Here is a 57,671-nt window from a genome sequence, read left to right as displayed (position 1 = left end):
AATTCATACTTTTTCTCCACTTTGTCCTCCGCTATCAATAAAATCCGAGTTCTATAATAATCATACCAATATCCACCAAAATAGTATATCAGTGAGTCGAAGAATGTAGAAAAAAAGAACCTCCTGTACAGGAAGTTCTCCACTTTGTTATTTGATTAAAAGCTCAGCACAATTATCCCGATATAATTTTATTATGTACTCCTCATGCATCGTCCAGGGGCAACGTCCCCGTCCATATCTTTTCACATCATATTCACATCAGGTTTATGGCAATCAAAACGACGCCGACTTCACATATTACTTAACTGATACTCTTTCATGTCTAGCTTCCCGATATAGGTAATATACGGTTTGTCATATCGAAAACTAAGTACGGGAACATCCGTTAGCTTACGGATGGTCGAGTCATGTAAATTCATAGCGTATAGTTTTTGTTGCTCCTTGCGGTTTACGTATATTAATTCACTCTCCGTCAAAATAAACTCCCTCGTAATTAGATCGGTGATTGTTGTCATGGTGTCCGTCTTGGTATCATACTTAATGATTTGGGACTTCTCATCGACATAATAGATTGTCCGGCCGTCAAATGCGAGGCTTCTTAATACAGGAATTTGGAGAAGAACACGCATATCTCCTGTTAGTCGGTTAATTTGCCGAATTTCGGTTTGTCCATCAGTTTGCCCTATAAGGTAAAGACTAGATTCATCCAAAAAGAAGGCGCTCACGGTGAGGTAAAAACTTGCAACATATGCATTCCCTTTCACGAGCCCCAGCACGGTGCCCTTATCGGCACTTAGCTTCTTTTCGAAAATAATTTTTTCATTAAAACTCGTTGTATCCACTCCGATGACCGAAAACCGAGTGGCACCTTCTCTAAGACCTGATTTTTCATAATCAAATTTCATATAGTAGACATCCGTGCCATCCCCAAAAATGGCTCCCGCTATTCGCGTTAATGAGGTCAGAGGATCACGGACAAGTTTACGTTTTTCTCCGCTTGTTTGATCCTCAAATACAATTTGATTATTTCCAAGCTCAATTTCCTTTGGATCCATATAAAATCGATGCTTATTATTTTGAAAGGACTGCTTAGAAGCGTAGTTATAAGTAACACCTGCCATGGCACCATTAGAAGAACTACAGCCAACAAGCATGGAGACCGCCATCCAAAGAATGAGTAACGTAGGCAGCAGTCTCTTCCCTCTATATTTTCGCTGTTTTACAATCCACACATTGGATCGCTTACGCAGGATTACAAAGAGCATGACTACGCTAAGACTAACTGTAATGGCAAAAACAATGCTCCATGCTGTAAATGAAACCTCTCGGAAAATCATATCCATCTGATCATCCCACGAATTAAGCTTGAATTCGTTCCCGCGAAAATAGCCAGTTGACACCATGAACCCCAGTGGCCCTGGCAAGAAATATTTGGTGGATTCCAACTGCAGTCCATAGTAAGGTAGCAGCACTACTGCCGTGCATGAAAACAATGTAATAGCATATTTCTTAAAGCAAACCGAAGCAAATAAAATCAAGATAGTAAAACATAGGCTTCCAAATAGTTTACCTGCCGTAATCCATAAAAAGGATTGAAGCAATGTAACATCTTTGATCGACGTGCCAAAGTAGGACAAACTTTCTAAGGGATAATGACCATTATCTAAGCCATATTTGAAATCGTAGAAGCCATATCGTAAACCGGCACTCAGAAGACAGAGAAGACTAACCATCACGAGCACCTGACTGATTTTACATAACGCATGAGTTCTTGATCCTTTTTTGACGGTAAGAAGGAGCGCATCCATCTTACTTTCAAACTCGTAACAAAACATCGGTGTAACTAGAAGCAAAACCAACAACACAAACAGGATATCAAGACTATCATTGGAGAGTAATCCATCCCAGCCATTGGTATAAAGAAAATAACGATTGTCTGGAATTTCACGCACATAGACGTACTGATTGTAAGCCAGTTGAAAACCTTTTTCGTTCTTCAGAATACTCGCCAGTGAATCGGAATGGGTAAGGAACTCTTGTTCTTCCAACTCACCATCATAGAAATTATCACTTATTCTTTGTAAGGCAACCTTCGCATCCGAAATTTTGGCCGCTTCATTTGCAAAAAAATGCTCGGTTTCTACTGAGTAGGGACCCTGAACCTGATCGAGGTAGAACTGATACTGCGAACGATTCATCTCAACGTCCGGGTTAGCAGGCTTATCCAAAATCACCATTGATGCAATACTCAAGATGAAATACAAACCGATAAATAAAAAACCCTTATGCTGGAAAAGCATTTTTTTCATTTCATACTTCCAGATGGACACGTTTCTCTCCCCCCTTCCTCAGAGCATTCTTCCTCACAACAATTAAAATGCCGCTAAGAAGCAGTACTCCCCAGGCAGTCGTTATCAATAAGGCAGCAATATAACTTGGAAGGGAAAAGCCCGCCATAGAAACAAACTCTATTTTTCGAAACAATTCTCGATTAACCAACAATACAAATGGGTTTATGACTTTGATCCAAATACGCCCCGAGCCCATATAAACTTCCTCCAAGTAAATACAAACAAACGAAACAGATAAACCGATAATAAATGGAATAAGTGCATTTCGGAACAAATTCGACATGAACAAAAATGCCAAGGCAAACACAAGCATTCCCGCCGTTTTTACAAGTGCTGACAGTATAGCGTATTGCCCCAAACTCACGTTTAGTGCAGCGTGGATAAAATCTTCAAGCATGTACAAAGGAGAAGAAGCTGCATCCCATGAGTCGAATATCGTAGAAAATGCAACAAAATCTATTAACCAAAACCACAAGGAAACACCAGATACAAATAAGGCAGAGGCTATAAGCTTTGCCCTAATTGACGCGCCTCCTCCTGCCTTAGTCGTAAGGAGCAAAATATCCATTTCTGTTTCCTTATCATACAGAAAAACACTCATTAATCCGTACAAGCAAATCAACAACACTAGTAAACCTGAAAAATCATACCCAATATAATATTGATACATTTCTGTGTAGGCAAAACTCGTGATTGAACGTCCTTGAAAAAGCTCCGCAATAGCTGCATTCTTACTACTCTCGTATGTGTTACCCAACGATTCATAAAACGCTATATTTTCATTCGCCGCGCTAACAACACCTTGGGCGTACGCTTTGTAATCGTATGCATACTTCATCGGTTGGACATAGTTGAAACGAAAGAAGTTCCAATCCTCGTAGACATTGGACAAGTAGGTATCTGGAGTACGATACTCTGTACTTGTCGTCCGTTCGGCTACCTGTTGATCAAGCGGCCAATAAATATCCATAAGCTTCTCTATTTTCTCATTCTTAATCGTTCCACCGAAATCAGCGTACTTCTCCCAATACAACTCTTTCCAGCCCGGGTTTGTAAACAATGAGCTTCCTTCGTACACGCTGTATATTTTGACGACATTCAGGATAGAAAAAAGCAGCACTGCTGCAATCATGGACCTCTTCAGAAAATGCTTACGCCATTCAAAGCCAATCAGCCTCACCATTGTTCGCCATCTCCGATATAGTACAGAAAAACATCCTCCAAATTGGCCTGTACGCTCACTGCATGAACATCGGGTTTCTCATCATCTATAACCCGCAGAAGGATATTATCCTGCTCCCGCAGCATATTGCTGATTCTAAGCCGCTGAATCTTCTCATCCAAAGTTTTGTCTGTTGCCGCTACATGCCATACTTTTCCCTTCAAACTTTCTACAAGCGCTTGAGGCGTATCCTGTTTGAGCAGATGTCCGTCTTTGAGCAAAATAACCTGGTTTGCGATAAACTCGATATCGGAAACAATGTGGGTAGCAAGCAAAACGATTCGATTCTCAGAGAACTTGGTAATGAGATTGCGGAAGCGAATTCGTTCCTGAGGATCAAGTCCCGCTGTCGGTTCATCCAAAATCAAAATATCTGGATCGCCCAACATCGCTTGCGCAATTCCGACTCTCTGGCGCATCCCTCCAGACAAAGCGCCAATTTTTGTACTCGCTGCGCTGCTTAAATTGACAATCTCCAGCAAGTCCTTCGCTCGTTTCTCCCCTTGATGCAGAGGAATCTCCTTCAATACGCACATATATTTCAAAAAGTCCATCACTTCAAAGTTTTTATAGAAGTGTGGGAACTGCGGCAAGTAACCAATATGGGATAAAAATTGGATACCTAATTTTCTTGCGTCCACATCATTGATAAGCACCTGCCCTTTATCACTTTTCAGAATGCCAACAAAAATATTAATTAGCGTTGTTTTCCCAGCGCCGTTGGTTCCCAATAGACCATAAACGCCATTTTCCAACTCTGCGGAAAAATTCTGTAGTGCATATTTACCTTTATATTGTTTCGAAATCTCTTTAAATGTTACTTTCACAGGCTGCTCACTCCTCTTAAAACTGGCCGATCACAACTTTTGTTTGAATTTCAGGGTTCTTTGCGCCTACCAATACGATATAAACCCGTCTCTCATCCAGTATTTTAACGATTGGATCTTGAGCCATATAACGCATATCTCCATCGCTTGAGATTCGTTGCTCATCTTCAAGCTTGCCTGTATTCGCATCATATATCCGAACTTTCCAATCGCTCTGATCTGCGAGCGTTGTCGCGAAATAGCTTCCCCTATCTGATCCCGAAACAAATCGACTTTCGCCTGCTTCGATCATGGAAAGAAACCTCGTTTTACCGCTAGGCATATTCATAACCAACAGCTTTCCCGAAGGAATAGTAAAATCTAGATCCTCAGCAAAAAATACAAACTCGTTGTAGTCGATTAACTCTCTGCATGTATAAGACTCAAATTTTTGGTTTGTCAATTTGCTACCATCCAAATGAACTGTGCCGCAAGTAGAAAAGGAAGGTTTGCCGTCGATAGGGGGAACATCAAAGCTTTGCGCCGTAAAGGCCAAGTCCTTGTCCCCATTCGTAAATCCAATTTGTTCAAATGCAACAACACCTGAACGCTCCTTAAGATCAGTAAGCTCCGCTTGCTTTAAATCGATGAGCGTTGTTTGTTGACTCATATTGAAATCATACAGATATAGTCCGTTATTCGTAGCAAAGGCTACTCGTTTACCATCTGCCGAGAACGCGATGGACTCAGGGGAAACAATCCGTTCATTCTCTTTTAATAGAGAACTGAAATTGAATTCTGATTGTTTAACTAGATCGGGGTCGTAAAAGATAGCGCTGTATGTAATGCCGCCGCCCGATGTTCCCCCACCGCCCCCGCTGCTATTGTTTCCGAAATCGGCAGCAACTCGAATAGCTTCATAGCCATCCTCTACCTTTCGTATCGATTGAATTCCTTCATCCGAAGTTTCCGCTGTAATGCGACCGGTATCTAAGTCATACAGATATAGGTTGTTCGCCGATATCAACACATGGTCTTCGTCAGCATAATGGACGTTCCTGATATGTCCCTGTATCCCTTCCAAGAGTAATTCCAATGGAGGAGATGATTCGGTGGGATTTATAGGGGGCGTCTCATGAAAAGACGGAGTAGCTTCAGCCGCAGCATTCACAGGTGTAGGATTCAATTCTGCCTGTGTGCATCCTACGATAAGCAACGAGAAAATCATGGTCACAATCAAAAGCTTCATTCGCATCATACATGTTTCTCCCATCACCTATATAGTAGCAAAGAAGGGGTCTTCATTAATACAACGACATCATCAGGAAAATCATTTGCATTAATGGGAACAGAGACCACATAAAAAGTGCTGAAATCCTCTAGTTTCTCTAGCTCTATATCGGCGTCAATAACCGCTATATTGCCCTTGGTCAACTCCGTTTCAAAGGATACACCATCCTCGGCTGCCAACGCTCGATGATTAATATAAAACGTGTTACGATATCTCATTCCGGGATGACCAAATAGATTGAAGGTCACATGGAGCGTTCCGCTTTTCTGTATCTGAAAGTGGTCTTGTCGCATTGCCCCATCTATATATAAACCGCCATACACATTTTTGTCCAATTTATCCATGTCTACGGTTTCCACAATACTATGCTTATCCAATAGCTCTTGTGTCATTGGCTCCGTTGACAGTTGAACATGATTTAACCCCCCTTGTTGTGCATAAGGAGCAAAATCAACAGATTCTGCATCTTTCTTGAAAATTAGCGGTCTGCCTGCCTCCAAAGTCGTTTGATAGCCTCCATAGGAGCTTGTTGTTTTCATGTCAGGTATAAAACTTGGATTATATAGGCTAGCGATACTGAGTTGCAAAGTATCCCCTTGTTTTCCTGTGACCGGAGTAAATACAAAAGTGAACGGCGTCTCTTTGTCATCATCCTTCAATTCAAGGAGATGCATATACTGATACGGAGAGTCACTCTCGTCCAATTTGTAGGGTTGAGCCTTTCCATCAACAAAAATAAAAAATCCAACATTTTTTGCTGTACCGGAAGCACGTACAGAGTATTCGATTTTCAATTCGCCGCCATTGTATTCCAAAGGAAGAACCCTTCCGTTTACATCAAGCTGACGATTGATGAAACCATGACCGATACTACCAAGAACGGTGGTTTGCGGTTTATTTTTCTCAAATGGATTTTGGGTTGCATCTACAGTATCATTAGGTTCCTCAATTTTGTTCAGGGAGCATCCCCCCGCGAAGATTGCAAGTGTCATCATGATTAGGAACGCCATGCGTTTGAATCCTAATAATTTTTTCACCGTATTGTCATCCCCCTCTTGATTTCCGGCTCCATATCAAAATTAGTGCTTGACGCTCTGTCAAGCACTAATCTCTGTTTTGTGCTCTATCTCCACGTCATAAAAATTTCACCATGAAGCAGGCATTATTCACTTTTAAGTATGTGTTACGGTGTAAGCAGCATAAGCGGAATACGTATTACCGCCCTGTACACCATGCGTCCCATAAAAAGCGTATGCACCTGGATATAAGTCATCACCTCGACCGATCCCCCCAGTACCTCTTACGCCGTTCTGTGAAAATGTGTGAAGTGTTGTTCCGCTAATGTTCTGTTGTGAGCCGACAATGGTCGGATATGCATTATCAGGATTGTTAGCAACATTGGTATACCACATGGCATACGCATTTCCAGATACATACTCCAATGTACCGGTTAGTGATCCATAACCCGTTGCCGGAACGATAGACGTATTCGTACCTGCATACGCATTTACAGCGAACGCCAAGCATGCAACAGAAACAATAACACCAACAATGGATTTTTTAGCTAATTTCATTGTGAATCCTCCTCGTATGAAATTTAGCATGTCAATAATAAACGCATTGACTAGAATGTCTCTTGCGCTCCTCTCGTGTCCTTTTGTGTTTTCATTATTGGCTGCTTACTATATAAACGCATCATTATGATAAAATCTGACATGAATTTATAAAATTTTACAATAATGAGATTATGTGAAATGAAAATCAAAGAGCAATTAGCAGTATTTTACGTCTAGTCTCTTAGTGAACTAAAAAAACGCTTCAAGCCGATTTTTTCGGGTTGTAGCGCTTTTTTTCTTTTGGAATCATGCTCGTCTTTCTATTTCATTGATCGCGCAATCTTCAGTGCCTGTTCTTCACTTAGCTTCCCAAGAAGATCGTTTATGCTAACTTCTTTTATTGTTCTAGATGCTTCATTTAAATAATTGTTCCACCCCGTGCTATCAGTAGTAAGCTTCTTTTCAGTAATAAAGATAAATTATTAGGTACATGCTCTGGTGCACGAATTTTGTAATCTAATTTGTTACGAGCTGTTTCAAGGGTTGTTTCCTTTGCCTGAACGCTTTCTCCTGACAAAGTGGATGAAATTGAATGGTTATCATGCCCAGACTCGCCTCCTAAAGCATCAGGAGGGGGCAATGTCTCAGCACCTTCAGTATTCTTTGGACGATTTTCTCCAAATAGGAGATTAACCAGTCCTTGTTTAGCATCTTTCACCATTGCAAATAAACTTTGCATAGAGGCATAGCTCTCCTTTGGAGAGGTGACAAACGTTCCAAGAATAAGTGAGAAGCCTGCTATTGCAATTCCAATTTTAAAAACTCTTTTACGGTGGGATCGTTTTTGCTGCTGAATTATTCTGGTCTGCATCCGTCTCCAAGCTGTTTCTCCATCTGGGATATCAATTGAAGAATGCATATCATTGATTGCGGATGCTAATAGATCATTTTTATTGTCTACTCGATTATTAGACTTCATGGTTCTCACCCCATTTTCCTTTGAACAGATTAGCTAATGACTTTTTGGCTCTTTCTAAACGTTTACCTAATGCATGTTCATTAATGTTTAACTCCTTAGCAATTTCTTTATAAGACATGTACTCTATATAACGCATGACTAAAATAATTCGTTGATTAAGTGTAAGTTCATTAAGAGCTTCAAGCAGTAGTTCGTTCTGTAGTGTTTTTTCAACTATTTCGCTTGTTGGATTCAACAACTCATTGTTCTCATAAATAATAACGGACTCAAGGTCAAAAACCAGATGGTACTTTTTATTTTTTCTAATAAAATCTATGGCGGTTCTGCGTGTAACTTGCATGAGCCATGCCTTTATGTTGGAATCCGCTTTTGTTTTAGGGCCAAACTCCATAGCCTTAATAAAGCCTTCCTGTATGACATCTTCTGTAAATGCGTGGTCATGGAGCATAAGGTAAATGTATCGATATACAAATTCTCTATAGGTCATAAACAATTTACGTTGAGTTAATTCGTCTAGCTCACGAACATTACTGCGAAATAGCCCCAGTATGAGCTCATCCATTTTCGCTTCCTCCCTCTTAGTCTAATTATTCCAGAAAGTCAGAAATAGCTACTCTACTGTACATCGAATATTTATAACAATTCTGACCCTTGTAAGGCGCAGGATTTTAAGAGTAAAAAAGGGACTTCGCCCCAGTTTGTCGAAAATTGTGGTAACGACACCAACAATATCGAACAAGCACGAATAGGGAGAAGTCATTCTTACATATTCTCCAAAAAATTCTATTTCCCTTTGAGGAGCTGGAAATGATTGAACTCCAAATGCTTTCTCACTATAACGTCAAACCATTTAATATATACTTCCTGCATACTTTTCGTAACTTCTCAAAAAGGGGAATCCCCTTCGCTGGCAAATAATGCGATTACCTTAATCATTTCATTTCCTCCCTTCAACGCAAAAAAGCCGACTGCGCTGAATTTCAGGGCAATCGGCTTACAAAGGATATCTATATGAAACGAGAGCTTTCCATCGGATAAACCAGGGGTTTTTCCAATGTCCATTCTAAGGGGGCACTTCCGTTCTACCGTTCTTACTATAGTGTCGTTTTTGCCAGTCTAGTCTGGATATAAGCTTGAAGGGCTTGATCTCTGCAGTAGATATAACAGCCCTTCATTCCTCTGGACATTAGAATTTTGTAGATGTTCTTGATAAGGGCATTAAGCCTGGCCGGATCGTTCTTCAAGCCCTTTTTCCCCGTTATATCTTTATAGTCCTTGAAATCAGAAAACAAAGTCCCTGTCTCAGCATCATATCTTAAATCGTTTCCTATAATGACGCCAACATACTCAAACTCCAGCCCTTGCGTCGTATGAACGCAGCCTATCTGGTCAATTCCATCAGGATGGATCGCCCATGATTCACGAATGGCGTAGCCGTTCCATGGCATTTTAAAGCCGTGCTCCTCCAAAATAACATCCTCAATCTGTCCATTCGTATTGCCTTGTTTCGGTCCTGTCCAGCTCCATGCATAACCGGCTAACAGACGTGCTTTATGACCGTTAGCCTGCTTATCTTTAATAAGCTCATACAAACGATGCGGTGAATCTACAATGCGAAAATCGAAAACTTCCTTATCCCACCCGTTAAAATTCCCCGTCTGTCTAATATTTAGAACGTCATCAACCCAGTTTAAATAACCCTCTGCTCCAGCGCATCGGAATTGAGCATGCAATGAATACTCATGGTATTCTGCTCCTAACTCCTTGCTCATTCTCTTGATTTCATCTACTGTACCGATATCATCGGGCCTAATTCTTTGCATATCGTCAATGAAAAACACGCTAGTTTTTGTGCTTTTGATAATGTCTTCTATCTGATTTTCACCTTTATACATATAGGCGCCTTTGCCCTTCAGACGATGAGCTTCATCTACAATCAAAACGTCAAACGCATCAGCATCCGCATCAACAAAGCTGCCCGACCCTAGAAACAAGCTCTTCGTTCTCGTCTTCGATCTGGAGCTTTGTTTCGTCAACATTTCCACCATGACATTTCGAAAAGAGGAATTAGGCGCCACAAATTTCACATTCAAGCTGTTGCGCAGCAAGCCTCCAAGCGAGTTCATAGAAATAACGGATTTCCCCGTGCCTGGTCCGCCTTTTATGACGATCGTCCTCTTTTTATCTTGTTTCTTGGCAAGGGTTACGATGGTCTCGTAAGCAACCTTCTGCTCATCGAGCAGTACAAAATCTGAATTGCCATCAAACAAAGCACTTATATGGTCAATCAAAGCTTTGGAAGGCGTTATTTTCCCATTTTCAATATGATAAAGGAGCTCCATTCCTTTGCCTTTGCCGACATATTTAAAAATAAACTCTTGCAGCTTCTTCGTCTCATGAGACAAAAATAAAGGAGCCTCCGCAATCATTTTCTCGTACTGTTTGGATTTGAGGGGTTCAGGATTTTTTTCTTGGTAATTATGCAAGAAAGCAACAGAATGTGCGTTCACATCCTGACTATGTACGGCTGCATTCATATCAACGATATACTGTCTATAAGACCATGCTTGGTAGGATGGATGCGTGGTTTCTCTCACCCCGCCATTTAATGATGTCTTGACGATATCTTCTTTCTCCGTCGACCAAGCTTCTTCCCATTGCTTGAGCTCCACAATAATGAAGTTTTGATTTTGCTTATCGTCCTGTCCAGCAATGAGGAAGTCGATCCGTTTACTTGTAGCTGGAATATTGTATTCAATCAATACTCCGCAGTCGTCCGCAACTTTTGAGTTCCGAATAATCCGTTCCATGAACTGCATGGAATTATTCCAAGAACGCCGTTCCGAAATCGCAGGCTTCCTCCCTAGCTTTTCAACAAACGCAGCTTCAATCCTATTAGTAATTTTATTATCATCCACTGCCTCTTTAAAGTCAGCAACAGAGCTACTGTATATAATCATTAGGCACCTTCTTATGTAGTTGTGCTAGATACAAACAATGCAAATCTTACGTAGGGCCTTTTCTTTCGACAGATTTTAAAATTAATTGGGACAGATAAAAATGACCCCTGACCGATACGTGTGTAGAATGAAGTTACAACACAACCCCTACATAGAAGAATCAGCCATGAGCTACCAACATCTTACCACAAGAGAGAAGTCAGCTAGAAATATACGATCAACTAGGATGGACCGCTAGATCCATTGCCCGCAAGCTCGGGCGTCAACATTCGAGCATATCACGTGAGCTCAAACGTCAAGGAACAGAAGCGTCTTACTGTGCAAATCGAGCTCAGGCATCATATATAAATAAGCGATTCCGTTGTGTATCTTCGGGTAAATAGAATGCGGAAAGGCAGCGGTACATCACGATGAGACTTGCCGAAACCTGGTCACCTGAACAGATTGAAGGGAGGATGAAACGAGAGGAGCCCCTTCTTCGTGTAAGCCATAAAATGATCTACCGCTGGCTATATAAACCAGGGACGACTCGTTAAATCTTTCTAAGGCATAAGGGAAAACGTTGTGAGCCCATGCAGAAGCGTCGACGCTGCATGATCGGGTTGTCCATTCACGAGCGTTCCAAAGAAATACGGAAGCGAGAAGCCTCCGGGTACTGGGAACTTGATACCGTTGTTTCTAATCATGAAAAAAGAAAAGCCTGCGTAGCCACATTCGCTGAGCATAAAACAAGGCTCTGTCACACTATTAAAATGAGGGATCGTACAGCCTCTTCCATGGAGATGGCCTATCAACAGGCCGTCCAATCTTACTCGGCATCTGCCTTCGTAACAGCCACTGTTGATCGAGGTAAAGAGTTAGCCTGCAACGAACGCCTAACTGCTTTGTATGACATGAAGGTATGTATACTTTGCCGCTCCTTATTCCTCCTGGCAGCGAGGCACGAATGAAAATGAGAATGGACTGCTAAGAGAGTTCTTTCCCAAAGGTTATAACTTTGCAGATGCTATGGAAGAGGAATTGCTTGCGCTTTGTTCCTTAATTAATAACCGTCCTCGAAAGTGTCTTGGATGGAAAACCGCACACGAAGCTTTTCAGGTTGAGGTTTCGCACTTAGCTTGACAATCTGTCTCACCTAAAAATTATATGAATAAAATTCTTTTAATATCATCCAAATAAATCATTATTGAATAGATATGATTATGCTCAATTTGATTTCTACAAGTGAAAACTTGCTATTTCTACAATACACAAGTAAATTTATAAATAGATCTAAATCATGCTACGTATGAGGATGATGTTTTTCACCTCAAACGATAATGATTTTATTCGCTAATAATTTGTCTTTATAAGACAGGTATTTTAGCCTGTTTAAGTTTTTAGAAACTGAAGCCAAACAATGGGTATGCAAGCGTCTCCAACGCAGAAAGGAAGATAACATGAAAGATATACGACGAGCATTAGACAATATAGTAAACACCACTGTATCGTATGATAAGAGCAAAGTCCCAACAGATTTGCTCGAAAATATCATCGAATGGCGTTGGGGTAGTTACGGATGGGTCTCTCCCGCAAGCTTAATTTTTACAGCAACTTGGAGAAAACACTTTTATCCCAATGAAGATTGCTGTAAAATCTGGGCCAAAGACGAATCTAACCGTTCTATTGAAGGGGGCTATAGTATTCGCTCTGAGGATGAATCTATTACTATACCTATTCTGGCAAAATATGACCTTTGCACCGGATTCTGTTCACCTAACTCCGGAATGCAAGGAAGTCGTGCAATTGAAAAAATGCGTACTCTAAAACGCCTTAATACTGACTTTGATACTTCTCAAAGAACAGTGTTTGATCTAAAACTTTTTGCTTTGATATTAAACCAAATTAATGAGCTGAACGCAGAACAAGCATTAGAAGCACTTAAATATCAAATTTTAATAGCAAAAGCTATTCAGGAAAAACGTTATAAAACTAATATCGCACTTCAAAACTCTCCTTCTGTAAATTTTAGACTTCTCGAATTCTTACAGAACACCGCCGATCCTGAATTAACAAAATGCATCGTTGCAGCGTGTTTTAATGTTGTCTTATTAAATAATAATATGACACTTGAAGGTGTATCCGATTACAAAACTGCCGCTGATGCCCGTGCTCAAAAGCCTGGCGATTTATCTTTTATAAAAGATAATAAGACAGTAATTGCGATTGAAGTTAAAGATAAGACACAGACTATTGACTGGAATAACATAGACCGCGCAAAGAAAATAATCAAAGATAATCCTGAATTGATTAACTTCATATTTGTGTTGGAAAACAGGAACGCTACCATCACAAATGTGATACAAGAAATGGTTGCTTCAAAACAATTTCAATCAGGTCCTTGCTACAAGATTACTTTTCTATCTTTACATGACTTATATCTACTAGCTTTAGCATCTGCCTCAGAAAACATCATTGCAGCTAAGACAGGCTATTATCTATCTGTTGCTCCAAATGTAAAACCTGAAACAAAGGAAAAATGGTTAGATTTAGCGAAATAAGGTAGATGGGATGCAGGCAATTCACAAGTTGTTGCATCCCACCTTTCTTTATATTACATCTTTCCAAATAACATTTCTTATTGATGATTCTGACAGTGTAAATGGATAACATATTCTAAAATACCCCACTGGTATAGTTTGATTGGTATTATTTGCACGAATATCAAATCCAGCATCACGCATTCGTTTAAAAACCTCATTCGCAATAGCATGATTACTTGACACAATATCATATAATAAAAATTTATTCACCTTCTTTTCATCCAATGACATTTTTTGAAACCGAATTGTTTCAGAATCAAAATTTGTTTCGAAATTAATACTAAATTTAGGATATGGTTCAGTAAAATGACCGTATAGAGGCATTAGTGAATCGTAAGACGATAACTCAGCAACTGCACTGTGTACCTCATCCCACATAAATTTAATCATAGTCTCATCCCATGTATTGGAGAAAAGATTAACAGTTATAGTCTTAAAGGATGATAAAATACTCCCAAAAAAAACTAGTTTCAATTTAGCGGCTTTTTTTCTTGCTGAGTCTATTGAAATTCTTACGGTCAAATCTCCATCTTCGAAATTCCATATAACTTTATAATTGTCATCAATTCTCTCTTTCTTAAAATTCTCATAAACAATTTCATTTTTTGAGTCCAAATCAAATAAATCAAGTTGCTGAATATCTACATAACGTTTGGCTTTTTGTTCTCTGGATTTCTTTGCTTTCATTCCTTTTCTCTTATCGAACGAAAGTATCTGACCATCCTCTATCAAAGGAACCTTATACTCATCTTGTCCTTCTAATTGATACCTAAGAGCTCTTCCGATTTGTTCAGCAACCATGGGACATACGGAATTACCAATCTGCTTAACGCTTTCTGTATAGGACTGTTTAATTACGAATTCATTAGGAAATCCTTGTAGTCTCTTTAATTCTTCCACAGTACATTTCCTATTTTTCCAGTGAAAAGGTCCATCATATTTACCTTGATATGCAATAATAGTTCTGCAAACATCATTAGGATCCATTTTATATAAAAAATTAGAAAATTTAGATCTCCATGCAAATAATGGGTTGGGATGACCCATTTCTTCGGTATAAAATCTATAGTTCTCTCCGGACGGAATATCTGGAATCAGATGTCCGTATTTGCCTCCATAAGGCGGCACTACCTCATCATTGTCCTGTATATCATCAATGGCTTCGCCTGTGGTTATATATTTTCTTTTATCTGGAGAATCGGGACCAAATGTCGGAAGAGGAAACTTAAAATCAACTTTTATGTCATCCCTGATTCCAACTAGAAAAACTCGCTCTCTAAGCTGTGAAGCACCATAGTCAGCTGCATTCAATAATTTCCAATACAGCTTGTACCCAACGCCTTCAAAGGAATCCATTATTAACTTAAAATCAGCACCCTTATTGGAAGATAAGATACCCCTAACATTTTCAAAAATAAAAGCTTTAGGTTTAAAATGATTTACGTATTTGCAATAGTACTCAAAAAGAGTTCCTCTCAAATCGTTTGTTCCGGCAACTCCTCCTGCCCTTCTACCCGCAGCTGAGAAACTCTGACACGGTGGTCCACCTACTATATAATTAACAGTACCTTCGTAAAAATCTTCTGGTGCCATTTTTGTAATATCAATAGGTTGAATGTTGTCTTCTTTTGTCCCTGTTAGACTCTTATTCGCATTTAAGGTTTCACAACATTTTTCATCCCATTCCAGTGTCTTTGCAAATGAGAACCCACAACGAGCCATCCCTATTTCAAATCCACCAATACCGGAGAACAGGCTGAGTGCTACTGTATCAACTTTATTGCGCATAACTATTTTTGTCCTCCAAATAATTAATTTTCAAAATTAAACTATTATCCTCTTTATCTAAGTAAACAGCAAACCTCGTTATCCCTTTTTCTGCTTTTAAGTTTTCCAAAATGCTCTTAGGCAATCGTATTCTCATATCTTGTTGAAGAACGTATGTATCTAAATATATCAAATTATCTTTCAGCATAAACACCCTCTTTCAAACTTGTTTCAGTCTAATTTTAGCATATTTTTAGTCTGAATTCAACCTACCTATATGTAATAAAGTCTAATTCCAAAACTAAACAGACATATAAGAAAAGCTCTAACCTCTGAAAAGGTCGAGCTTTTCATGGTGTATGCTAAGGCGGGCGAGTTCCCCTTTTTGAGCCAACCTGTCACATCTCAAATTATTTTTTTTGACCTTCAATATTAAACAACTCACATATCTCGACAACCTACTAAGTATATAAGTAATATTGTTCACTTAATCCAATCACGCTAATGAATAACCTCTCCCAGACCACCTAAACCAAACGGACTCATAATAGATCAGAACATTACGCCTAACTTTGTTCATAACTTCTTCTCACAAGGAAAGCCGAAGCGCCAACTGCACTCAAGCATTGAATGGTAGGTGTAAATGCTTCTCTTAATACTACTCCTTAGCCAGCAACACACAGCACTCCACATGCGTAGTCCACGGAAACATATCCACCGGCTGCACCTCCACAGTCCGATACCCGCCATCCTCCAACACCCGCAAATCCCGCGCCAATGTCGACGGATTACAGCTCACATACACGACTCTCTCTGGCTGCATCGCCAGAATCGTCTCCAGCAGCTCAGGATCGCAGCCTTTGCGCGGCGGATCGACGACGATGACGTCGGGTACAATACCGCCCTCCTCGCGCCAGCGCGGAATGACGACCTCGGCAGGCCCAGCCTCGAAAGTCGCATTCCCAATACCGTTAAGCTCCGCATTGCGCTTCGCATCTTCAATCGCCTCCGGCACGATCTCCACACCGTACACGCGCCCAGCCTGCCGCGCCAGGAACAGCGATATCGTCCCAATCCCGCAATAAGCATCAATGACCGACTCCGTCCCGGTCAGCGCCGCATACTCCACCGCTTTGCGGTACAAGGCCACCGTCTGCAGCGGATTCACCTGATAAAACGATCTCGCCGATATCGCGAAGCGAATGCCGTCGAGCTCATCATAAATAACATCGCTGCCCCACAGCACCTTAGTCTCATCGCCAAAAATCACATTCGTGTTCCGCTCATTCACATTTTGAACGATGCTCGTCACACCTGGCAGCTCTTCACGGATGCGCTCCACCCAGCGCTCAGCCTGCGGTAGCTTGCGTCCGTTCGTCACGAGCACGACCATCATTTCGCCCGTTACAAAGCCCGTACGCGCCATCACATGACGCAGCACGCCGCGTCCGCTCTCCTCATCATAGCCAGTTACGCCTAGCTCGCGGCCAATCGCCTTCACTGCCCGCACGATTTCATCATTACAGTCATGCTGAATCAGGCAATCGTCCATATCGATGATTCTGTGGCTACCACGTGCATAAAAACCAGCAATCAGCTTATTCTCCGCACCATCACCGTCATTGCCATGACCGCCTGTCATCATGCCAATCGGTACCTGCGCCTTATTCCGATAGCGCCAAGGCTCGTCCATCCCAATGGTCGGATGTACAATAACAGCAGCTTCCACCGATTTATTTTCCACCGATCCACCTGCCTGTGCCTTCTCCGCTTTCCCAGCCACACTCAGCTTGCCGATCCGCACCAGATTGTCCACCACATGCTGGCGTTTCCAGCTCAGTTGGGCGTCATAGTCCATATGCTGCAGCTGGCAGCCGCCGCATTGCTTGTAAATATCGCATGGCGGCTCAACGCGGTCGTCGCTCGCGACCAGCAGCTCCTGCAAGCGCGCATAGCCATACTGCTTCTTCGTCTTCATGACCTTCGCGCGCACGCGCTCACCAGGGAGTGCGCCCTGCACAAAAAGGGTATAGCCTTCAGCGCGGCCTACCCCTTCCCCGTCATGCGTCAGTCCGATAATATCGAGGACGACCTCTTCATTTTTGCTTACCGGCACATTTTCCGGCGGCTTCGACTGGGAATTGCTGCGCCCACGACCACTGCCACCTCTGTTATTTCTTCTGTTCATTGCTCTACCCGCTCCGCTCTATATCGCCATTAACGCAAGCAGGCCGCTAAGCGGCCAACTTTCTGCTCTTATTCTTTTTCACAAAATGACTCGCCATCATACACGAATCCCTGATCTTTCCTATGCAGTTCAACGCAACCAGCGCTTCGCTTAAATCACCAATAGCACCCTATGCAGTTTTGCGGATAGCCAGCCATCATCTTTCGCTCGTAGCTCTTCGTTCTTTATTCTTCGTCCTTCATGCTTCGCTCTACACGCTTCCGCTCACATAAATCCATTATACTACCGATAGGTCGACTCGCCCATCTCATCGGCAAAAATTCGCAAATGCGAAGGCAGCACTGAGAACGTAAACGGCAGCTTGCCGCCGTACTCGCCGTCGAGATTAATCTGCACGTAGTCTGGCGTCGTTACCTTCATCTCATTCGTGCGGAAATGGATAATATGCGGATCATTCATATGCTCCCCGCGCAGCGCGAGCGACACGAGGCGGATAAACTCCGGCAAATTGCATTTTCGCAGCAAAATAACGTCAAACAATCCATCGTCGAGCTTCGAGTCTGGAGCCAGCTTCTCAAACCCGCCAACCGAGTTGCTGTTGCAGATGAGAAAAAGCATAAATTCCTCATGAAAATCGCCAACGCCTGCGGCCTGGATTTTCAGCTCCGTCGGGCTGAGGCGCGTCATTTTCTCCATGCCCTTCATATAATACGCCAGCTGCCCAATCATCGTCTTGAGCTTGCTCGGCACATCATACGTCAGCTCCGTCATCGAACCGCCACCAGCAATATTAATAAAATAACGCTCATTCGCCTTGCCGACATCAATCGGACGCGTATACTGCTGAATAATTAGATCGACCGCATATTCCCAATGCTTCGGAATGCCAAGCGCACGAGCAAAATCATTCGTCGTCCCCAGCGGCAAAATGCCCAGCGGCGGCAAATTCGGCTTTTCCGCCAGCCCATTAATAACCTCATACAGCGTACCGTCGCCGCCCGCCGCTATAATTAGATCATAGCCGCGCTCCGCGGCTTCGGCCGCAGCAAGCGTCGCATCGCCTTCGCCTATCGTGGCGTGGCAGCTCGTCTCAATGCCGCCGCGCTCCAGCCGCTGCAAAATATCTGGAAGCCTGCGCTTCATTTCTTCCCTGCCGGAAGAAGGATTATAGATCAATCTTGCTCTTTTATATGCTGACATCAGCGTGACCTCCAGCCCTTTTCCATTTTCCCATGTGTCGGCAGGCCTACCTATCGCCTTCGCGCATGCGTAATTCTTGCCTTTCTTACCCTTCGTGCCTCTCGTCTTTCGTGCCTTTCATCCTTCGTCCCTATCGTCCCGTGCGTTCCTTCCACTTTCCCCTATTATACGGCTTCCAGCCCCGCCAGCCAATCCGTCATATTCCGCACCAGCCAGCGCTCAATCGCCGGGTCAGGCAGCATCGGCCTTCCATTATAGCGATAATCCAGTCCCGACAAGCGCTCCGGTATGACCTCATTCATAAAATAGCCATTGCTCAAAAATAACGGAACGACGATAACCGCTTCCTCCGGCCATTCCACCTGCATGCCTCTCAACCGCTCAGCAGCCTGATCAGGCAGCAGCATAGCCGTTTCCGCGCGCGCGAAACCGCCTAGCTCGCGTATACGACCAGCTAGCGCACCCAGTCCTTGCTGCCAGCGCTCATGAAACACCGGCTCCTTGCTGCCGTGGCCAATTAATAGAAGCGCTTCGCGGCTCGGCTCCGCGCTGAGCGGCTTCATATTTTGCAGCAGCAGCTCAGCAATTTCTGGATCATCATTTATCGGTATGCCCATATGAACATGCGCGTTCACCCTAAACCTACCCAGATCGCCCTCAAAATCCGATATCGGCGCAAAGCCAAAAGCCTGCCCAATCTCATCGATATGCGTACTTCCTGATGAAATAAACAGCGGCAGCACATACAGCTCGGTTACGCCCTGCGCCTCCAGCGCATCAATGCCGTCCTGAATGAGCCGACCTTCTATAATTTCAAGAAAAGACGAATACACGGGCACCTCGGCCCGCTGCATCGTCTCTGTTGCCCGTTCTACTGCTTCATCTACAAGCTGCACCCACTGCGCATCGCGCGAGCCGTGGCTTATAACGAGAATGCCGGGTTTTGTCATGGCTTTCACGCACCTACCGTCCTAAACGTTCTAAAGCCATTTTATACCCGTCGTTGCCATAATTCAAACAGCGCTTCACCCGCGAGATCGTAGCTGTGCTCGCCCCTGTCTCCGCTTCAATCTGATTGTACGTGCTGCCCTTGCCGAGCATGCGCGCTACTTCCAGACGCTGCGACAGCGACTGAATTTCATTGACCGTGCACAAATCATCAAAAAACACATAACATTCCTCAACGGACTTTAAAGTTAAGATGGCCTCAAACAATTGATCTACCGCTTTATCGTTCAGCTTTTTGAGCTGCATATTCTTCACTCCTCTAGTCTTCAAACCGGACTTCCAATGCTCACATTGTAGCTTTTTTACCCGTTTTTTTCAAGCATTACCGTATTCACGCTTTACAGAACAGAAGAGCAAACGTGGGACATCTGCCGTTATTTTTCTTCAATACCCGTGACATTCGTCCAATCCTTACGTTTGCCTATGCCATAGACTAATACCAAGTGTACACCGCTTCACTATAAAATTTAAAAGGGTGATCAGCGTGAATTATCGCAATAATCCCGGCGGCTATCCCCAATATCCCCGCTACCCGCATGCTCAGCAGCCGCAGCATTTCCAGCATCGCAGCAGCCGCCAGGGGCAGAGCCAGCTCAGCCCCACCGTTAACCATAACGCCAGCGTATCCGGCCTACTGAATGAAAATGCGATTCCAGAGTTCCAGCCTCCGCTTCAATCGGTTCAAGCCGTACAGCCGGAGTCCCAAACCATCGTTCCAGCTACAGCAGCCGAGCTTGCTGAAACCGTAGCCCCTGCCAAGGGCGGCGGATTCTCGCTCGCCAATTTGGGAGAGATCAAAGGCTTTGTCGACCGCATAGGCGGTATTGACGGCATTTTGACCACGGTGACGAAGGTTCAGAAGGTGATGAGCAGCGTATCCCAGATGGCTCCGCTCGTGAAGGTGATTATGGGCTCCTTTGGGAAAAAAGGGGCCGGAGACGACGCCACCGATGACGTGAAAGAGTTCGTCCCTAAGCGCAAGCGCCGCAAGTCCGGCAGCGGCTCAGGCTCAAGTCCCGCCGCCCGTAGACGCAGAAGAAAACGCCGGCGCTAAGCCCTCGGCAGCAGAGAGTAGCGCAGCGAACTCAGCCTGAGTCCGCAACAAAGCGCAGAAGCCGGAGAGCGTTACTTCCCGCCGCCAGCGCGAGCAGCGTTGGGCGGCGTCTCTCCTCTGTCGCCATGCGAAGCGAACAGCCCAGCATGGCGCGCCCCTCCTGCCAGCAGCAAGCGCTGCTGGCAGGAGCTCTCTTTTTCACCGTCCAGCCTTCCCCGCCCAACAAAAAAGCCCGCATCCACTAACGGACCGGGCTTCTAAACGCTATGCAAGCTTAAATGAACAACAAATCCATTGCCCAGTAGACGGCCATTGCCATCAGGACAGTGATCGGAATCGTAATGACCCATGCGACCAAAATGCGGCCCGCCATCGACCATTTCACGCTGGAGAAGCGCTTCGCGCTGCCTACACCGAGAATCGAGGACGTAATAACATGTGTCGTACTTACTGGCAAATGCAGCACCGTAGCCGTCAAAATAACGACAGCCGAGCCTACATCGGCAGCAAAACCATTGATCGGTTCGATTTTGAAAATCTTCGTACCCATCGTTTTAATGATTTTGTAGCCGCCGACGGACGTGCCAAGCGCCATCGCCAGAGCAGCGGACAGCTTAACCCACAGCGGAACGTCCAAACTATCTTGAACACCCGCCGCAACGAGCGCGAACGTGATAATTCCCATCGCCTTCTGCGCATCATTCGTACCATGCGAGAACGATTGGAAGGCTGCCGTTACGATTTGGCTGAAACGGAACCCCTTGTTCACCTGATGCGGGCTCGATTTGGCGAAAATCCGCTTGAGCAGCCACATAATGATGAAACCAGCCGAGAAAGCAATCAGCGGCGATAAAATGAGAGCTTTAACAATATCTGTAAAACCAGAAGCATTAATCGTGCCAATGCCTGAACCTGCAATAACCGCACCAGCCAGCGAGCCGATGAGCGCATGGGATGAGGAGGACGGAATACCGAACCACCACGTAACCAGGTTCCAGATAATAGCCGATATGAGCGCAGCGATAACGACTTCGACACCATTCGGCAAATCAGCTGGATTCGCAACGCCGCTTCCGATCGTTTTGGCTACCCCGGTAAACATAATCGCACCGAGGAAGTTCATCACCGCAGCCATCAAAATCGCTACACGAGGCTTGAGCGCACGGGTCGATACCGACGTCGCAATCGCATTTGCGGTATCATGGAAGCCGTTAATAAAATCAAAACCGAGTGCCAGAATGACAACCGTCCATAAAATATATGAATCCATTAGAGTTGACTCCCACTTTCCGCGTTAGCTATTGCGCATAATAATCGATTCCAGCGTATTGGCAACATCCTCGCAATAGTCGGTCGTTTGCTCCAGCATTTCATAAATTTCCTTGCGTTTCATCAGCTCAATCGGATCGCTTACGTTCGCGAACAAGCTTGTAATACATACGCGAAGCAGATCATCGGCTTGATTTTCCAGCTCGTTCAGCGCAATGTTCGGCTCACGAATAGCCAGCAGCTTCTTCTGCGTCAGCAAATAAATAGCTTTCTTGATCTGATGCGCGCAGCGCAGCAAAATGTCGCCAAACAGCTGGATGTACTCATCCTTCTCCTTGATGTTGTACATTTCGAAACGCGAAGCGCAAGCCTCGATTCCATCAAGCACATCGTCAAGCGAGGTCGTCAGCGCCATAATATCTTCTCGTTCAATCGGAGTGATGAACGTTTTGTTCAATTCCTTCAAAATCGTGTGCACATACTTGTCGCACTGGCTTTCGTATTCCTTCATCGTCTTGGCGAAAGCAGAGACATCGGACAAATCCGACAATCCGTTTGAGAAATACTCAACAGCGACAACGAGCGCATCGGCCATTTCTTCAAACGTTTTAAAGAAAATATCTTTTTTCTTGAACATCGTAATCCCCTTTACCGGCTGGATGTTTTGTTTGGGCATTTTGTCGACCATTGGTGACCTTTGGTGGATAAGCCCAGAATATCTTAACACAGTTTACTTTAAAATTGTTAACGGAATATTAACGTTCATGAAAAAAATTTCTTTTTTTCAATCTATGCAGTCATAACGTTCATTTCCTCCGCTTCCAAAACAAAGGCGCCGCCTCGTAAAGAGACAGCGCCTAAGCTTATATTGCCACGGGCACAGAAGCACTCTTCACCTGCTAAAAGTGTTTCCGAACCGTGCTTTTTTTACCCATACATCACATGATCAGCAATCGATTTCGTATTCGGGACAATGTGGAAAAAGGTTTTGCCCGGCACCAGAGCAAGCTCCTTGCCATCCTTCACGATCCGGATCATATTGTCCGGCGCCCGTACCCACGACGCCTCCGTCATCCGACCCTGCTGGAACAGCATCGCATCGCCGCCTGCTTGCAAATCAACCGCGAGCCTGCCTTCATTGTCCAGCGTCTTATGGCTTGCAGCCAGTACGACCAGATTCGAAGCCGCAAGCTGCTCATTATTGTTAAGGTCAATATGCGCTTCATCGTTGATGGAACGCTTATATAGCTTGCTCGCCTCATCATAGGCGTAAGAAACCTTATAATCCTTCAGCGTAAAATGGATCGTTACCGCCGTCGCAGGAGTCGTTGCCTCCGCTGCGCCGTTCTCTGCAAACACGTAGGCAGGCACTGCTGTATCCTGCTTGTAATTTTTCTTCTCCGCCCCGGAACGCAGCTTCTCTAAATCCGAATACAGATTATGCGGCGCCTTGCGCTCCTTGCTGCGCCAGAAATAAGCGCCCGCGTTCGAAATTTCATCCAAATACGGCTTCTTCTGCTGCTGCAAAATCGCATAAGCGTCATTGCTGCCGCCTGCATGGGCAAGTACAGCGCCGTAGCTTTCGCCAATATTAATCAAATAAGGGCGGATGCTGCGAATCGGACCAATCGATTCGGTTACCGCATCCGTGCTTTGGAACAGCGCAACGAGCCTCGTAATGCCGCCTTCCGCTAGCACCTCCCACACCACATCGGCATTCGACAATCCCGATTGCGGGCGAGCTGGCTTCAAGTTGTTGATCATGACAGCAATTGGCCGCTCCAATGCTTCTGTCTGCCGTCCAACTCCCGTTAATGGCGCTTGATACGGCAGTGCCCCCGGTGAGACGCTAGGGCTTGGCAAAGCGCTTGGCTCTGGCGAAGTGGATGGAACCGCTTCCCCTTTACTGCCTCCCGCACAAGCTGCAAGCAGTACAAGCAGCAGCAGAATGCTGGACGATAAACCGATTCTTTTTCCCAATTTCATAAATGATACCCGCCTTTATCCGAATGATCCAAGGTGAAACGGCTGTTGCCAATTGGGGCGCGGCGCGTTTCAATCCGAGAAATATAAGCATTTATAAGTTGAAACTTATAAATGCTTATATTTTTATAATTTCAAATCTATCCTCTAGCGTGATAGATAACATGACAATTTACGCAGCAAAAAGCTCGCAAAAGCAGCTTAGCTGCCTTTTCTACCTTTCTACTATACCACAGGATGATAGAAGGAGTAACAAATTAAGCAAAAACAGGACCTGCTCACGCGTTAGTCCCGCGTGACAGGTCCTGCCATAAAGCCGGATGCCGCCGTAAGCGGCACTACCTTTTTTTCCAATTTAAATGCTCCAGTGATGCCATTCCTGCTGCTTCTTATCCAGCCCCTCCAGCCATTCCGAGCTGATGCGAATCGCTTCCTCCTGATGCTGGCGGTTGGAGTACGTATGCGACGCCTGAAAAATAATTTCCTTGTCGCATAGCCCCTCGCTGCGGGTCCAGAACACCTTCTGATAAAGGAAGCTGTAATCGACGGGAATGAGTTCATCACTCGTGCCATGGACGAGCAGGACATCGCCGGAGAAGCGTGTTGCTGCCTGGAACGGCTGATGCTCAAGCAGAGAGTCGAAGAAAACGGGCTTCAGCGTAAAACCGGAATAATCAACAAAGCCGGATTCAACCGCTTCATCATAGCCCTTCCTGCCGACAATTCGGACAATATCATTGAAGGGATAAGCAACTGGCGACCATAGAAGGAGGCGCTTGACCCGTCTATCCTTGACGGCTGTCATAATGGAGACGGCTCCGCCTAGGCTATGTCCAAGCAATACAATCCGGCGCGGGTCGACGCATTCCATGCTCGTGATGTAGTCAAGCGCTGTGCGCGTCTGATCGACCATGCTGTCGAAGCCAAGCGAGCCGTAATCGCCATTGCTCTCGCCGCAGCCGCCATAATCGAAGCGCAGCACATACGAGCCTTGGGCTGCAAGGGCGCGGGCTGCTTTGACAAACAAGCGGTCCACACCGATGCGGCTTCCAACAAAGCCATGGCAAATAATGATCGCCTGCCGTTTGCAGTCGTCGTTCTTCTTCTCATCCGTCGGATAATGCAGCGTAGCTGCCAGCTCCAATCCTTCATGGCGCAATACCAGATGCTTCTCCATGTCCAAAACCTCCTGCCGTTTCCATACAGCGTCTTAATTATGTTAATTCCTACCCGAATACTTTGAATTTGTTAAAGTCATAATAGCACCCGCAGATGCTGCTGTCAATCCGTTATTTTATACTAGATCGCAAGCTTCAACCGGCATCCAGTGCTCATCCTGTCCATCCCATTTGACGTTGCAGCCAATCGGATTGGTGTACGGCACCGACACCTCCTTGCCCAGCGTATGCTCGGTAAGCGCACGCTCCAAATCATAAACCGTCACTTTGCTCGAATCCTTAGGCTGGTCAACTCCCCGGCCCGTATAAACCAGCTTGCGCTCTTTATCAAAAACATAAAAATGCGGCGTACGCAGCGCCCCATAAGCTTTGGCTACCTCTTGCGTATCATCGCGCAAATACGTCCAAGGAAACTCCAGCTCTTTCATTCGCTCCACCATATGCTCGAAGGAATCATGCGGCTTCGTAGCAATGCTGTTCGCATTAATGCCGACGAAAGCAACGCCCTTCTCCTTGAACTTGATGGCCGTCTTGCGCGTGAGCTCGTCCGATCCAACGACATAAGGACAATGATTACAGGTGAAAAATACGACCAGCGTGTCCGCATCGGCAAAATTCTGCAGCGAATAGCTTTTGCCATCCGTCGCCGGAAGCGTAAAATCTGGTGCTTGCTGACCAATCTGAACAGTGAAAGACATATAAATCCCTCCCAGTATGAAATGACCATCCCCTATATTGTACCACAATTAGGCAAAGCTTTTTCTGATGGTCTAACTGTGCTTCGGACATATTAATGAAAAGCAGCAAGTTATTATTCAATTAGGCAGCTTTCGAGGCCGCCAAAAAAAAAGGAGTGGAGCTTATATGCCTGCATGGATCGTATGGCTAACTGAACACTGGCTTTCCGTTATGCTAACGTTTGGTGTCGTCGTTGCTATCGTCTGGGTATTGTTCAACCGCAATCTGCTGTTTAACAAAAATTAGCCGCCCTTCCGGGCGGCTGATAAATTCTGGTTATGTTGCTGGTTTGTCCTGATGGCTGATCGGCAGCTTGATCGTGATTACCGTTCCAGCACCACGCTCGCTGTCTATTTTCATCTCGCCAGCATGCAGCTCGGTAATTTCCTTGCAGATCGCGAGCCCAAGCCCGCTTCCGCCCTGCCCCGTATTCGCCTTATAAAACTTCTCCGTCACATGAGGAATGTCCTCGGCTTCGATGCCGCAGCCGGTATCGGCAACTGTCAGCAGCGCAAAGTTCTCGTCAGGAGTAATGGAGATCGACACGCGAATGGTGCCTCCTGCTGGCGTGAATTTGAACGCATTGTCAATCAAATTAATGATAACCTGCTTCAAGCGATTCGCATCCGCATACACCATCACTGGCGATTTGCCTAGCGTGACGAGCAGCTTCACGCTCGTCTGATCCTGCCGGACACCAAGCTGGGCCGCCGTCTCCTTCACTGGGCTGTTGAGATCCAGCAGCTCGGCATGAAGCTCCATGCTTCCTGCCGACAGCTTGGAGAAATCGAGCAAATCCTCCACAAGCCCCGACAAGCGCAGCGTTTCATGGCTAATTATTTGCAGCCCCAGCTTCATTTCCTCATTGTCGGCCGGATCGCCTTCCTTCAGCGTCTCGCTCCAGCCTCTAATCGACGTAAGCGGCGTTCGCAGCTCGTGGGAAATGGAGGAGATAAAATCATTTTTGAGCTTCTCCCGATGATTCAGCTCCACGACCATCGAATTGAACGTTTCCGCCAGCTGTCCAATTTCATCATTGCTTCGCTTTGTCGCACGCCTCGTCCAGTCTCCATCGGCCATATACCTTGCCGCACGTGTCAGCTCGCGAATAGGCCGTACAATACGCTGCGCCAGCCACAGGCTTAAGCCCAGAAACAGCAAAATAACTGCCAGCCCCACGAATGCCGTCATGCGCAGCAGCTGGCTTACCATATCGTCCACAGCGCTGATGGAGGCCGAATAACGCAGCAGGGATACAACATGCGTATCGTTCCAGACCGGTATCGTAATCGACGTGACCCGTTCCTTGTAATAAGGATCATTGCCCTGCCAAATATCCGTATTCCCGTTCATCGCTGCCTGCACGTCCAGCGTGTTGTAATGTATATCTTCCACCAGCCCGTCGGAGTCCATGCGTACGTTGCCATACACATCAAGCAGCTGAAGCCGGGTATCGCCCTCCACCATATATTGCAGCATGTAATCGGCTTGATCATGCATTTTCAGCGAAGCCATCGTCCGGTTATGCGTGGCAAGGGCAGATACAGCCCGCTGCTTAACCGAGCTTTGTGCGCTGCCATAATAATAGTTGGTAATCAGTGTAGCAAAAAGTCCGCCGAGCACGACGACAACGAGCGCAATCAGCAGCAAATAGCTCCACACGATTCTCGTCTTCAGACTGTTCATCCGCTGCTGCCCCTTCTCCAGCGGTAGCCGAAGCCCCATACCGTTTCGATGAAAGCAGGCTCAGAGGAATTGTCTTCAATTTTTTGGCGCACCCGCCTAATGTTTACGTCAACGACCTTAAGGTCGCCCACATAATAACGGCCCCAAACCTCGCTCAAAATATCATCGCGGCTGACGCTTTTGCCTTCCCGCTCCATTAATAGCCGCACCAGCGTCCATTCAGTCGGGGTCAAAATAATTTCCTCATCGTTTTTCCACAGCTTGCGCGCAGATACCGACAGGCGGAATGGCCCAATGGTCAGCTCATCATCCATTACCTCCTGCACGGGAGCAGCAGCCGCCAGCTCTTGGCTAACCACCGCCTGAAGCAGTGCAGCACTCGGCTGCATTCTGCGGTAGAGCGACTTGATGCGGGCAATCAGCTCGCCTGGGCTGAATGGCTTCTGCACATAATCGTCGGCGCCAAGCTCCAGCCCGTGAATTTTATCCTCTTCCTGCGACTTCGCGGTCAGCATAATAATGCCCATGCTGGGGAATTTGCTGCGCAGCTGCTCGCATACTTCGAAGCCGCTAATAGTCGGCAGCATCACATCAAGCAGCGCAATATCAAATGGTCCCTCCGAATCAGCCAAAGCGAGCGCCGTTTCACCGTCGCCTGCTTCCGTCACTTCCATCTCATTGCGTTTTAGATTAATGCGGACAAAGCCGCGAATCGCTTCTTCATCTTCCAGCAGCAAAATACGCATAGGTCCACCCACTTTTTCCATTAGTCCGGCCTCGGTACCAGCAATTCAGGCAGTTGATCCTTATTCAGCTGCATTGCATAAAACAGCTGGCGATCACTGATATCCATCGTTCCTGGAGGAGCAAGCTGCTGTGCAAAAATGTACACCAAGCCCGCATAATTGAACACGACATTGTAAGAGCGGTCTGTCTCTTTCCACTCTTCCTGAACGCTGCCCCACTTCGTTAATGGAACCGCATATAATGTGCCAAGCTCGAACTTGTAGCCGGTTTTTTCATTCCAATATTCAAAGGTGACGAGGCCATATTCCCGGTGGACTTCCGGGCTTCTCAGCGTATAGCGGCCCTTCCACTGATTCGGAATCGTAAAGCTGATTTGGTAGCTGTTACTCGTAAACTCTTCCTTGATCGACTTGAAGCCCTTATCTCCATCCCATTGCAGCCACTCGTTCACCCACAGCATCCCGGCATAAGGGAGATCCGGATAGCCTGCTGGCTCTTTGGGCCGGGACAGCTCAATAATGCCATCGCCGTTTATATCTTCATTTTGCGTCGGCGTTCCCGACACGAGCGCATTTCCATATTCGCCCTGCCCGGATAACGCAACTGGCCGCAGCTTGCCTTTTTCCCACACATACATAAATGTATACATCGAATGGGCGCCTACCGCAGCTTCCAATACGATGCCCGTATGCCGCTCAGAAATTTTGCCAATCAACAGCCGGTCATAATTAATGACATCATTGCTAAGATCGAGCTGCTGGAGCGCATGAAGCTTGCCCTTTGTCCATTCATATACCGTCAGCTTATAGTTCGGCAGCTGCACTTCCTGATTCGCCCAATCCCCCGTGACGACCGCCAGCTCCAGCTTTCCATCTCCGTTCAGATCGCCTGCTTCCGCGTACAAATAAGGCAGGGAATCCTCCGGCTCAAGCACAAGCTTGCCTTCCTCATTGCGCACTGGCGTTTGGCTAAGCGAATACAGCTCGACCATATTGGAGCCATCATAGGAGCCGATCCAGCCGACGGCCAAATCGAGCTTGCCATCTTTGTCATAATCGCTTACTTTCATCCAGTCCATGCGCATCGATAAAGGCTGCTGAATCGTATAATAGGGCTTCCAGGTGTTGCCCCGATAGCGGAGCAGCATTAGCTCAGGAGAGCTGTATTCATTGTTAAAAGAAACGAGCGCCTCGTCTATGCCATCGCCATCTACATCGAGCAGGCGCACGGCGCCAAGATTGTCATCCCGCATCGGAAGCGCAAGCTGGGCATGAGGCGGCAAAGCCTTCTGCACAGCCTGAACGAGCGCCTGCTTATCCGAGGCGATAGTAGGCTTTTCAAGCAAATCCGCAGGAGCCGCCGTATAACGGCAGCCGGTTAATAAACAAAGCAAGGCGGCTGCAAGCAGCGCCCCGCTTATTTTGAATATAAACAATTGCTTAAGCCCCCTTAAACTTACGGCCCGAAAGCAGACCGGAATCAAGGCATTTCGTCAATCGTAACAAATGTATAGCCTTTCTTCTGCAAGCTATCAATGACGTCTGGCAGCATGTCTACCGTGTTTTTAATCCCTTTGCCTCCAAAAGAATGCATCAGTATTATACCACCCGGTTTCGTATGCTCGCTAATGTTCTTCTTCATCACAGCGACAGACGTTCCCGCCCAGTCACGGGTATCTACATTCCAGCTTACCAATTCTCTTCCTTTGTCCTTCATTAGCTGCTTAACGGTGCTATTCACAGCTCCATACGGGGCGCGCACCAGATTTGGAGTAAAGCCGACTACATCTTTGATCAGCTTATCCGTCGTGGTGATTTCGTCCCATATTTGATTCTTGGTCAGCTTCGTCAAATCTTTATGATGGGTTGTATGATTGCCAATCGTATGGCCTTCGTCCACTATGCGCTGAAGCACCTCGGGGTCCTTCTTCACTTGAACGCCGACTACGAAGAAAGTTGCTTTAATGCCCTTCTTTTTCAGGATATCCAAAATCGCTGGTGTATAACGGTTATCTGGCCCATCATCAAAGGTTAAGGCGACAAGCTTCTGCTCCTTATCCGGCTTGCCCGTTTCCTTCTCTCCTTGCGGAGACGCCGAAGGCGTTGGCGTGGGAGCCGGCTTGCTCGTTGGTGTAGCCGAGCTTGAAGGCTTAGTTGTATATGTACTGGACGTTACGCTCTTTCCCGGTTTGGAACCTTCACCTTGCGTTTTTCCGCCAGTGCCACTGGATGTACCCGATGTACCGGAACCATTCGAAGCACCGGATGCGCCGTCCGTTCCTTTCTGAGGGGAATGGGAATCATCGGTGCTCGCCGGATGGCTTGCCGTGTCCGTACCGCTGCTTGTCCCTTCCGACAACGTCGGATGGTTAATATGGATGGTATCCTCGGATGAAGTACCCTGCTGGATGTTGGCGCTGCCCTCTTTGCCAGGCACAAGAACCTCCAGGCTCGATGAAGCCTTAGTCCCGCAGCCGCCAAGCCATAAGGCTAGTGCTACAAGCAGAAAGCTTGCAATTGCTAGTTTTCGTTTTGTTCTCTTGCGCGTCTTCATGCTGCTTACTCTAGTTCGTGTGTTATACTTCATCCGATTCACCCTTCTATTCCCTGCTGATAGATTTATCTTATCGCATTCATAGACGCAGTGCGTTACAAATTAGTTACACCTTTCGCCCGCATTTGACAGCAAAAAAACCTCCCCATTGCATGCTATAATGAACTGCTAGAATATGGATAGGAGAGGGCTGTGAAAATAAGATTATCAAATAAGCTAGTATTGGATATCCCCGTTGCTATCGTAGCAAATAGCACTATACAAGTAAAAAATGAAACGACTTCGGCTCTCGTGTTACTAGGGTGTGAATGCAAAAGTAAGCGATTCAGTTCCTGATTATAGCCACCGTCATACTCTTGGTTTCAGGGGCTGGCCCCTTGAACAAAGTTAGACTTGGCGGACACAGCAGCCGCTATTTCAACCAAATCAAGGGTTATGGCATCGGCTGCGGACTCAGAAGCCGCTAATGCGTTTTCAAAAGCCTTTTTGACGAGATAATGAGGGGAATAACGGCGCTCCTGTCCGCGTGTGGCCTCAAATCGGATGGAAAGCCAGAATAGTGGAACCTCAGTCCTTCAAAAAAAGCAGTGAGCTTCCGAGCTGATGGCCTCAGCCACAGCAGTCTCTGCAACAGTGCTTTTACCCACAGCGGACTCAGCAACATTCGCATAATGGGGTTCTATAAGCCTTTAATTCGGCAGAGAAAATTGCCCTGGAATAAACGCTAAACAAAGAGCTGAAAGCCGACTTCGGTTTGCATACACATCCTAGTAAAACTATGATTGAATAAAAAAAGCCGCACATAGGCGGCTTCAAGCTTAATAAATTTATTTCATATAGGAATGACTACGTTTGAGAATGAACATTAAACCAGCGCCTTCGCCGCAATATCCGAACGGCTCTGCATGCCTTCGAAATGAATAACGCCCACCGCATCATAAGCACGCGCACGCGCTTCTGCAATGTCACGGCCGCGACCGACAACGCCTAGCACACGTCCGCCACTCGTTACGAACTGGCCGTCCTTCTCAGCTGTTCCAGCATGGAACACAAGCGCGCCTTGCGCTTCGGCTTTCGCCAGCCCTTCAATAACGCGGCCTTTCGGATACGAAGCCGGATAACCCTCGGAAGCCATAATGACGCAGACCGCTGCCTCATCGCTCCAAGTAATATCCAACTGCTCCAGCCTGCCGTTCAGCGAAGCGAGTACGATGTCGACAAGATCGGTTTCCAGACGCGGAAGCACAACCTGTGTTTCCGGATCGCCCATGCGTGCATTAAACTCGATCGTTTTCGGGCCATCCTTCGTAATCATCAGACCGGCGAACAATACGCCGCGGAACGGGCGGCCTTCGCTGACCATCGCTTTCGCCGTTGGAATAATAATGTTCGCAATCGACTCGTCGATAATCGCCTGATCAATATGCGGCAGCGGCGTATATGTGCCCATACCGCCCGTATTCGGGCCTTTATCGCCGTCGAAAATCGGCTTGTGATCCTGTGCTGGCACCATCGCCCGTACCGTCTCACCGTCTACGAACGCAAGGATGGACATTTCCTGTCCTTCCAAAAACTCCTCGATCACGATTTGGTTGCCCGCATCGCCAAACACTTTATCCAGCATCGCTTCTTTCAGCGCCTGCTGTGCTTCTTCCATCGTGAATGCCACGGTTACACCCTTGCCTGCTGCAAGCCCGTCCGCCTTAATGACGATTGGCGTCTGCTGTGCCTGCAAATAAGCGGAAGCCGCCTCATATTCGGTAAACGTCTCATATTTAGCCGTCGGAATATTGTATTTCTTGAGCAAATTTTTCATAAAAATTTTGCTGCCTTCAATTTCCGCTGCCGCTTTATTCGGTCCGTATACCGGAATTTGATGCGCTTCGAACGCATCGACGATGCCATCCGCCAGCGGATCATCCGGGCCGATGAATACGAGATCAACAGCCGCATCCTTCGCAAACTCCACCAGCTCGTCAAATTGATTGACAGCCAGCGGTACGCATTCTGCCAGCTGCGCGATGCCTGCATTGCCCGGCGCACAATAAATGTGCCGGACCTTCTCGCTTTTTTTCAGCGCCCATACGATCGCATGCTCGCGGCCGCCGCCGCCTACTACTAAAATTCGCATCTTGTCAGCTCCCCCTTAATGCTTGAAATGACGAACGCCAGTCAGTACCATGGCAATGTTGTTGGCATTTGCTGCGGCAATCGATTCGGCATCTTTAATAGATCCGCCCGTTTGGATAATCGCCGTAATGCCAGCTTTAGCTGCCAGCTCAACCGTATCGCCCATTGGGAAAAAGGCATCCGATGCCAGTACAGCGCCAGCGGACTGCGCACCAGCCTGCTCAATTGCGATGCGAGCAGCGCCTACGCGGTTCATTTGGCCTGCGCCTACGCCAATCGTCATATTATTTTTCGCCAGCAAAATCGCATTCGATTTCACATGCTTCACGACTTTCCAGCCGAACAGCAATTGCTTCAGCTCTTCCTCCGTCGGCTTGCGATCGGTTACGAATTGCAGGTCCGCTTCGGTCAGGCTGCGCACGTCGCTTTCCTGTACGAGCATGCCGCCGTCAACCGTCGTCACGAGCAGCTCAGGCTTGCGGTCAGCTGCAGCAACGGAAAGCTCGCCGAGCTTCATGAGGCGAATGTTTTTCTTTTTTGTCAAAATATCAAGCGCTTCCGGCGTAAAGTCCGGGGCAATAATAATTTCAAGGAAAATTTGGCCCAGCAGCTCAGCTGTGTCTGCGCCGATCACGCGGTTCGCCGCAACGATGCCGCCAAAGATGGAAGTCGGATCAGCCGCATACGCTTTTTGATACGCTTCATGAATGTCAGCGCCAGTACCTACGCCGCAAGGATTCATATGCTTAACGGCAACTACAGCCGGCTCATCAAATTCTTTTACAATCGCAAGCGCAGCGTTTGCATCATTAATGTTATTGTAGGACAGCTCTTTGCCGTGCAATTGCTCAGCTGTCGTAATGTTGCCTGCCGAAGCGAGCGGCTTGCTGTAGAAAGCTGCCTTCTGATGCGGGTTCTCGCCGTAGCGGAGATCCTGTACTTTTTCGTAAGTAACCGTGTAGCTTTCTGGAAGTTCTTCGCCTGTCTGCTTGGATAAATATTCAGCAATCAGCGTATCGTAAGCAGCTGTATGACGGAATACTTTCGCCGTCAAGCGCTTGCGCGTTTCAAGCGTCGTGTCGCCGCCTGCTTTGACTTCTTCCAGCACAGCCGCATAATCCGCAGCGTCTACGACAACGGTAACGAATGCATGGTTTTTCGCAGCTGAACGCAGCATTGTTGGACCGCCGATATCGATGTTTTCAATCGCATCCGCATATTCCACATCTGGCTTCGCAATCGTCTGCTTGAACGGGTACAGATTCACGACAACGAGGTCAATGTAGCTGAGACCCAGCTCTTCCATCACCTTTTGGTGCTCTGCATCGTCGCGAACAGCGAGCAGGCCGCTATGAACAGCAGGATGCAGCGTTTTGACGCGTCCATCCAAAATTTCCGGGAAGCCCGTCACATCGGAAATGCCGATGACCGGAATGCCCTCTTTTTCCAGCAAGCTGAACGTTCCGCCTGTCGAAATAATTTCTACGCCTTGGCTTGCCAGCTCACGCGAAAACTCCACAATACCCGTCTTATCAGATACGCTGATTAATGCTCTACGAATAGCCATTCCACAAAGCCCTCCTTTTTGTCTTAACCCGGTTACGCTCTAACCACTTTTATCACTATGAATGCCCAATCACTCAGCTTGCTTGTTCACATCGATCCGCACCAAACGTCCGTCCAAATGAACCCGTCCGCCAGCAATTTGCCGCACAACCTGCGGGAGCAGCTGCTGCTCGGCCGCATGAATGCGTACCGCAAGCTCATCCTCCGACTCGCCGTCTGCGATTCCGACTGCCTGCTGGGCAATGATCGGGCCGCTGTCGAGGCCGCCGTCCACATAATGCACGGTGACGCCCGTCAGCTTCACGCCGTAATCAAGCGCCTGGCGAATCGCATTAATGCCGGGAAACGCTGGCAGCAATGAAGGATGGATATTGATCATCCGCCCATAGAAAGGCTCCACCAGCACTGGCGTAATGATGCGCATATAGCCTGCCAGTACAATAAGCTCAATGCCACGGCGCTCAAGCTCCGCCAAAATCACGCTGTCATGCGCTTCGCGGGACGGATAGTCCTTCGGCTTAAAAACGAACGTTTCTACGCCAGCCTTGCGCGCCCGCTCGATAACCGGCGCAGACGGCTTATCACAAACAAGAAGCTCGATAGTTGCATCGAGCTCCCCCTGCCATGCCGCATCGGCCAAGGCTTGAAAATTTGTGCCTTGACCAGATGCAAATACGGCTATACGCTTCGCTGCCATTACACCGTCGCTCCTGTAAACGTGACGATGCGGCTGCCTTCCGTTACTGTTCCAATGCGGTAAGCTTTCTCGCCAAGCTCATTTGCTACGCGAAGCGCTTCTTCCGCTTCATCAGCCGGTACAACAACTACGAGGCCAATTCCCATATTAAACGTCGTGAACATGTCACGATTCGTAATCGAACCTTTTTCCTGCATTAAGCCAAAAATGTTGTGGATCGGCCAAGAGCCGTATTCCACATTTACGTTAACGCCTTCCGGCAATACGCGCGGAATGTTCTCGATGAAGCCGCCGCCTGTAATATGCGCCATGCCTTTCACCTTCACTTGCTCAATGAGCTTAAGCGCAGATTTCACATAAATGCGCGTTGGCTCGATCAATACATCGCCAAGCTTCGCGCCATCAAGCTCTGCCAGCTCCTGATCAAGCGCATAACCGCTTTCTTCCAACAGCAATCTGCGAACGAGCGAATAGCCATTGCTGTGAATGCCGCTTGACGCAAGGCCAATGACTGCGTCTCCGGGCGCAATGGTCGTGCCGTCGATGATCTTTTTCTTATCGACAACGCCGACCGTAAAGCCCGCGATATCGTATTCGTCGCCTTGGTACATGCCCGGCATTTCCGCCGTCTCGCCGCCGATGAGTGCACAGCCTGCCTGTACGCAGCCGTCTGCAATGCCTTTGACTACCGCTTCGATTTTCTCCGGCACAACTTTGCCGCAAGCGAGGTAATCGAGGAAGAACAAGGGCTCAGCGCCTTGTACAATGATGTCGTTGACGCACATGGCAACCGCATCGATACCGATCGTGTCATGCTTGTCCATTGCAAAAGCCAGCTTCAGCTTTGTGCCAACACCATCTGTTCCCGATACGAGCACCGGCTCCTCATATTTATCCTTGTTTAGGCCGAACAGGCCGCCAAAGCCGCCAAGATCCGTCAGCACCTCAGGACGGAACGTCTTCTTGACATGCTTCTTCATTCTTTCGACCGCTTCGTTGCCAGCCGCTATATCCACGCCAGCTTTTTTATACGCTTCTGCCACATCGTTCAACCCCTTTATCGTAGCCGCCAAGCTGGCACGCCTGAACCAGGCGTGCACGCATGCAGCACTATTAATCCTAATTACACAAGCAATGCTTCATGCTGCAGCCAGACTGCCTTAAGTCTAGCAGCTGCAGCTTTTGTCCGATTCCTCATCCACAGGCGTCGGGTAATCATTATCAAAGCAGCCGAGGCACATGCCGCGGTTATAAGCACCGTCATTGCCGCCAACCGAATCGATAAAGCCGCTGTCGCTAAGGAAGGACAGCGAATCCGCATTGATCAACTCGCAAATTTCCTGCACGGTGCGGGAAGAAGCAATAAGCTCATCGCGGCTCGGCGTATCAATGCCGTAGTAGCAAGGGTTCTTGAAAGGCGGCGATGTAATTCGCACATGCACTTCCGTCGCTCCTGCTTCACGCAGCATATTGACGATCCGGCGCGACGTCGTGCCGCGAACGATCGAGTCGTCAATCATGACGACGCGTTTGCCTTCTACGACTTTGCGCACGGCGGACAGCTTCATCTTCACGCCCTGCTCGCGCAATTCCTGTGAAGGCTGGATGAACGTACGTCCGGTGTATTTATTTTTGATAAGTCCAAGCTCATAAGGAATGCCCGTCTGCTCCGCATAACCGATAGCTGCGGAAATACTGGAATCCGGCACACCCGTTACGATATCAGCATCGACGAACGATTCCATCGCAAGCTGCTTGCCCATCCGCTTGCGCGCGGAATGAATATTGATTTCATGAATGTCGCTGTCGGGACGGGCAAAATAAATATATTCCATCGCGCAGGTAGCCCGGCGCGTCACTTCCGCATAACGATCCTCTTTCATGCCATCCTGATCAAAAATAAGCAGCTCGCCCGGCTGAACGTCACGCAAATATTGGGCACCAATCGATTCAAATGCGCACGACTCGGAGGAAAACACATAACCGTCGCCAATGCGGCCTACCACGAGCGGACGAAGTCCGTTCGGATCAGAAGCTACAAGCAGCTTGTCGTTCGTCATAATCAGAAAAGCGAAGCCTCCTACAATACGCTGGAGCGCTTCTTTCGCTGCCGTCACAAAATCCTTCGGCGAGCGGGCGATCAAATGCGCAATAACCTCGGTATCGCTCGTCGTCTGGAAAATAGAGCCCAGGTTTTCCAGCTCCTTGCGGATTTCCGGCGCATTTACGATATTGCCGTTCGTCGCTACCGCAAGATCGCCATCGCGATAGCGGAAGATCAGCGGCTGCGCATTCGCCAGCTTGCTCTCTCCCGCCGTCGAATAGCGCACGTGGCCGATCGAGCGATCGCCAGGGAGCCCCGCTAGGCGCTCCTTGTCGAATACTTCCTTGACCAAGCCCATGCCGCGGTGATAGCTGAACCGATTGCGGTCCGTCGTATCGACGGTGCAAATGCCGGCCGACTCCTCGCCGCGATGCTGCAAAGCATGAAGGCCATAGTAAGAAAGCGATGCTGCGTCTGCATGGTTAAAGACACCGAAGACGCCGCATTCCTCGCGCAGCTTGTCGAAGAAATCCTCCCGACCGCCGCCTTGATTATAATAATCGCCTGACCAAAGCTTAGGCTGCTTTATTTCATCAGACATGGAATCGCATCCTTCCAGACCTTCTCCAGTTGTTGTACCGGCGCCTGAATGCCGGATTTGCCATTGATGCTGATCGAAAGAGCAGCTCCTTTAACCGAACCAATTGCCGTATGGGCAACGCCTTGCTCAGACAGCAATGCTTGCAGCGCTGCTGCTTGCTCCGGCTTCGCCGACAGCAAAATACGTGATTGCGATTCGCTGAACAATGCATGATCAGCGCGCAGCTCTGTATTTACATTAACTTCTGCACCGAGCTTGCCGCTTATGCAGGATTCTGCCAGCGCAGCCGCAATACCGCCTTCAGACAAGTCATGCGCCGAAGCGACCAAGCCGCTTTGAATCGCGCTCAGCACAGCGCCGAGCATCTTTTTCTCAACAGCTAGATCAATCACCGGAGGACGTCCTTCGTTCACGCCTTGCAGCACGTATTGAAGCTCGCTTCCGCCCATTTCAGCTTTCGTTTCGCCGACGAGAATGATGACGTCGCCTTCGTTTTTGAAGCCTTGAGTCGTAATATGATCGATATCATGAACGAGACCTACCATGCCGATAACCGGCGTTGGGTAAATCGCGCCTTTTGCATTTTCATTGTACAAGCTGACGTTGCCGCCGATAACTGGCGTTTCCAATACGCGGCAAGCTTCGGACATGCCGTCTGCCGATTTCTCGATCTGCCAGAATACATCCGGCTTCTCTGGGCTGCCGAAGTTCAGGTTGTCCGTAATCGCCAGCGGCTCTGCGCCGGAGCATACGATGTTGCGCGCAGCTTCCGCTACGGCAATGCGTCCGCCCACTTCTGGATCAAGGTATACATAACGGCTGTTGCAGTCTGTTGTCATCGCAAGTGCTTTACGTGTACCGTTGATTGTCACAACTGCTGCGTCCGAACCCGGTTGAACCGCTGTCGACGTACGCACCATATAGTCGTATTGATTGTAAACCCACTCTTTGCTTGCCACCGTTGGCGAAGCGAGAACTTTCTCAAGCGCAGCCGTCAAATCCGTTACTTCCGGATAAGCTGTTGTGTCGATTGCCGCATTTGCGCTGTAATAAGCAGGCTCCTGCGAAGGCTTGTCATAAACCGGGCACTCGTCAACGAGCGCTGTTACTGGCATATCTGCCACTTGCTCGCCTTGGTGGAACAAGCGGAGACGTCCGTCATCGGTTACTTTGCCGACTTTGGCGCAAATGATGCCCCAACGGTCGAAAATCTCTTTCGCCTGCGCTTCATGCTGCGGCTCTACAACGAAGAGCATGCGCTCTTGCGATTCGGACAGCATCATTTCGTAAGGCGTCATGCCTGTTTCGCGCTGCGGCACTTCATCGAGGTACAGCTCAAGGCCGTTGCCGGCTTTCGAAGCCATCTCGGCGCTGGAGCAAGTTAGGCCAGCTGCGCCCATATCTTGAATACCAAGCACGATGCCGGAATCGATCAGCTCAAGCGTCGCTTCCATAACGAGCTTCTCCATGAATGGATCGCCGACTTGAACCGCCGTACGCTTTTCTTCGGATTCCTCGGACAGCTCGACCGAAGCGAAGGTTGCGCCGTGAATGCCGTCGCGGCCAGTTGCCGGACCGACATAAAATACCGGGTTGCCTACCCCTTTAGCGACGCCGCGTTGGATTTTATCATGATCAATAAGGCCTACGCACATCGCGTTAACGAGCGGATTGCCCTCGTAGCTCTCGTCGAACATGACTTCGCCGCCGACGGTCGGGATGCCGATACAGTTGCCGTAGCCAGCGATGCCGCTAACGACATTTTCAAACAAATATTTAACGCGCTCATTTTCAAGACGGCCAAAACGCAAGCTGTTCATCAAAGCAACAGGACGTGCGCCCATGGAGAAAATGTCGCGGATAATGCCGCCTACACCTGTAGCTGCGCCTTGGTAAGGCTCAACCGCGGATGGATGGTTATGCGATTCGATTTTGAATACGACCGCTTGATTGTCGCCAATATCAACGATACCCGCGCCTTCGCCTGGTCCCATTAGAACTTTAGGTCCGGTAATCGGGAATTTTTTCAAAATCGGCTTGGAGTTTTTGTAAGAGCAATGCTCCGACCACATGACGCTGAATACGCCGATCTCCGTATAGTTTGGCTGGCGGCCAAGAAATCCGCAAATCAGCTCATATTCATAATCCGTTACGCCGAACTGCGTATAAATCCGCTGATCCGCGATTTGTTCCGCTGTCGGTTCCTTAGCTGTTAACTGCTGCGCCATGCTGTTCCCTCCATGCATTCAAAATCGATGTAAACATTTTTTTGCCGTCCTCAGAGCCGAACAATTGGTTGATTGCACGCTCTGGATGCGGCATCATGCCGACTACGTTGCCGCGCTCGTTGCTCACGCCCGCGATGTTCGATACCGATCCGTTCGGATTGGTGTCGCCCGCATAGCGGAAAATAATTTGCTTGTTCGCTTCCAGCTGTGCCAGCGTCGCGTCGTCGCAATAGTAGTTGCCTTCGCCGTGGGCGATCGGAATGTTGATAATATCGCCTTCCGCATACTGGTTCGTGAACGGGTTGCCATTGTTCACAACTTCCAGCGGCGTCTGATGGCAGCGGAATTTGAGGCCGCTGTTGCGAATCAAAGCGCCTGGCAGCAAGCCTGCTTCCGTAAGGATTTGGAACCCGTTGCAAATGCCGAGGATAAATTTGCCTTCCTCTGCTGCTTTCTTCACTTCATTCATGACAGGAGCAAAACGCGAAATCGCGCCACATCGCAGGTAATCGCCGTAGGAGAAGCCTCCTGGCACCAAAATCGCGTCAAAACCGGAAAGATCCGTCGATGTATGCCATACATACTCTACCTTTTGGCCAATCGCTTCCTCTACCGCCTTGTAACAATCAATATCACAGTTGGAACCTGGAAAAACCAGAACCGCAAACTTCATCGCCTATCCCTCCAGCTCAAAACGGTAATCTTCAACGACCGTGTTCGCAAGCAGCTTCTCGCACATTTCCTTGATGCGCTTCTCCGCTTCGCTGCGGTCGATTGCGCCCAGCTCTAGCTCCAAATATTTGCCGATCCGCACTTTTTCCACTTCGGCAAAACCCATCGAATGCAATGCTCCTTGTACAGCTGTTCCTTGCGGATCAAGTACATTTTCCTTGATTGTTACGTAGACGGTTGCTTTCATTGTTGGCCTCCTGATAATGAAAATAATAATGTAGCGCTAACGCTGCTTCGCTTTTCTTCTGCTTTAGGCGAGCACCCCACAGGCTCCCTCCAGCAAAATCGCTTTGCTTTTATCGTTTTGCTTGTATCGCTGTTGATCTATTTCTTTAGCTTGCTCTTGCTGGCTTCAACGCTGCTGCCTGCGCGGAAAATCTAGTAGCTTTCCGCACCTGTCAAGCGGCGGTAAATATCCTGATACCGCTTCGTCGTCTCTTCGACAACCGCTTCCGGCAGCGGATCCGGCTTGCTGTTCTTGTCCCAATCCGAGCCCAGCAAATAGGTGCGCACCGGCTCCTTGTCCATGCTGTCGATCTCGATGTCATAGGCGTAATTGCCCTCTGCCCAGAAGCGCGAGGAATCTGGCGTGAAAATCTCGTCAATGAGAATCACTTTGCCGTCAATCAGGCCGAATTCGAATTTGCAATCGGCAAGAATGATGCCGCGCTCGGCGCAATAAGCGTGAGCGAACTCGTAAAGCTTGATGCTGCGGTCGCGCAGCTCTTCGGAAAGCTCGGCGCCAACCAGTTCCTGCATCCGCTCAAACGGGATATCCTCGTCGTGGCCGACGTCGTTTTTCGCCGCTGGCGTAAAGATCGGCTGCGGAAAACGCTCATTTTTGCGCATGCCTGCCGGAAGCTCGATGCCATTAATCGCAGACGTTTGCTGATATTGTCTCCAGCCGCCGCCTGTGATATAGCCGCGCACGACACATTCAATATCGATGCGCTCCGCTTTGCGAGTAACCATAATCCGGTTGCGAAGCAGCTCAGGCTCCGTAATAAGCTCGCCCAGCTTGTCCACATCGGTATGCACGACGTGGTTCGTCTGGATCGAAGCGGTCTGCTCAAACCAGAAAGCCGACAGGCGGTTAAGCACATTGCCTTTCTCCGGCACTGCCGGGTCAAGCACATAATCAAATGCCGAAATGCGATCCGTTACAACGATCAGAAAATGCTCGCCCAGATCGTAAAGCTCTCTAACCTTCCCCTTGTACAGCAGGGGCGCTTTCACATACGGCTCAGCAGTGGACAAGCTTTGAGAGATTGCAGTCATACGCCAGTAAGCCTCCTTAGTTCAATCCAAGACGGGTGAAAATCGTATCCACATGCTTCAAATGCCATGTTGGGTTAAAGCAATCGTCGATCTCTTCCGTCGACAAAAGCTCGGTAATTTCCTTCGTCGATTCAATAATGTCGCGGAATTGGCGCTGCTCTTCCCAAGCCTGCATTGCACGCGGTTGAACGGTGTCATAAGCCTGCTCGCGGCTGAAGCCTTTGTCGATCAGCTTCGTCATGACGCGGCCGGAGAACGGCACGCCGAACGTACGCTGCATGTTGCGCTTCATATTTTCAGGGAATACTTGCAGATTGTTGATGATGTTGCCCAGACGATTCAGCATGTAGTTCAGCAGCATCGTAGCATCCGGCAAAATAACGCGCTCTGCGGACGAATGGCTAATATCGCGCTCATGCCACAGCGGAATGTTCTCGTAAGCCGTCAGCATATGTCCGCGAATAACTCTCGACAAGCCGGAAATGTTCTCGCAGCCGATTGGGTTGCGTTTGTGCGGCATAGCCGATGAACCTTTTTGACCTTTGGCGAAAGGCTCTTCCACCTCGCGGAATTCGCTCTTCTGCAAAGCGCGGATTTCCGTAGCGAACTTGTCCAGCGACGAAGCAACGAGCGCCAGTGTGCCCATGTACTCCGCATGGCGGTCACGCTGCAGCGTTTGCGTCGAAATTGGCGCAGCTTTCGTGCCCAGCTTGCTGCAGACGAACTCTTCTACGAAAGGATCGATGTTCGCGTAAGTGCCGACAGCACCGGAAATTTTGCCGTATTGCACGCCATCAGCTGCATGCAGGAAACGCTCCAGGTTGCGCTTCATCTCTTCGTGCCACAATGCCATTTTGAGGCCGAAGGTAGTTGGCTCAGCATGAACGCCATGCGTACGTCCCATCATCGGCGTATCTTTGTACTGAATCGCCTTCTCGCGCAAAATCGAGATGAAACGCTCAATATCCTTTTGCAAAATCGCATTGGCTTGCAGCAGCAGGTAGCCCGTTGCCGTATCTACAACATCCGTCGATGTCAGGCCGTAGTGCACCCATTTGCGCTCAGGGCCAACCGTTTCGGATACAGCGCGCGTAAAGGCGATAACGTCATGGCGCGTATCCTGCTCGATTTCATAAATGCGGTCGATGTTGAAGCTCGCGTTTTTACGAAGCTCTTCCACGTCCTCCTTCGGAATAATGCCCAGCTCCGACCAAGCCTCGCATGCGCAAAGCTCAACCTCCAGCCATGCTTGGAACTTATTCTCCTCGGTCCAAATCGCTCTCATTTCCGGTCTGCTGTAACGCTCTAACATGTAGCTACTCCACCTTCCAAATTGTTGTTTCATCTATCCATTGCAGCGCTGCTTCCACATCTGGAGCAAGCACGTTAATGTGGCCCATTTTTCTTTTGTGAACGGCGTCCTTCTTGCCGTACAGATGCAGCTTCGGCGTTACACCGAGGCGCTCTGCCGCTTCATCCCGAGCGCCAAAACGCTGAATGATCGGCTCTACATGCTGGCCGAGCACATTCACCATTACGACTGGCGTCAGCAGCTCCGTACGCCCAAGCGGCAAATTGCATACCGCCCGTACATGCTGCTCAAACTGCGACGTATGCGCCGCTTCCATCGTGTAATGTCCGCTGTTATGCGGCCTTGGCGCCAGCTCATTCACATACAGCTCACCGTCAGCCGTCAAAAACAGCTCAACGGCGATTAATCCGACAGCGCCCAGCCCTTCGGCGATTTGCATCGCCAGCTGCTCCGCTCTGCGCTGAATGCCCTCATCGATCCGCGCCGGTACAATCGACAGATGTAGAATGTTGTCGATATGAATATTTTCCGACGCGGGGAATGCTTTCACCTCGCCCTGCGGGCTGCGCGCTGCAATGACCGACAACTCTTTTTCAAAGGAGATGAATTTCTCCAGTACCAGCTCAGTTCCAGCGCGGCTAAGCGTTTCGTACGCCTCGTCGATCTCCTCCGCGGCGCGGATGACCCATTGCCCCTTGCCGTCGTAGCCGCCCGTCGCTGTTTTTAATACGCATGGCAAGCCTAAACGTTCAGCTTCTATATGAAGCTCCGTGCTGCTGCGAATTTCGCTGTAAGGCGCAACCTTTACGCCCGCCGCCTCAATCGCCCGCTTCTCCCGCAGCCGATGCTGCGTCGTATAAAGCAGCTTGCTGCCTTGCGGCACGTAAGACTCCTTCATCAGCATCGCGGCAACTTCCGCATTCACATTTTCAAATTCATACGTAATGACATCCGAACGCTGCGCCAGCTCGCGCGCTGCCTCATGATTGTCATAAGCGCCGACTACTTGGTCTGCGACTTGTCCGCAAGGCGAATCCACCGCAGGATCAAGCGCGACGAATTTGTAGCCCATTGCGCTGCCTGCGAGCGCCATCATCCGGCCCAATTGCCCGCCGCCGAGTACGCCGATTGTGCTGCCTGGCAGCAGCGTGCGGTTGTTATCCGGCCGCTGCTTGTCTGCCTCAGCCATCATAGCGTCTCACTGCTTTCCAGCACTTCCTGCTTAACGCGCTCGCGTCTTGCGATCACGCGTGCCTGAATGTCCGGATCGAATGCCCCGAGCATCTGAGCAGCCAGCAGTCCGGCATTCGTGCCGCCTGCATTGCCGATCGCGACAGTCGCAACCGGAATGCCGCCTGGCATTTGCACGATGGACAGCAGCGAGTCTAGGCCGCTGAGATTCGACGATTTGACAGGAACGCCAATAACCGGCAGCACCGTTTTGGCGGCGACCATGCCGGGAAGATGTGCAGCTCCGCCAGCCCCCGCGATAATGACCTTAAGTCCGCGCTCCGCTGCCGTTTCCGCATATTCAAACATTAAATCGGGCGTTCTGTGCGCCGATACAACCTTTTTCTCATAAGGAATTTGAAGCTCTTCCAGCACATCGCAAGCCAGTTTCATTGTATCCCAATCCGACTTGCTGCCCATGATGACGCCTACCTTCGCAGACATGCGTTCAAACCTTCTTTCATCTATATAATATGAAAACCATATAAAACCGTAACCCGAAGCTTTCCTTATCCTCTAAACTGCCCGATTCCAACAGAAAAATCCCGACAGCTACCGTAAGAGTATTAATCATACGTATGCTGCGGGACCCGAGCCAAGCGCACAGCGCAGCCTCCCGTCTTCCGGGAACCGCATGGCGCTCTTTATGCCTGAAGTTACCAGCTTCAAGCTTGCTCGTAGTCCGAAAATTGTGGTTTTCGGGTAGAAACTTTCGGGCCAATCCCCGAGATTATACGAGACCAACACTATAATGAACGGATTGCTCCGCTTCTGACCTCTTCCAGTTTATCTAATCCCCACGGGGCTGTCAACAAAATACGAACGTTAAAAAGAGTAGCTTTTATTAAAGTTCGTTTTTGGCAGGTAAAATATCATAATATGACAGGAATTTACTCGGGATTACGCACAGACAGCTATAAGAGAAGTGGATTTATGGGAGGAATATTCGCAGGGCCCTGCCTTAAGTTCATATTGACCAATGTACCGAACTAAGCATTACTCCCCTTCCCAACTACTTTATGTCTATCAAATTAAAACGCCGGACTTCATTATGCCCGTTCACCAAATAATCCTTTCTATACAATAATTAAGATTACTGAATTACCTAAAAAATTCAAAAAATTTGTCGAAAGGATTTCTAGAGATTTTACAGAATACATCTAGTATGAATGTAAATTTTATTCATTTTTGGAATCATATATATCAAGGGGAGTTATAGGATGAGTATTTCATTAAAAATTGAATGTGCATCAAAACGTATTCCTATCGCTTTAACAAACGGTCAGATTTCCCAGTTCAGCTTTAAGCATAAAATTCCAACAGATTCGTGGGCAAAATCCTCAGACTCTTCTCATACCCTCTATATTCGAGGTGAAGCCGCAATACGCTTGTTCCCACCTTTATTAGGCAATAGTAATAACTCTGATATGCTTTATACCTGGGCATTATCAAAGGCCGGGATAGATGAGGATTATTACCGTAAATGTACAATCCTCATTATAAGAAATGAGCTAACCATTAGAGAAGTAATTTTTCCACATGCATTTGTTCAAAGCTATACTGAACAAACCGATGAACGAAAAAGCACGATCAAGTTCGAGCTAGTACTTGGACAAAAAAGAGATCAGTTAGATAAGGTCGAGTTTGACCCAAAGATGAAAAAACAAACAGCAGTAAAAATATTGTCGAGCAAGATGGAAAAAGAACCCTTGGTAAAGTACGATTATTATCGTAGTATGCCAAGGTTACTTGGCATGGCTACAACTGCATCCACAAATAAGACAGAAGCTTTAAAAGATACTAGCGGTAATTGGTGCAGAGCTACAGTAAAAGGCAAAGTCTATTCACATGCAGCCCCCTGCAGCGATCCTAAACATTGCATAATGATCCCCACGGATTTACAAAATATTTTAGATGATCCTTCAGCAAGAATTGAATATGTAGCTAATTTTTTCAAAAAATATCAAGGAAAACACTATCCAAACCCAAGTACAAGAGATATTAAAATCAATTACGGCATTGATATTATTGGTTTTATGGAGTGGGAGGAACAATCTCAAAGATTTCAAAAATCACAATATTGGCAGTACGTTAATGCTCAAATGATAGCCGATATTTATTGGGCTCAAAGCTCATTTATTGTAGCAACAAATACTAAGGCGGAGGAGATTTGGTCTGAAAATGAAATAAAATGGAGGAATTTCATGGCTACTCCGAATCAGGATCTTTTATGGAAAGCACACAATGGTTCTATATTCTCCGGACACAAGCTCGCGATCTCAGAAGGCTATCTTAAGAAGGAAACAGCAGCAGAACAACAATTCATAGAAAACGTTATTTTCAGAGTGAGCCTCATGGAAAAGGAAGTGAATGAGATCGTCGATGTACCTTCAAACTTAGGAACCATTAATTACTTAATGGCATCAAAGGCATTTGAATACCCTAAACACTATCCAGCTACATTTGCTGATGCAGCAACTAAACCTTTTTGGGAAGTTGAAGAGTGGGTTCCTCAATATTTAATAGATAAGGCACCGAAATGAATAAGCCCTATTTTATAATGTTGTTGTTCCTCATTTTGCTGACAGCGGGATGTTCCTCTAAAGGAGTAGCATTTACTGATGGAGATGGAGTCGTTGCCCGCCCTGACCATAATGGAACCCATTACTCATATGTAAAATGGTCGCCTGATGGAGAGCAAATCTCCTATATTCAAGATCGGAATTTATGGGTCAAACACATGAAAACGGGAAAAAGCAAAAAACTCGTTTCTGAAGCCTCTGTCTCTCATGCCGCTTGGATGAACGCCGAGCAAATCGCCTATTTTTCAGTAACAGATTCAAATAGCCTCCAAGGAGAGCTTGGAGCAGTCACTCTTGATTCTCGTAAAAAAATGATTTTGCACAAAAATATCGCTTGGTTTAATGTCCTCTACATTCATCATCAAATTGCCTATCTTGGAACTTCAAAACAAGGCGTTCGCAAACTTGATCTATCCGAGAGCTCTACCGCGCCAGATACGCTCGATCCAGCCTTAACTAAAGGCAGAGAGTTTGTGCTTTCGCCGGATGGCAATAAGCTGCTTTTCTTAGAAAAAACAGAGGCGCATAGTATCAACGGAATTGCCTTAGATCAAATAAATATATATGACATAAACAAACGTGTAACGAAGCAAGTGCAGCTTCCCAAGCCTTTTGAGGTTATTTATAGCTATTGCTGGTCACCGGATGGACGCCATATTGCACTTGCCGCACAATACCCTGAGCAGCTTCCTAATCTATATATTTATAAAATAGACAGCAGCGCCGATCCCGTCATGCTGCCATTGCCAGGCAACGCTTCTGATATGGCATGGTCGCCTACGCAAAATCAAATCGTCTACTCGACTGTCGCACAGCCAAATGGAAATGAAATTAGAGTAATTGATGTTCCAGATGAGCTGCTGCAATAATATAGGAAGAAGCGGAGGAAACACAGCTATGGAAAATTACAAAGTAGGCATTCTTTTATTTAATGATGTAGAGCTGCTTGATTTTGCCGGTCCTTTCGAGGTTTTTGCAGTAACTGCGCTGAACTGGGGGCAGGAGAATGCCTATCACCCGTTCCAAGTATCGACAATTTCTGAAAATGGGGCGCTCGTGACGGCGAAGAATGGCCTTAAGGTGACGCCCGATTACAGCTTCGCTGATGCTCCTGTATTTGATGTACTCGTTATTCCTGGCGGTATGGGCACACGCCACGAGATTCATAATAAAGTGCTGCTTGCGTGGATCACACAGCAGAGCAGCCAGGTGACGTGGTTGACCTCTGTCTGTACGGGAGCGTTTCTGCTTGCAGAAATCGGTTTGCTGGATGGCAAGCGGGCGACGACACACTGGGCAAGCATCGAACGCATGCGGACGCAGTTCCCTCAGACGACAGTCGTCGAAAATGTAAAGTATGTAGATGAAGGTAATGTCATCACCTCGGCTGGCATTTCCGCAGGCATCGAGATGTCGCTGCATATGGTGGATCGTATTTTAGGCCCACAGGCGGCTAGAAATACGGCTAGATCAATGGAGTATGATGGACAGTTTGAGCTATAGCTGACGGGATTTCTTTCTCTCCAATCAGCAAGCTTAATCAGGCATGGAAAAGCCATCGGTTAAATGCGTGCAGCCCATGTAGCTGCACGCATTTAACCGATGGCTTCTTTTAAACAGAAAACAACATCCCCTTCTCCTTTCCCCTATATAAAGTAAAAAAGATCATCTAAAACGAAAAATTCCAAATATATCATTCCAAATATCGCAAAAACCCAACTTTTGTAGTATATTAATAATAATTTTACTTTAAATCAGTAAAATAGACCTAATACTTAGGAATCACAAAAAAATGGAGGTTTATTTGGATGTTCAATGTTTCAAGAAAAATCTTAGCAGCTTTATTGCTAGTTTCACTAGTAGCTACTATCGCAATTCCTGTGAAAAAGACAGAGGCAAGCTCGCTTCCCGTTGCAGAAGGTGGCATTGAAGCCGCAGCATTAGCCTATTGGAGCGGCGCGGTTTATGTCGCTTCAGTAGATGGGGCAATCGGAGTTAAGCCTGAGCTGCAAGAGGATATTCAGATTTTTGCAAAATCGATGTGGGATGATGCCCCTGCTTCTATTAAAACTTCCATCACAGAAAGTACATATGGTATGCGAGATGGCTGGAATACACCTAATTCTTATGTCGTATCCTGGACGCCTCAGACACTCGCTTACTTGCAGGACAAATGGTATGACCATTTTGGAGGCGGAGCTACTTATTATGACAACAAAGTCATAGCGGATATTATGGGGCCAGGGGCGATTATACGTCCGAGCTCTGTTATCGCTCAAAGTAATGCTGTTGGCGAGGGAAATATAGGATACATGGCTAACGTTCAAATACGTGCGATTTATGTTGATATATCTGGAAAAGCAACCATTGAATTCAGATCAGGAGTAAATCCTAGCTACAGTGGGTTATTAGATTTAAATAATAAACCTTTCGCCAATGCCCGCGATGCCTATAATGAATTTGTTACCCGATTTAAAATTGAGAAGGGCACCTATACGACGAAACCTATCTTTGTAGATGGACGCACCAAAAGTCGTTACGTAGAAGTCGTATTCCCTTCAAGCACCGTATTCCTGAATTCCATCGTTATGCCTGCTCCACAAGGTGTACTGAATGCCGATTATACAGTTAAACAATATAAAACACCAACTATTGGACGTGCGGGCGGCGTAATAACTGGACAAATCGTTATTGGCTTTCCGAGTGTAACGGGCAACTTCGCTGCCTTAACAAAAGCAAATGCCAGCAATTATACTTTTCTCTCTTATGACAATGCGAAGCGTAATGGCAGTCCAGCACCTTATCATTCTATTGTAGAAAATGCGCGGAGCTTGCCAGTTACCGGAATACCATATAGTTCGAAGGATAATATTAAACAAGGCCAACTAGAACAAAGAAGGTATTACGGCTCCGATGGCAGGGCTGAGCTGGATATTGACTATACCAACCATGGCAACACGCAAATTAACCCAAATGTTCCACACAGGCACGACTGGCATTATAACAGCAAACCGCAGAGAGGCCCTTGGTATATAGTTGAAACCGACTCCGATTATTCTTATAACCAATTAGTAGAGGATTTGAATACGGGGCATGAAGTATCCTTTACGTTTGAAAATGTTAAATATTATATTACAGAAAATCAAGGTTCATGGTTTTTGACGAAATCGGGTGAAATCGCTCCTCTTCAATCTGCTTCGACTCCATCTCAACTTTTAACGCTTGGAACCCTCAATAATGAATCGTTGCAGACGCTATTTATTAAAGGAAGCCTCGTTAATATTTCTGTATATTAGGGTATGTATGCAGACCTGAGTCGGACTGTTGCTTGCTTTGCGCTCAGTAGGGGCCAGTCTCATCTGACTATTCAATGTTGGGTACCCGCAGCATGCGAATACTGCTGAGGCTACGCAACTCGGGACGCTCCCTTCTTTTTGAAGGACTGAGATTCCGCTATTCTGGCATTTGCTCTGATTTCTGGCCGCACGCGGACAGGAAATCCGTTATTGCCCTCATTATCCCGTCAAAATGGCTTTTGGCAGCGTATTAGCGGCTTCTGAGTCCGCAGCCCGTGCCATAACCCGTGATCTGATTAAAATAGCTGCTGCTGTGTCCGCCAAATCCATCTTTGCACGGGGCATGAGCCCCTAAAACGAGAAATAAATAGCATGAAGCTACCTTTCCATACACGTTCTAAACTAATTTCCGCTAAAAATGCAGGGCATTCTCGCATTAGTCTTTGACTAGTGAGAGAATGCCCTGTTTTGTTAGGAAGCATTAAGCATATTCAAGAAATACATCTACAGCTTCTTATAAATGACACCCAGCCGATCCATCTCACTATCCGCCTTGCCATAAAAACCTGCAATATACCAGCCCTCCGGCGCCGTAAAGGTTACCGCATCGGACGTCGTTGTGCCGCCAGACAGCACTTGCCCTTTGTTAGTCGTAAACTTGGCATAGAAGATGTGCATGCCGCCGTTGCGGCTGCCTTGGTTCAGCACTACACTTTTCACATACTCATCAGAAGCGAGCTGAATGCTGCTCTGTGCGGCTGACGTTCCGCCAGCACTCAGCACCATGCCGCTTCCAAACCCCAGCTGGATGCCATCCAGACGCGAGCCGCTGCGGATGCTGAGCGATGTCAGCCGCTGGCCGCTCGGCAGATGCGCCAGTTGGTTGAAATGCTCACCGCCAGAGCCGCCGAACGGCGCGACCATTATGCTCGAAGCCAGCTGGGCGCTGAATACGCTGGATACGAAGGAAGCCCGCACGACGCTTAGCGGTACAGAAGGCGGCGCAGATATGACAGATGGACTGCGCCTAAACGGCGAGAAATATGGTAAACTGTACGAGAATCAAATCAAGCTCGATCCGAAGGGCGTCGATTTCTACGAAGGCAAGAAGGAATCGATGCAGGATGTGGAGATGAGGCTGTGGTTTGATGCGCTGCTGAATGATACGGAGCCGGTCGTCACGCCAGAGCAGGCTTGCGTTGTTTCGGAGATACTAGAGGCCATTTATGAATCCGCTGCGTCAGGTAAAGCGGTATACTTCGACTGAAAGCGAGGCTTCTCTTCATGCAAAAACCGATTCGCACAGCTGTATTAAGCTTCTGGCATGTGCATGCGAAGGACTACGCCTTGCAGGCACAGCAGCATCCAGGCACCGAGCTCGCCGCTATCTGGGACGAGCAGCCGGAGCGCGGCCGTGCGGAAGCTGAAGCCCGGGGAATCCGTTTCTATGAGCAGCTTGACGAGCTGCTGGCGGATGCCTCCATCGACGCTGTTATTGTGACTGCGCCAACGGTCGACCATCCGGAAATCATAAAAGCATCAGCAGCGGCGGGCAAGCATATTTTTACCGAAAAGGTCATCGCCTTGACGCATGCGGAGTGCGACGACATTTTGGAGAGTGTGCGGCAAGCTGACGTTGCGATGACCGTATCGCTGCCCCGGCTGAATACGCCGTTCACGCAAGCCGCACAGCAGCTGGCTCGCGATGGCTTGCTTGGCGAGTTAACGCTTGTGCGCGCTCGCCTGTCCCATAGCGGCGCTTTGCCCACCGAGCTTGAACCGCTCGGCTATTTGCCGGAGGCATTCTTCAAGCAGGCTCAAAGCGGCGGCGGCGCACTAACTGATCTCGGCTGCCATCCAATGTACTTGGTGCGGCTGTTTCTGGGCATGCCAAGCAGCGTGAGCGCAAGCTTCGGTTATGTGACCGGCAAAGAAGTCGAGGACAACGCAGCCGTCACGCTGCGTTATGCGAGCGGAGCGCTTGGCCTTGTGGAGGCCGGCGGAGCAGTTTATTAAAGACAATTCCAGGAGCCCTTCACGCTGGAGCTTGTGGCAGAGCGCGTCCAGATTAGCGCGCGCCAGCTGCAGCGCATTTTCAAAACGCATTCCGACCAAACGTTCAGCAGCTACGTAGAACAGGTCAGATTGACCCATGTGTGCACGCAGCTGCTTGAAAGCAGCGAGACCGGTCGAGGTGCTGGCCCAGCAGCATGGCTTCACCAGCGCAAGCTATCTGCACCGTGTCTTTCGCAAGAAATACGGCTGCACTCCCGCTCAATACCGCAAGCATTCAAAACAACCACAAACCTAAAAAGGAGCAACAACATGGACTCCATCTATCAGCGCTTGGTGCAATTGAATGATCAGCTTGTCACTCCATCTCTTAACCTTCAAATTAAGGACTCCGCAAGCCGCAATGTCGGAGGCATCATCGACTCTTTTACAGGCCTGCCCCATCCAAGCCATGTCGGAACAGGCGCTGTTATCGCAAAGTGGACAGCTGCCTTGTGCAGTCCGGAATCGGCGTTCTACCGCGACAACCAGCTGCTTGCCAACCTTGAGCTTGCCCTGCAATATATGCTGAACCGCCAGCATAGCGACGGAACGATTACGCTAGGATCAACCAACTACCATTCGCCGCCGGACACCGGTTTTGTCGTTATTGGCTTTGCACAGCTTTATGAGCTACTGGTGCAGCAAAGTGTGGACCATCCTGCTTTTGAAAAGGCCGCTTCCCTGCTTGCGCTGTTCCTGAAGCGGGCAACGCCAGCCATGCTTAAAGGCGGCTGCCATACGCCAAACCACCGCTGGATTTTGACAGCGGCGCTAGGTCTGCTGAACAAGTCGTTCCCTGATCCGGCGCTCGTCGCTCGTGCGGATGCTTGGCTTGCGGAAGGCATTGATATTACGGCTGATGGCGAATGGACTGAGCGCAGCAATGGCATCTACAATGCCGTCAGCGATATTGCACTGTACCATGCGGCGATATCGCTTGATCGCCCCGAGCTGCTGGAGAGCGTACGCAGCAATTTGCGAATGATGCAATATTTGGTCCACCCATCCGGTGAAGTCGTAACCGACTATTCCGGCAGGCAGGATTATGGACAGCCTTCGGATATGTCCGGCTATTTTCTCACCTACCGCTTGATGGCTGCGTATGACCGCGATCCGCTATTTGCCGCATTATCCGATTATGCAGGTCCTTTCTATAAGCAGTTTTTCTCGGTGACAGACCATCCGCTCATTGGCTACCTGCTCTATCCTGAGCAAATGGACATCAGCCATATTGAGCGGGCTTCACTTCCAGACCAGTATGTAAAAGTGATCAACGGGCAGCACCCGATTCATGAAGATTTGCAGCAGATGAAAAAGCTAGGGCATCAGCTCCACATTACACACAGCTCTGCGCATACCGCCTTCGGCGCGCCGCTAGTCCGTGTCCGCAATGGAGAGACAAGCGCAACGGTCATGACGAATGCGCCATCTTTCTTCTCGCTCCGTCATGGCTCGGCGAACCTGCTCGCCGTTAAAGTATCGACCGCCTTTACACCAGGCGTTGTCAGCTTCGACCAGTTTCAAGCGGAGGACGGGCATTACAAGCTCGGCAAACGCATGTATAAAGGCTACAACGGGCCAATTCCAAAGGGCTTGCTTCCGCCGCTGAAAGCAGACGGCGTTACAGCGGCCGCTCCTTGGTACCTGCTTCCCCATGGAGAACGGGAAACGACCCATTTGCAGGAGCAGTTTATTGAATCCGAGCTAACGCAAACAGCAGATGGCTGGGACATTCATCTGTATTCCGATAAGGTGCAGGAAGATGTGATGACGCAGCTGACGTTTATTTTTGCCAAAGACGGCAAGCTTAGCGGCGAAGGTCTCGAAGCCATTGCGGGCAGCAGCAACTACTTCTTGAAGCAGGGCTCCTGCCGCTATGAAACCGCCGATGGCTCAGCGATTGAGCTGACGTCCGGCGCCTTCGAGCACTGGATGCCTTCCGTTCGCGACGATAGCCACCCGGCTGGGTGTCAAAGCGTTATTGTTAATCTGGTGGCCCCAATCGATTTCCGCTTTTCGATTCGGTTATCGTCGTAAAACCTTGGTGAAAGATGGCTGCGCTGCATGAAAAGCTTGACTTCCGATCGCCATTACCCTTGAATTTCTATAACCACCCCTCTATGGGGAAATTCAAGGGTAAAAGCGAACGCTGACGCTTCTCCAGTTCAAGCCTTTCATTCCACTACGCCCCCTTCACCATACATACTTTTAAAACAAAACAAATCAGAAAAGCTACAATGCCGCTTTTGGCCCCCATTTTTATTTTGGGGGCCTTTTTATTTACGAGTGAATAGTGGTAGTAGCCCACCTTCACCACACAAGTCGAAAAAGCGAAGCCGAAGTCTTTTTTCATAGAACCCTCGAATATAAGTAGATAAAGAACTTATGCTTGGGGGAGGTTGGACACGATATGTTTATCCATACCATTAAAAAAGGCGATACGCTGTGGCAGCTCGGACAGCGCTTCGGCGTCAGCACGGATGCTATCGCTTCAGCAAATGGCATATCCGCTGATGTTCCGCTCGTCATAGGCCAGGCAATCATTATACCTTCAGAGGCTGGCAATCATAAGGTGCTTCCGGGAGAAAGCCTATGGTCGATTGGCCTGAAATATGGCGTTACAATCGAACAACTCATGCGCGCCAACGAGCTCAAAAACCCCGCCCTCATTAAGACAGGACAAATACTCGTCATTCCGCAGCAGGAGAAGCCTATCATTGAAGTGAACGGCTATACGGAAAAATTTGGAGCAAACGGCGTAGCGCTCGTACATGAAATTGGTGCCAATCTTACTTACCTAAGCCCCTTCAGTTATCGTGTCCAGTTGGACGGTACACTCGTGCCACTCGACGACAGCGCTATTATTGAAGCGGCCTTCCAAGAGAAAGCAGCACCGATGATGGTGCTGACCAACTTCGAGAACGGCACCTTCAGCAGTGATATTGCCCATGCTGTGCTGACGGATGCTGCGATTCAAAATGCGGTCATTGCAAGCGTCTTGTCCGTGATGCAGCATAAGCGCTACATGGCGCTAAATGTGGATTTTGAATATGTGAGGCCTGCGGATCGCGAAGCTTATAATGCCTTTTTGCAAAAGCTGGTGGATACGCTGCATCCCTATCATCTGCTCGTATCTACTTGTCTTGCCCCGAAGCAAAGCGCGGAACAGAAAGGCACGTTATACGAGGGGCATGATTATGAGGCCCATGGACGGATTGTCGATTTCGTTATTTTGATGACGTATGAATGGGGCTGGTCTGGCGGACCTCCGCTCGCTGTCGCTCCACTCAACGAAGTTGTTAAGGTGCTGAATTATGCGCTATCCGTCATCCCTGCCTCCAAAATCGTCATGGGCATGCCGCTCTATGGCTATGACTGGACGCTGCCCTACGTGAAAGGCGGCAAATGGGCGCCTACGGTGAATCCGCCCCAAGCCGTCGCCCGGGCCGCTAAATATGGCGCGACGATTCAATATGATCCGATAGCCGAGTCGCCTCATTATACTTATTATGATGAACAAGGCGCGCAGCATACGGTCTGGTATGAGGACGCCCGCAGCGTACAAGCCAAATTCAATATTGTGAAGGATTATAAGCTCAGAGGAGTCAGCTACTGGGTGCTCGGCGTGCCCTTTCCCCAAAACTGGTACGTCCTGCAGCATAATTTCACCGTCCGCAAGCTGGTGTAGCAGCACTCTGGCTGCCTTGCCAAAAAAGCCCTCCGCTGCGGGAGGGCTTTCGCTTTTTGTTATGTTCTTCATTCGTTATAACATTCGTTCTTTATACCTTGGCTGTCCCTTCAGCGCGACAAATATATCAATCTCATTTTCTGTGCTTTCAGGTTTATATCGTTCATCCCAAACTTCGAAATCATAATGCTGCGGCACATGTCCCGTTTCTTCCATCCACTCGCCATAAAGATAGTTATACGACAGGCTAAGCTCCGATTCGGGCCCAATATGCGTGTAGGCGGCATACTTGCTTTCAGCAACCGTATGGCTTGCCATCTGCAAGGGCACATTGCCCAGCTCGCTTACTTCGCAGCAAACGATATTTGTGAACCGATCTGTCTGGGGATTAAAATCAGCAGCCATCGGATAAATTTGGATTAAAAGAATATGGTCATTTTTCCTGTGCTGAATTTCTGCTTTTCTTTCGATTAAAGAAAGATAGGTCTTCTTCCCAAGTCCCGACTCAAACTCTTGAACGCTCGCTTCCACTTTATAACCGACGACATGAAAGAGCGGTAATGCTACGACCGCCGCCTCTCTTTTCTGTACCATGAGCTGTCCTCCATTCAATCCTTTATAAATAGGCAGGAAATACAGCTATTTTACCATAAAGAAGCAGCCACTCGCTCTCATCGGTCAACCGGCGGGCTGTTCAGCCCCATACGTTCAAATTGCTCTGGAGGAGCGTCATTATCCCGCATCAGCTTCGTCATCAGCTCGACCATTTTTGACTCTACCTCTGGATCCTTTAACGGATGGGCCTGCTCAGGGTCTGCCGTTACATCATACAATAGCGTTCCGAATGCATGGAGGTTGCCTCTCATCTCCGCTGGAATGCGAAGCGTCTTAACATTTTTCGTGAAAGAAAAGGGCTCGGCAAGCTCCAGCTTTTGCAATTCAGAGGGATGAAACCGGCTGCGCATATGCGTTGGCATTAACGTATAGTTATACAGAGGTTGGTTCTCCTCAGATATGGACGCCCTCATATACACATACTGTCCATCGGTGACATTCACATGTCCGCCATGAATGCCAAATAATGCCGCTTTGCGGACTGGCTTATCTGACTCAA

Annotated in this window: 52 protein-coding genes, 2 pseudogenes and 1 riboswitch (2 of these 55 running past the window's edge); of the genes and pseudogenes, 11 read left to right on the top strand and 43 right to left on the bottom strand. The window is 47.8% G+C overall.

What is annotated here, in order from left to right; genetic code table 11:
• The 11 genes from AC50Y5_RS05470 to AC50Y5_RS05420 all read right to left on the bottom strand — a co-directional run.
• A protein-coding gene (locus AC50Y5_RS05470) for a hypothetical protein (RefSeq protein ID WP_056034461.1) crosses the window boundary here: on the bottom strand, positions 1-20 show its start. 367 nt of this gene lie to the left of the window's left edge; the window shows 20 of its 387 coding nt (coding positions 1-20); its start codon is at positions 18-20; its stop codon lies beyond the left edge, outside the window.
• 270 nt (positions 21-290) lie between these two features.
• Complete coding sequence (locus AC50Y5_RS05465; protein WP_494859017.1) at positions 291-2,330, bottom strand: DUF5050 domain-containing protein; 2,040 nt, start codon at positions 2,328-2,330, stop codon at positions 291-293.
• Positions 2,311-3,534 carry an ABC transporter permease gene (locus AC50Y5_RS05460; protein ID WP_494859015.1) on the bottom strand — a complete coding sequence of 408 codons (1,224 nt, stop codon included), beginning with the start codon at positions 3,532-3,534 and terminating at the stop codon, positions 2,311-2,313. The genes AC50Y5_RS05465 and AC50Y5_RS05460 overlap by 20 nt, the downstream gene beginning before the upstream one ends.
• Complete coding sequence (locus AC50Y5_RS05455) at positions 3,528-4,400, bottom strand: ABC transporter ATP-binding protein (RefSeq protein ID WP_056034453.1); 873 nt, start codon at positions 4,398-4,400, stop codon at positions 3,528-3,530. Before AC50Y5_RS05455 ends, AC50Y5_RS05460 begins: the two co-directional genes overlap by 7 nt.
• Positions 4,401-4,416: 16 nt before the next feature.
• On the bottom strand, positions 4,417-5,637 hold the full coding sequence (locus AC50Y5_RS05450) for a transcriptional regulator (protein ID WP_494859013.1): 1,221 nt from the start codon (positions 5,635-5,637) through the stop codon (positions 4,417-4,419).
• Between the two features lie 14 nt (positions 5,638-5,651).
• Positions 5,652-6,707 carry a beta-glucanase/beta-glucan synthetase gene (locus tag AC50Y5_RS05445; protein ID WP_494859012.1) on the bottom strand — a complete coding sequence of 352 codons (1,056 nt, stop codon included), beginning with the start codon at positions 6,705-6,707 and terminating at the stop codon, positions 5,652-5,654.
• Between the two features lie 135 nt (positions 6,708-6,842).
• Positions 6,843-7,244 carry a hypothetical protein gene (locus AC50Y5_RS05440; protein ID WP_494859010.1) on the bottom strand — a complete coding sequence of 134 codons (402 nt, stop codon included), beginning with the start codon at positions 7,242-7,244 and terminating at the stop codon, positions 6,843-6,845.
• Positions 7,245-7,644: 400 nt separating this feature from the next.
• Positions 7,645-8,205 carry a hypothetical protein gene (locus tag AC50Y5_RS05435; RefSeq protein WP_494859008.1) on the bottom strand — a complete coding sequence of 187 codons (561 nt, stop codon included), beginning with the start codon at positions 8,203-8,205 and terminating at the stop codon, positions 7,645-7,647.
• A complete protein-coding gene (locus AC50Y5_RS05430; protein ID WP_494859006.1) occupies positions 8,195-8,767 on the bottom strand; it encodes an RNA polymerase sigma factor in 573 nt (190 codons plus the stop codon). The genes AC50Y5_RS05435 and AC50Y5_RS05430 overlap by 11 nt, the downstream gene beginning before the upstream one ends.
• 323 nt (positions 8,768-9,090) lie before the next feature.
• Complete coding sequence (locus AC50Y5_RS05425) at positions 9,091-9,267, bottom strand: hypothetical protein (protein WP_494859004.1); 177 nt, start codon at positions 9,265-9,267, stop codon at positions 9,091-9,093.
• Between the two features lie 32 nt (positions 9,268-9,299).
• Positions 9,300-11,165, bottom strand: coding sequence for a DNA/RNA helicase domain-containing protein (locus tag AC50Y5_RS05420; protein WP_494859002.1), 1,866 nt, complete (start codon positions 11,163-11,165; stop codon positions 9,300-9,302).
• A 166-nt stretch (positions 11,166-11,331) separates the two neighbouring features.
• Here AC50Y5_RS05420 and AC50Y5_RS05415 point away from each other — a divergent pair.
• Both AC50Y5_RS05415 and AC50Y5_RS05410 read left to right on the top strand, forming a co-directional pair.
• A pseudogene (locus AC50Y5_RS05415) lies at positions 11,332-12,287 on the top strand (IS30 family transposase).
• 317 nt (positions 12,288-12,604) lie between these two features.
• Positions 12,605-13,705: a hypothetical protein gene (locus AC50Y5_RS05410; RefSeq protein WP_494859000.1), complete on the top strand. Its 1,101-nt coding sequence runs from the start codon at positions 12,605-12,607 to the stop codon at positions 13,703-13,705.
• Positions 13,706-13,753: 48 nt separating this feature from the next.
• Here AC50Y5_RS05410 and AC50Y5_RS05405 read toward each other — a convergent pair whose 3' ends face one another.
• From AC50Y5_RS05405 to AC50Y5_RS05380, 6 genes are all read right to left on the bottom strand, one after another.
• A complete protein-coding gene (locus AC50Y5_RS05405; RefSeq protein ID WP_494858998.1) occupies positions 13,754-15,535 on the bottom strand; it encodes a DNA cytosine methyltransferase in 1,782 nt (593 codons plus the stop codon).
• A complete protein-coding gene (locus AC50Y5_RS05400; RefSeq protein WP_494858996.1) occupies positions 15,525-15,722 on the bottom strand; it encodes a hypothetical protein in 198 nt (65 codons plus the stop codon). Before AC50Y5_RS05400 ends, AC50Y5_RS05405 begins: the two co-directional genes overlap by 11 nt.
• A gap of 450 nt (positions 15,723-16,172) precedes the next feature.
• Positions 16,173-17,702, bottom strand: a complete 1,530-nt coding sequence (gene rlmD, locus AC50Y5_RS05395; RefSeq protein ID WP_494858994.1) for a 23S rRNA (uracil(1939)-C(5))-methyltransferase RlmD — start codon at positions 17,700-17,702, stop codon at positions 16,173-16,175.
• 282 nt (positions 17,703-17,984) lie between these two features.
• On the bottom strand, positions 17,985-18,902 hold the full coding sequence (locus AC50Y5_RS05390) for a diacylglycerol kinase (protein ID WP_099517062.1): 918 nt from the start codon (positions 18,900-18,902) through the stop codon (positions 17,985-17,987).
• 164 nt (positions 18,903-19,066) lie between these two features.
• Positions 19,067-19,852, bottom strand: coding sequence for a sirohydrochlorin chelatase (locus tag AC50Y5_RS05385; protein WP_494859703.1), 786 nt, complete (start codon positions 19,850-19,852; stop codon positions 19,067-19,069).
• 13 nt (positions 19,853-19,865) lie between these two features.
• Entirely contained in the window at positions 19,866-20,156 is a 291-nt protein-coding gene (locus AC50Y5_RS05380; protein WP_046231556.1) for a YerC/YecD family TrpR-related protein, read from the bottom strand.
• A gap of 238 nt (positions 20,157-20,394) precedes the next feature.
• Here AC50Y5_RS05380 and AC50Y5_RS05375 point away from each other — a divergent pair, with 238 nt between their 5' ends.
• Positions 20,395-20,964, top strand: a complete 570-nt coding sequence (locus AC50Y5_RS05375) for a tyrosine protein kinase (RefSeq protein ID WP_494858992.1) — start codon at positions 20,395-20,397, stop codon at positions 20,962-20,964.
• 71 nt (positions 20,965-21,035) lie between these two features.
• On the opposite strand, the gene AC50Y5_RS05370 is transcribed toward AC50Y5_RS05375, so the two are convergent.
• The 22 genes from AC50Y5_RS05370 to purE form a co-directional block, all read right to left on the bottom strand.
• On the bottom strand, positions 21,036-21,206 hold the full coding sequence (locus AC50Y5_RS05370) for a hypothetical protein (RefSeq protein ID WP_494858990.1): 171 nt from the start codon (positions 21,204-21,206) through the stop codon (positions 21,036-21,038).
• A 32-nt stretch (positions 21,207-21,238) separates the two neighbouring features.
• A complete protein-coding gene (locus AC50Y5_RS05365; protein WP_056030567.1) occupies positions 21,239-22,234 on the bottom strand; it encodes an inorganic phosphate transporter in 996 nt (331 codons plus the stop codon).
• Between the two features lie 24 nt (positions 22,235-22,258).
• A complete protein-coding gene (locus AC50Y5_RS05360; RefSeq protein WP_056032854.1) occupies positions 22,259-22,870 on the bottom strand; it encodes a DUF47 domain-containing protein in 612 nt (203 codons plus the stop codon).
• 290 nt (positions 22,871-23,160) lie between these two features.
• Complete coding sequence (locus AC50Y5_RS05355; RefSeq protein WP_494858987.1) at positions 23,161-24,219, bottom strand: DUF3048 domain-containing protein; 1,059 nt, start codon at positions 24,217-24,219, stop codon at positions 23,161-23,163.
• 352 nt (positions 24,220-24,571) lie between these two features.
• Positions 24,572-25,393: an alpha/beta hydrolase gene (locus AC50Y5_RS05350; protein WP_056030572.1), complete on the bottom strand. Its 822-nt coding sequence runs from the start codon at positions 25,391-25,393 to the stop codon at positions 24,572-24,574.
• Between the two features lie 117 nt (positions 25,394-25,510).
• The gene (locus tag AC50Y5_RS05345; RefSeq protein ID WP_056030576.1) at positions 25,511-26,092 is read right to left on the bottom strand and encodes a thioredoxin family protein; all 582 of its coding nucleotides are present in this window, start codon (positions 26,090-26,092) and stop codon (positions 25,511-25,513) included.
• Positions 26,093-26,408: 316 nt separating this feature from the next.
• The gene (locus AC50Y5_RS05340) at positions 26,409-27,818 is read right to left on the bottom strand and encodes a sensor histidine kinase (protein ID WP_494858985.1); all 1,410 of its coding nucleotides are present in this window, start codon (positions 27,816-27,818) and stop codon (positions 26,409-26,411) included.
• The gene (locus AC50Y5_RS05335; protein ID WP_494859701.1) at positions 27,815-28,564 is read right to left on the bottom strand and encodes a response regulator transcription factor; all 750 of its coding nucleotides are present in this window, start codon (positions 28,562-28,564) and stop codon (positions 27,815-27,817) included. Before AC50Y5_RS05335 ends, AC50Y5_RS05340 begins: the two co-directional genes overlap by 4 nt.
• A 20-nt stretch (positions 28,565-28,584) precedes the next feature.
• Positions 28,585-30,000 (bottom strand): FG-GAP repeat domain-containing protein, encoded by a 1,416-nt coding sequence (locus AC50Y5_RS05330; RefSeq protein WP_494858980.1) that lies wholly within the window; start codon positions 29,998-30,000, stop codon positions 28,585-28,587.
• Positions 30,001-30,044: 44 nt separating this feature from the next.
• Positions 30,045-31,151: a polysaccharide deacetylase family protein gene (locus AC50Y5_RS05325; RefSeq protein ID WP_494858978.1), complete on the bottom strand. Its 1,107-nt coding sequence runs from the start codon at positions 31,149-31,151 to the stop codon at positions 30,045-30,047.
• Between the two features lie 832 nt (positions 31,152-31,983).
• A complete protein-coding gene (gene purD / locus AC50Y5_RS05320; RefSeq protein ID WP_494858976.1) occupies positions 31,984-33,249 on the bottom strand; it encodes a phosphoribosylamine--glycine ligase in 1,266 nt (421 codons plus the stop codon).
• A gap of 15 nt (positions 33,250-33,264) precedes the next feature.
• Positions 33,265-34,815 (bottom strand): bifunctional phosphoribosylaminoimidazolecarboxamide formyltransferase/IMP cyclohydrolase, encoded by a 1,551-nt coding sequence (gene purH / locus AC50Y5_RS05315; protein ID WP_056030598.1) that lies wholly within the window; start codon positions 34,813-34,815, stop codon positions 33,265-33,267.
• A 69-nt stretch (positions 34,816-34,884) separates the two neighbouring features.
• A complete protein-coding gene (gene purN / locus AC50Y5_RS05310; RefSeq protein ID WP_056030601.1) occupies positions 34,885-35,511 on the bottom strand; it encodes a phosphoribosylglycinamide formyltransferase in 627 nt (208 codons plus the stop codon).
• Entirely contained in the window at positions 35,511-36,554 is a 1,044-nt protein-coding gene (gene purM, locus AC50Y5_RS05305) for a phosphoribosylformylglycinamidine cyclo-ligase (RefSeq protein WP_056030604.1), read from the bottom strand. Before purM ends, purN begins: the two co-directional genes overlap by 1 nt.
• A 123-nt stretch (positions 36,555-36,677) precedes the next feature.
• Positions 36,678-38,156 carry an amidophosphoribosyltransferase gene (gene purF / locus AC50Y5_RS05300; RefSeq protein WP_056030607.1) on the bottom strand — a complete coding sequence of 493 codons (1,479 nt, stop codon included), beginning with the start codon at positions 38,154-38,156 and terminating at the stop codon, positions 36,678-36,680.
• Positions 38,141-40,384, bottom strand: a complete 2,244-nt coding sequence (gene purL, locus AC50Y5_RS05295) for a phosphoribosylformylglycinamidine synthase subunit PurL (protein WP_494858974.1) — start codon at positions 40,382-40,384, stop codon at positions 38,141-38,143. The genes purF and purL overlap by 16 nt, the downstream gene beginning before the upstream one ends.
• A complete protein-coding gene (gene purQ, locus AC50Y5_RS05290) occupies positions 40,362-41,057 on the bottom strand; it encodes a phosphoribosylformylglycinamidine synthase subunit PurQ (protein WP_056030613.1) in 696 nt (231 codons plus the stop codon). The genes purL and purQ overlap by 23 nt, the downstream gene beginning before the upstream one ends.
• Positions 41,058-41,060: 3 nt before the next feature.
• Entirely contained in the window at positions 41,061-41,303 is a 243-nt protein-coding gene (gene purS, locus AC50Y5_RS05285; protein ID WP_056030616.1) for a phosphoribosylformylglycinamidine synthase subunit PurS, read from the bottom strand.
• A gap of 191 nt (positions 41,304-41,494) precedes the next feature.
• Positions 41,495-42,394: a phosphoribosylaminoimidazolesuccinocarboxamide synthase gene (locus AC50Y5_RS05280; RefSeq protein WP_056030626.1), complete on the bottom strand. Its 900-nt coding sequence runs from the start codon at positions 42,392-42,394 to the stop codon at positions 41,495-41,497.
• A gap of 16 nt (positions 42,395-42,410) precedes the next feature.
• On the bottom strand, positions 42,411-43,706 hold the full coding sequence (gene purB / locus AC50Y5_RS05275; protein ID WP_494858970.1) for an adenylosuccinate lyase: 1,296 nt from the start codon (positions 43,704-43,706) through the stop codon (positions 42,411-42,413).
• Between the two features lie 4 nt (positions 43,707-43,710).
• The gene (purK, locus tag AC50Y5_RS05270) at positions 43,711-44,895 is read right to left on the bottom strand and encodes a 5-(carboxyamino)imidazole ribonucleotide synthase (protein WP_155972949.1); all 1,185 of its coding nucleotides are present in this window, start codon (positions 44,893-44,895) and stop codon (positions 43,711-43,713) included.
• Positions 44,895-45,380, bottom strand: coding sequence for a 5-(carboxyamino)imidazole ribonucleotide mutase (gene purE, locus AC50Y5_RS05265; RefSeq protein WP_046231578.1), 486 nt, complete (start codon positions 45,378-45,380; stop codon positions 44,895-44,897). Before purE ends, purK begins: the two co-directional genes overlap by 1 nt.
• Before the next feature lie 214 nt (positions 45,381-45,594).
• Positions 45,595-45,694: riboswitch (purine riboswitch) on the bottom strand.
• Between the two features lie 462 nt (positions 45,695-46,156).
• Here purE and AC50Y5_RS05260 point away from each other — a divergent pair.
• The 4 genes from AC50Y5_RS05260 (at position 46,157) to AC50Y5_RS05245 (ending at position 50,814) form a co-directional block, all read left to right on the top strand.
• Positions 46,157-47,479 carry a hypothetical protein gene (locus tag AC50Y5_RS05260; protein ID WP_494858964.1) on the top strand — a complete coding sequence of 441 codons (1,323 nt, stop codon included), beginning with the start codon at positions 46,157-46,159 and terminating at the stop codon, positions 47,477-47,479.
• A 35-nt stretch (positions 47,480-47,514) separates the two neighbouring features.
• The gene (locus AC50Y5_RS05255; protein WP_494858959.1) at positions 47,515-48,387 is read left to right on the top strand and encodes a DPP IV N-terminal domain-containing protein; all 873 of its coding nucleotides are present in this window, start codon (positions 47,515-47,517) and stop codon (positions 48,385-48,387) included.
• 28 nt (positions 48,388-48,415) lie between these two features.
• Positions 48,416-49,021 carry a DJ-1/PfpI family protein gene (locus AC50Y5_RS05250; RefSeq protein WP_494858954.1) on the top strand — a complete coding sequence of 202 codons (606 nt, stop codon included), beginning with the start codon at positions 48,416-48,418 and terminating at the stop codon, positions 49,019-49,021.
• A 305-nt stretch (positions 49,022-49,326) separates the two neighbouring features.
• The gene (locus tag AC50Y5_RS05245) at positions 49,327-50,814 is read left to right on the top strand and encodes a hypothetical protein (protein ID WP_056030644.1); all 1,488 of its coding nucleotides are present in this window, start codon (positions 49,327-49,329) and stop codon (positions 50,812-50,814) included.
• A gap of 219 nt (positions 50,815-51,033) precedes the next feature.
• On the opposite strand, the gene AC50Y5_RS05240 is transcribed toward AC50Y5_RS05245, so the two are convergent.
• Positions 51,034-51,159: a hypothetical protein gene (locus AC50Y5_RS05240; RefSeq protein ID WP_494858952.1), complete on the bottom strand. Its 126-nt coding sequence runs from the start codon at positions 51,157-51,159 to the stop codon at positions 51,034-51,036.
• A gap of 159 nt (positions 51,160-51,318) precedes the next feature.
• Positions 51,319-51,738, bottom strand: coding sequence for a jacalin-like lectin (locus AC50Y5_RS05235; protein ID WP_056030647.1), 420 nt, complete (start codon positions 51,736-51,738; stop codon positions 51,319-51,321).
• Between AC50Y5_RS05235 and AC50Y5_RS05230 the strand changes: the two are divergent.
• From AC50Y5_RS05230 to AC50Y5_RS05215, 4 genes and pseudogenes are all read left to right on the top strand, one after another.
• Positions 51,725-52,081, top strand: a pseudogene (locus AC50Y5_RS05230) (gfo/Idh/MocA family oxidoreductase); the annotation flags it as partial. The gene AC50Y5_RS05235 and the pseudogene AC50Y5_RS05230 sit on opposite strands and share 14 nt — an antisense overlap.
• A 17-nt stretch (positions 52,082-52,098) precedes the next feature.
• Positions 52,099-52,830: a Gfo/Idh/MocA family protein gene (locus AC50Y5_RS05225; protein ID WP_494858949.1), complete on the top strand. Its 732-nt coding sequence runs from the start codon at positions 52,099-52,101 to the stop codon at positions 52,828-52,830.
• A 33-nt stretch (positions 52,831-52,863) separates the two neighbouring features.
• A complete protein-coding gene (locus AC50Y5_RS05220) occupies positions 52,864-54,906 on the top strand; it encodes a helix-turn-helix domain-containing protein (RefSeq protein WP_494858947.1) in 2,043 nt (680 codons plus the stop codon).
• Positions 54,907-55,279: 373 nt separating this feature from the next.
• Entirely contained in the window at positions 55,280-56,557 is a 1,278-nt protein-coding gene (locus AC50Y5_RS05215) for a glycoside hydrolase family 18 protein (RefSeq protein WP_494858945.1), read from the top strand.
• Between the two features lie 75 nt (positions 56,558-56,632).
• Here the strand turns inward: AC50Y5_RS05215 and AC50Y5_RS05210 are convergent, their stop codons facing one another.
• Entirely contained in the window at positions 56,633-57,151 is a 519-nt protein-coding gene (locus tag AC50Y5_RS05210) for a GyrI-like domain-containing protein (protein ID WP_494858943.1), read from the bottom strand.
• A 77-nt stretch (positions 57,152-57,228) separates the two neighbouring features.
• Positions 57,229-57,671, bottom strand: partial view of a sulfatase gene (locus AC50Y5_RS05205; RefSeq protein WP_494858941.1) — the 3' end only. It continues 1,045 nt past the right edge of the window; 443 of the gene's 1,488 nt are visible here — the last part of the coding sequence; the start codon falls outside the window, past its right edge; it ends in the stop codon at positions 57,229-57,231.

The organism is Paenibacillus sp. JT22N7, from assembly GCF_059383875.1.
The sequence above is the reverse complement of the archived record's forward strand: the minus strand, read 5'-3'. Positions and strand labels throughout refer to the sequence as shown.

Excerpts from the sequence above, each read along its gene's own strand:
- AC50Y5_RS05460 (WP_494859015.1), bottom strand. The coding sequence starts at position 3,534 with ATGGTGAGGCTGATTGGCTTTGAATGGCGTAAGCATTTTCTGAAGAGG.
- AC50Y5_RS05450 (WP_494859013.1), bottom strand. The coding sequence starts at position 5,637 with ATGATGCGAATGAAGCTTTTGATTGTGACCATGATTTTCTCGTTGCTT.
- AC50Y5_RS05440 (WP_494859010.1), bottom strand. The coding sequence starts at position 7,244 with ATGAAATTAGCTAAAAAATCCATTGTTGGTGTTATTGTTTCTGTTGCA.
- AC50Y5_RS05435 (WP_494859008.1), bottom strand. The coding sequence starts at position 8,205 with ATGAAGTCTAATAATCGAGTAGACAATAAAAATGATCTATTAGCATCC.
- AC50Y5_RS05430 (WP_494859006.1), bottom strand. The coding sequence starts at position 8,767 with ATGGATGAGCTCATACTGGGGCTATTTCGCAGTAATGTTCGTGAGCTA.
- AC50Y5_RS05425 (WP_494859004.1), bottom strand. The coding sequence starts at position 9,267 with ATGGACATTGGAAAAACCCCTGGTTTATCCGATGGAAAGCTCTCGTTT.
- AC50Y5_RS05420 (WP_494859002.1), bottom strand. The coding sequence starts at position 11,165 with ATGATTATATACAGTAGCTCTGTTGCTGACTTTAAAGAGGCAGTGGAT.
- AC50Y5_RS05410 (WP_494859000.1), top strand. The coding sequence starts at position 12,605 with ATGAAAGATATACGACGAGCATTAGACAATATAGTAAACACCACTGTA.
- AC50Y5_RS05405 (WP_494858998.1), bottom strand. The coding sequence starts at position 15,535 with ATGCGCAATAAAGTTGATACAGTAGCACTCAGCCTGTTCTCCGGTATT.
- AC50Y5_RS05400 (WP_494858996.1), bottom strand. The coding sequence starts at position 15,722 with ATGCTGAAAGATAATTTGATATATTTAGATACATACGTTCTTCAACAA.
- rlmD (WP_494858994.1), bottom strand. The coding sequence starts at position 17,702 with ATGAACAGAAGAAATAACAGAGGTGGCAGTGGTCGTGGGCGCAGCAAT.
- AC50Y5_RS05390 (WP_099517062.1), bottom strand. The coding sequence starts at position 18,902 with ATGTCAGCATATAAAAGAGCAAGATTGATCTATAATCCTTCTTCCGGC.
- AC50Y5_RS05385 (WP_494859703.1), bottom strand. The coding sequence starts at position 19,852 with ATGACAAAACCCGGCATTCTCGTTATAAGCCACGGCTCGCGCGATGCG.
- AC50Y5_RS05380 (WP_046231556.1), bottom strand. The coding sequence starts at position 20,156 with ATGCAGCTCAAAAAGCTGAACGATAAAGCGGTAGATCAATTGTTTGAG.
- AC50Y5_RS05365 (WP_056030567.1), bottom strand. The coding sequence starts at position 22,234 with ATGGATTCATATATTTTATGGACGGTTGTCATTCTGGCACTCGGTTTT.
- AC50Y5_RS05360 (WP_056032854.1), bottom strand. The coding sequence starts at position 22,870 with ATGTTCAAGAAAAAAGATATTTTCTTTAAAACGTTTGAAGAAATGGCC.
- AC50Y5_RS05355 (WP_494858987.1), bottom strand. The coding sequence starts at position 24,219 with ATGAAATTGGGAAAAAGAATCGGTTTATCGTCCAGCATTCTGCTGCTG.
- AC50Y5_RS05350 (WP_056030572.1), bottom strand. The coding sequence starts at position 25,393 with ATGGAGAAGCATCTGGTATTGCGCCATGAAGGATTGGAGCTGGCAGCT.
- AC50Y5_RS05345 (WP_056030576.1), bottom strand. The coding sequence starts at position 26,092 with ATGTCTTTCACTGTTCAGATTGGTCAGCAAGCACCAGATTTTACGCTT.
- AC50Y5_RS05340 (WP_494858985.1), bottom strand. The coding sequence starts at position 27,818 with ATGAACAGTCTGAAGACGAGAATCGTGTGGAGCTATTTGCTGCTGATT.
- AC50Y5_RS05335 (WP_494859701.1), bottom strand. The coding sequence starts at position 28,564 with ATGCGTATTTTGCTGCTGGAAGATGAAGAAGCGATTCGCGGCTTTGTC.
- AC50Y5_RS05325 (WP_494858978.1), bottom strand. The coding sequence starts at position 31,151 with ATGAAGTATAACACACGAACTAGAGTAAGCAGCATGAAGACGCGCAAG.
- purD (WP_494858976.1), bottom strand. The coding sequence starts at position 33,249 with ATGCGAATTTTAGTAGTAGGCGGCGGCGGCCGCGAGCATGCGATCGTA.
- purH (WP_056030598.1), bottom strand. The coding sequence starts at position 34,815 with ATGGCTATTCGTAGAGCATTAATCAGCGTATCTGATAAGACGGGTATT.
- purN (WP_056030601.1), bottom strand. The coding sequence starts at position 35,511 with ATGGCAGCGAAGCGTATAGCCGTATTTGCATCTGGTCAAGGCACAAAT.
- purF (WP_056030607.1), bottom strand. The coding sequence starts at position 38,156 with ATGTCTGATGAAATAAAGCAGCCTAAGCTTTGGTCAGGCGATTATTAT.
- purL (WP_494858974.1), bottom strand. The coding sequence starts at position 40,384 with ATGGCGCAGCAGTTAACAGCTAAGGAACCGACAGCGGAACAAATCGCG.
- purQ (WP_056030613.1), bottom strand. The coding sequence starts at position 41,057 with ATGAAGTTTGCGGTTCTGGTTTTTCCAGGTTCCAACTGTGATATTGAT.
- purS (WP_056030616.1), bottom strand. The coding sequence starts at position 41,303 with ATGAAAGCAACCGTCTACGTAACAATCAAGGAAAATGTACTTGATCCG.
- AC50Y5_RS05280 (WP_056030626.1), bottom strand. The coding sequence starts at position 42,394 with ATGACTGCAATCTCTCAAAGCTTGTCCACTGCTGAGCCGTATGTGAAA.
- purB (WP_494858970.1), bottom strand. The coding sequence starts at position 43,706 with ATGTTAGAGCGTTACAGCAGACCGGAAATGAGAGCGATTTGGACCGAG.
- purK (WP_155972949.1), bottom strand. The coding sequence starts at position 44,895 with ATGGCTGAGGCAGACAAGCAGCGGCCGGATAACAACCGCACGCTGCTG.
- purE (WP_046231578.1), bottom strand. The coding sequence starts at position 45,380 with ATGTCTGCGAAGGTAGGCGTCATCATGGGCAGCAAGTCGGATTGGGAT.
- AC50Y5_RS05260 (WP_494858964.1), top strand. The coding sequence starts at position 46,157 with ATGAGTATTTCATTAAAAATTGAATGTGCATCAAAACGTATTCCTATC.
- AC50Y5_RS05250 (WP_494858954.1), top strand. The coding sequence starts at position 48,416 with ATGGAAAATTACAAAGTAGGCATTCTTTTATTTAATGATGTAGAGCTG.
- AC50Y5_RS05245 (WP_056030644.1), top strand. The coding sequence starts at position 49,327 with ATGTTCAATGTTTCAAGAAAAATCTTAGCAGCTTTATTGCTAGTTTCA.
- AC50Y5_RS05240 (WP_494858952.1), bottom strand. The coding sequence starts at position 51,159 with ATGCCCCGTGCAAAGATGGATTTGGCGGACACAGCAGCAGCTATTTTA.
- AC50Y5_RS05235 (WP_056030647.1), bottom strand. The coding sequence starts at position 51,738 with ATGGTCGCGCCGTTCGGCGGCTCTGGCGGTGAGCATTTCAACCAACTG.
- AC50Y5_RS05225 (WP_494858949.1), top strand. The coding sequence starts at position 52,099 with ATGCAAAAACCGATTCGCACAGCTGTATTAAGCTTCTGGCATGTGCAT.
- AC50Y5_RS05215 (WP_494858945.1), top strand. The coding sequence starts at position 55,280 with ATGTTTATCCATACCATTAAAAAAGGCGATACGCTGTGGCAGCTCGGA.
- AC50Y5_RS05210 (WP_494858943.1), bottom strand. The coding sequence starts at position 57,151 with ATGGTACAGAAAAGAGAGGCGGCGGTCGTAGCATTACCGCTCTTTCAT.